This window comes from Bacillus sp. TH22, from assembly GCF_016651015.1.
Classification (GTDB): Bacteria; Bacillota; Bacilli; order Bacillales; family Bacillaceae_G; genus Bacillus_A; species Bacillus_A mycoides.
Genome location: NZ_JAEKER010000001.1, coordinates 1 through 57,671, shown reverse-complemented (window position 1 = coordinate 57,671; position 57,671 = coordinate 1). Strand labels below are relative to the sequence as shown.

The following is a 57,671-nucleotide window of genomic DNA, read 5'->3' as shown; positions in this document are numbered from 1 at the left end:
TCGCGCCTAGAATTGTATAAGAATTTCCGTATCCTTGTAATAAAGCTAAATACGTACTTGTATCCATATGACCGCCCTGCTCTGCAACAGATTCACTTGTTGCCTTACTCCCCATTTCTGGTGCATTTATTAGTACATACACACCGATAATAGCTACTAAAGCTGAAATGATTTCTACAACATTAGACTTTGTCATCATACCCTCACCTTTCAAACAACGTCTTTTATCCATCTAGTGAAATCTCTTTCTATCTCTTACTTATATATAATAGCAAAAAACATGGTATAAAATCCCAATTAATAACATGTTTTGAACTAAATTTAATTATTTGAATGTACACTAGAGAGAATATATTTCGTAATTAGCCCCCATCTATCCTTCGCTTCCGGTATAATCTCAGATGCAATCGCCACCACCAATTCCTTCTCCGGAATACAACAAATCATATTTCCACCATCACCCATTGCACAGTATGAAAAGATTCCATCCTCTTCTCGTAACCACCATAAGTAACCGTATTGATTTGAATTCATCGCTATTGATTCTTGTACCCACGATTTTGAAAGAATTTCCTTTCCATTATGAATACCTTCATTCAAATACATCTGTCCAAACTTAGCCATATCTTTAACTGTTAACGTTAGTCCCCAGCCGCCCGTCGAAATACCATTTGGATCGTGAACCCATCCTTTCACATCTTTTCCGAATAAGTCATCGAATTCAAAAGATTTCATATTGTAGTTTGGAATTTCTCTCATGCCAAGCGGCTGAAATAAGTATTCATTCGCAAATTCACGCGCACTTTTTCCTGTTGCGCTCGTAATAATTGCTGATAATAAATGAGCTCCTGCAGATGAATATTTAAAAAATCCAATTTCTCCGCCTTTCCCTACCCTATTTAACGTATACTGCACCCAATCCTTTTGTGTGCATAATTCTTCTAACGGTTCCTGCCAATCTACGAAAGGATGTGGCGCTGTCATTGTAAGAAGGTGTCGTACTGTTATTTCAGATGAATTACAATTATATTCTGGGAAAAATTCTATTACTTTTTGATCAACGCTCTTTATATACCCTTTATCTACACATATCCCAATTAACGCGGAGATTATCGTTTTTGTGACCGATGCTACATGACATGCATCATCTGGACCGTAACCATTATAATAATTTTCAAAAACAACATTACCTCTCTGCACTACTAACATACCATTAATATTTTTGTATTCTTCTTTTATAATGCAATCTAACTCTTCAGCAGTTTTCATCGTTCTTCCCCCTTAATCTATGATTAAAAAGGTTCGATAGGTACATATATATCAACTATATGTTTATGTTCGGGATGCTGCCTTGGGTCATTTTTATACATTTCAAAAGGATACGAATCTCTCGGTTTATATCCGCTATTTGGCAACCATTCACCGTACAAGAAATTCCATGCTCCTTTATATTCATCTCGGAATATTTCAAAATGACCTACCGCATACTTTCCAGAAGGTATTACCATTATTCCAATGTCGCTCGTTTCTACTGCGGACTCATCTGGAATTGTTATACATAGACTTGTTCTTAAATGATAGTCTTCTGTGAACTCATGATGATCGTGGTAAATGGTTAATACCTTCGTATCCTCGAATGCATGATAGTTTTGCTCCGCTGCGTAATGAAATAGTTTTTCTATCATTTTCGGAAAGTCTATAGCTAAATCTTTATATGTACCTACATGTCTTATGTATGCGACGTTTACTTTGTCCGCTGCTACAATTTCGACCTCTCCTCGAACCTTCTTACACTCATTGTATTGAGAATCTTCGCTAACGTCTTTGCAATTCTTGCTATTGTGATTTCTATAGTGAGACGGACTTACTCCGTAATAACTTTTAAATGTACGGGAGAAAACTGCTGAATCTGTGAACCCGAAGTAATACGCAATGTCTGTAATCGTCATATCTGTACGATAAGTAAGAAGGTGTGTTGCCCTCTCTAACTTCAAACGATTCACATACCGAGATAACGGCTCATCCATCATCCCTTTAAAAATTCTATGAAAATGAAATTTTGAGAAGCCTGCCACATTAGCTAAATCTTCAATTGAAAGTGAATCATTTATATGTGATTCTATATAGTCTTGCACTTTATAAACACGTCGTAAATACTCGTTTCTACTTTGAGAACTCTCCATATTTATCCCTCCTCACAACAAAAAGGCTAACTTTACGTCAGCCTACTTTACACATTTTTTAAAAATAAAACTCTACTCCCGCCGTTCCCATCATAATTTGTATGTACGGATACACCTTCTATTTCATCATCCCCATCTTCAATTTAAAATCCGATTTCTTGATGAAATTCAATCGACTTTTTATTAACTGGTGACGTTATCGCTTTTACAACTTTACGGTTATTTGCACGAGCGACATCGAAGAAATAAGAATATAACGTCGATGCGATTCCTTTTCGTCTAAACTTCGGATTTACACCGATAAAATGAACGTACGCTTCATCTTTATGCGTTTGCGAAAAAAATCCACATAAGAAACCTAACGTTTTTCCATCTTCTTCAATGATAAAACTCGTTTCTTGAAAATGGACGAAAAACAACTTCGGCAACATACTAGCCATATCTCTTCCGCCCCACCAATCATTTAATACAGAATGAATCTTTACATAATCTTCCCCTTGAATGTTTCTTACTCGCATGTATTTCTCCCTCTCACTCACTTCATTTTTTCATATATTTTAATAACCGTTTCGACTAACAGAATGAATACCCAAATACCTGAAAATACAAGAACAGACTGGAATATCGATCCAATTATCATAAAACCAACTGCACCTGTTATTGAAAATGATATTCCACCAAGCCCTGGATCCTGTATAAGTGCTCCGAGCAGAAAAAGCAGTTATAATAGATACCATTAAATAAATAACACTCATTATTTTTAATATTTTTATAGAAAGATACGAAGTTTGTTCTTGCTCCACTTGTGATAATTCGATTTCCCCGCTCGCAATTCCTTTTTGTAGACAATCTTCACACAAAAATTCTTCCTTTATTTTTTTACCCCCATGTATTGTACCCGTTATTTCTTTACACCTTGAACATTTTCGATTTATCATGTTGTTATCACTCCACTCCTATAAGATTATACTTATATAATTCTATATTTGTCTTAATATTCCTTTTATGTATTTTATAGAGAAAGGTCGTGTTTTATGATTTCGAAACTCACATTTGGTTATAAAAAACCTACTGTTCAGTATGTATTACGGCCAAGCTGTTATGCGGTTATTTTTGATCCAACTACTTCAAACATAGCTATCATTCAAAATGGAGAACGTTATTTTTTACCCGGTGGCGGTATGGAAGGTACGGAAACGAAAGAAGCATGTTTGCATCGTGAATTACTAGAGGAATTAGGTTGGGCGATTGAAATTGATCGTTATATCGGTAATGCAGCACGATATTTTTATGCCGAAAAAGAAGATACATATTATTTAAATGATGGGTTCTTTTACATTGTACAAAAGATACATGAAGTTGAAGTTCATGAAGAAGACCATATTTTACAATGGATGCCTCCATCGCTTGCTATAGAACATTTACTTCATGATCATCAAAAATTGGCTGTTGAACAAGCACTTTTATTACGAAATAAAAAATGATCTCCTTCTATATGAAAGAGATCATTTTTACTACTAACTTACTTTTTTCAAATTGAGAGCTGGCTTTTTGATTCCGCCTTTTTTTACAACATATAAACCGATAAAGATAATAAGACCGCCAACTAGTTGCATCATGTTTATTTGCTCTCCAATAGTTACAGCCGCAAAGATAACTGCGAACAATGGTACGAGATACATATAAACCATTACTTTCGTTGAGCCGATTTTACTAATACCGACATACCACATTGCAAGTCCGAAGATTGTCGCAAAGACGATTGAATATGCTAGTGATCCCCAGCTTGGCGTATCTACTGGCCACGTTAATGTATTTACGTTGAATAAACAGTATATAACGAGAGGTACAATTCCAATTAAAGTAGACCATGATGTGACTCTCATTGCGGAGTATTTTGTGATAAGTGGTTGCGCTAAAATGGGATACCATCCCCACGCAATTGCTGCGACTAATCCAATTAGATTTCCGAGCCACGCATACTCGTATGTAGCTCCTCCCGTATGACCTGTTAATAAAACGAATGCTGCACCAATAAATGCTACTATTGAACCAATTTGTACTTTCATCGAAAAACGTTCTTGTTTGTGCAATACTGCTAATATCCCTGTAAATATAGGTGACATCGCAATTAATAATGAGGCGTTCGTTGCTGAAGTATATTTTACAGATAGCATAAACATCGTTTGATACATTGCCGTACCAACGATACCGACTGCTACTAATCGTAACCAATCTTTTCTTTCAATACGTAATGAGCGTTCCATAATAAATGTAATAAGTAATAATACCGGTGATGCTACTAAAAATCGTAAACTATTAAATTGAATGGATGACATATATGCCACGCCATACTTTCCAATTGTATAATTTGCTCCCCATACTAATGCAACTGATACTAGGAGCCACTCCATTTGCCATCGTTTCATCCGAATCTCCCCTTCCCTATTTAGCATAGTAAAATTGGCTGGATATAACACCGTCCAATTGGCTGTTTTTTTACCCAGCCAATTTGTTATACTTAATGTATATAAGATTTGCGGAGGCGTTTGTATGGAATGGAAGCTAGATAACGACAGTAAAATCCCAATTTATCAGCAAGTTGTTGACTTTATTGAAAAACGTATTACATACGGAGAACTTCCCCCAGGTAGCTTCCTCCCTTCAGAACGGAAATTAGCTACGCAGTTAAATGTAAACCGAAGTACGGTAACAACTGCTTATAATGAACTACGTGCTATGGGAATTGTAGAAAGTACGACTGGTAAAGGTACACGTGTGAGTACACATATGTGGGGTGTTTCTCCAACATTAACGCCGAACTGGAGAGGTTTCGTAGAAGGCGGGACTTTCTTACCAAACTTACCGTTACTTCGCCATATTCGGGCAGAAGTACAACAAAATGAGAACATTATAGATTTCGCAAACGGAGAGCTCGGTTGTAATCTCTATCCTCACGATCAACTACAAACAATTTTGCGAGAACAACCGTTAACGCAGTCATTAAGTTACGATCATCCCCAGGGGTATCTCCCGCTAAGACAAGCGGTCGTAAAATATATGAAGGAATATTTAAAAGTTGAAGCGACCGAACAATCGATTATGATTACATCCGGTGCCCAACAAGCACTCCACCTTATCGTTCAATGTTTATTAAACCCAGGAGATGCAGTCGCTTTCGAAAGTCCTTCACACTGTTACTCATTACCACTATTCCAATCAGCAGGTATTCGTATTTTCCCATTACCTGTCGATGAACATGGTATTAATCCAGATGATGTGCAAGAGTTGTATAGAAAGCATCGTATTAAAATGATTTTTTTAAATCCAAATTTCCAAAATCCTACGGGAACAATGCTACATCCAAACCGTAGAAAAAAACTTTTATCACTTTGTGCGGACTTACGAATCGCGATCGTTGAAGATGACCCGTCCAGTTTACTTACGTTAGAAAATAAACAACCTTGCCCTACTTTAAAATCGATTGATGAAAACGGAACAGTCATTTATGTTCATTCCTTATCAAAAATGATTGCGCCAGGGTTACGAGTTGGCTGGCTTGTCGCTCCGCAGTCTGTCGTAGAGCGATTATCAGATGCGCGTCACCAAATGGAATTAGGAATGAGTATATTCCCGCAGTGGCTTATACAACAATTTTTCGAAACTGTACCATTTCAGTCGCATATCGTACCGTTACGAAAACAACTAGCAGAAAAAAGAGACATTATCGTTCGTGCCCTAAACGAGCAACTTCACGATAAAATCTCTTTCTCAAGCCCAACCGGTGGTATATACATATGGGGAAAATTAAACGAACCGATAAACGAAAAACAACTCATTATGCAAAGTTTAAAACAAGAAATTGCTTTTATGCCAGGTAGTATTTTCGGCGCGAAAGATGGTTATATTCGTTTATCTTATGGAAAAGTGAATATTAATCAAATTGAGGAAGGTATTTCTCGTTTGCGTGAGGCTATTTTAGTTTGTGAAAAATAACTTTAAATAAAGCTTTCTCGTTTGACAAAAGAAAAATCTACCATTATCATCAACTCGAACCTAGTTTTAGGAGTGATAAAATGAAAATTTACGTTGATGCAGATGCTTGTCCTGTAAAAGATGTGATTATTTATGAAGCTACGAATGCTGAAATTCCTGTTACCCTCGTTACTAGCTTTTCTCATTATTCTAATGCGGAACAGCCATCAGGAGTAGAAACAATTTATGTTGATTCCGGAGCGGATGCTGCGGATTACCGGATTATGCAGTTAGCAAAAAAAGAAGATTTAATCGTAACGCAAGATTATGGTCTTGCTTCGCTTGCTTTAGCAAAAGGCTGTATCGTTCTACACCATAAAGGCTATAAGTATACGAATGAAAACATTGAACAATTGTTACAAACACGGTATTTAAGTGCAATGGTTCGAAAAAGCGGTAAGCGTACAAAGGGACCGAAACCATTTACAGCAGAAGACAAAGAGAAGTTTAGAGTGCTCTTTAAAAGTATAATCGCACTTTAAAAATGAACCGTCTATTTGCAAGGAAAACTTCGCAAAACAAAGAAGAGAATATCCAAATGAACATTCTCTTCTTGAGGTTTACCTGTTTAAAATGAAGGTAAATTATCTAAGTTATTTTCCTTTATTCCATCAGGTTCACTACGTATAATATCTCTACCATACTTATGAAATACGTCCACATGAACTAACTTCCCTGATTTCGCTTCACTAAGAGCAGTAATATAATCTAACTCTCTCCCGCTACTTGTCTTAAAAGCAATTAAATCCCCATCATCATTTTTACGAACGGCAACAATTTGTTCTGCTCCTGAATTGACTTCATTGTCTACTTCAAATTGAGCTTGCTCTTCTCCTTGATGTAAGTAATCATTATAAACTTTTTCAAAGTCTTTTTTGTCCATAAATTTCACCTCCAACACATTTTATTAGTATGTTTGGAAGGTATTAGTTTTATGTACTTCTTCCATCAAGTTCACAAAAATACACTCCCTCAAAAAGATAACCCGAATCATAATTTTTTCAATCTAATACAAATTCATTTTAGAATCCTATAGAGTATCTCTTAATTTAAGTGTTAATATTTTCCTAGTAATATTATAATTTATTTATATCGAAAAGAAATATGAAATGGAGAATGATTATGTTGAATATAGATATTAATCGTTTAACTGATATTTGTTTAGACTATCAGCAGTCTAGATTTTATGTTACTAGAATACCTAAAGATTTCTTATCAATTGCAAATACACGTTTTTCTATACCAACAGATGACCAAATTATCGCTTTTTTAAGTTGTAACTTGTTTGGATCAGGAAAATATGGCGTTTACTTTACAAATTCAGGTCTATACTGGAAAAATTGGCTGTTAGGTAAAGGACATATAAAATGGGATCAATTAAATAAAGTGCAACAAATTGAAATTGATAAAGATAGCTTTTTATCTTTTAATGCACAAAAAAGCTTTAATATTAACGGAAGTGATTATCCTCCACTGTTATTTAAAGAATTACTTATAACTCTTACAAATTCATTCCAAAATTCAAAGCAAAATAATATACATCCAGTTATAAAAGTTGATGAGATAAAATCAATCTGTTCTTTGTTTGAGACGTACGATGAATTATTAGAACCTGATAATGGATTATTTGTAGACACTCATATTTCACACAAAAAATTAAAGGAAATTGGGGCACGATACATTGTTTCAAAAGAAGAAGAAATCGTTGCTTTTTTAGATACATCTGTCCTTGGAAATATTGGGAAAGGATCCGATGGAGTATTAATTTGTCAATCAGGTATATATTTTAGAGAAACTTTTGTACACTTGTATTTTCCATGGCATGTCTTTAGGAATATCCCTATTACTTTGACTTCAAATGAATTAGAAATCGGAAAAGGAAACATATTTCATCTTCAACATGCTAGAATGCCTAGTCAAGAGATTCTATTATTCATCAAGAATTTAAAACAGTATGTGAATAGTTTATATGAAGAACATCCACAATTACATATGTAATAAACTCGTGTATAGTTAAGTCTAATATTTCAATTCAATTACAAAAACGATCATTTTTGTAGGGAACCCACAGAAATGATCGTTTAAAAAATTTTATTCTTTATTTATCTGCTCTTTTATGATGGAATCCGGTGATGAAGCACACGCTCTAATTCGATAGCCTTTTTTAATATCTATGCCGTTTCTTCAAAATTCCCAATATAGCATCTGTGTGAAAAACGTACTCCACTCTTCTTCAGTTAAAAATTTTTGGTTCTGTAACGACCTGATAGATGTTACTAATAAAACTTACACTAGAAATTTAAATATTCTTTTGAGTTTTTTTAAATGAAAACATAGTCCCCTCACTATTTGATTGTAAAGTGTATTTTACATTGAACATCTTTGATATATCTCCAATATTTTTCAATCCTATTCCCATTCCTTTGACATTTATATCAAAGCCAATCCCATTATCTCTAAAGAAAACAATATCATTGCCTATGAGGATCTCAAGTTTTTTAGCTTGTGAATGTTTAAGCACATTTTGAAAAATATTATCGAATAGCCTTTGAATCCATAACTCATTACTATTCCATACCAACTCTTTATCTTGTGGATTATATACTAATTCAATTTTATGAATGCTATACAAATAGCTCCATTTTTTAATCATATTTTCTATTAAATTATGTATATTCACTTCATCATTCACAATATAAGTATTTTCTAAGGTCTCTGTAGATTGAATATTAAATTCGTTAGTTAAATCACTTATATATTGTATCTGCCCATACATTGATTCAAGTACTTGTGCTTGTCCTTCGTATTCGCCTTCTAAATAATATAATTGTAATCTAACCGCTGTTAAGGGTGTATTAATATCATGCCGTAATTTATTTAATAGTTCCTTTTTTATTTGTTCCTGTTGTTGTAGTTCTAATTCTCGATAAGTCGTTCTTTCTATTAGCAAGTTTACTGATCTAATCAGTTCCCCCATTTCATCATCGCTTTTGACATCTATTATATTAGGGATTTTTTTATCACTTGCTAAATCTCGAATCGTTTGATTTAATACATTAATTTTATTTAATAATGAATTAATCGATTTTGAAAATACAAAAGCTAATACTAATAGTGATAATAAAAATATGATTAACATAGTAGGATATGCAAAGGATTCATGAAAAGGAATGTTCTTGTTTTCAGTTTTAAAGGCAACATTATAAATAACTGATACAAAGATACTAATCGACAATAATAACAATGGTACGCTAATAATAGCAGTGAATAGTAATAACTGATATTTCTTCTTTAATTTCATTTCTTCATAAAGGTATTTAATCTATACCCTTCTCCATATATGTTCTGAATTATGTTACCTGTTTTATCATCGATTTTGGTCCTAATTTTCTTTATATGTACGTTCATGATATTTTGATTTCTATCTTCGAGTTGCCATAAGTAATCAAAGAAGTGTTCTTTTGTTAGAATTCTATCCCTATTTTCATACAAATAGAAAAATATTTTACGCTCAATCGCTGTAAACACAACTTCATCACGCAAACCATTAATGAAAACCCTTTTATATTCTGCATCTATAAATAAATGTTTAATTTGCGTGAAAGTACCATATTGATTATCTAACATTTTCTGAATTCTTAACAATAATTCTCGAGGATCAAAAGGTTTTATCATGTATTCTTCTCCAATGGTAAGACCTTTTAGTTTACTATCAATATCATTCCGAGCTGATAAAAATATGATTGGAATATTTAATCCTAGATTTTTTATTTTCTTTGTAATTTGATAACCATCTTCACCTGGTAACATAACATCCATTATGACTAAATCTATTTCATGGATTACATCTAGAACATTCTTTCCTTCTTTCTCCCAATACACTTTATACTTCTCACGCTGCAAAATTTTTTGTAATAAATCTCCTATCATCAAATCATCTTCAACAATTAATATGTTATATTCTTTCATTATGTAGACCTTCCATCACTAAAATAACAATAGCTTAGTTCTTCACTACTTTATTATTAATAAAATCCATTACAAGTTTGTATATTTCATCAGGAGCGTATAAATAAATACTATGTGTACCTTCAATTTTTTTCACATCAGCTATCAATAACTTGCTAGCAAACTCCTCATAATCTCTGTTTTTTTGCTTTGTATATTTCGAGTTTTTATTTTCCCTAGCAATCGCATCTATAAATAAAATTGGTGTTTCTTTTGGGAATGATAAAGAATTAGATTTGTTACTGTTATTGTAACTTTGTAAAAGTTCTTGCTTCATATCATCATTAAAAGCTTGTTTATATGAGAGGGCTTTATAAATAGTTTTTTCCTGTTCGGTTAAAAAGGATTGCTGAATTACTTCGGGATTATAAGTAATAGAAGGAACTAAGCGTTGAAAACCAATTTTCGTTAAAATATTCATCCCTTTTATTATTAATGAATCAACCTCGTCTATTTTATGAGTTACGTACTGATTAGGTAAACCAATATCTAACGCAATAATCCCTTTTACTTCACTTGGGTATTTTTGTGCCCAATAAATAGCCTCTATACCCGATAGAGAGTGTGGCACTAAAATATAGGGGGGTTTATTTCCACTTCTAATAAGCGCTTCTCTCGTTTGTTCTAATATCGTATCAATATCTCTATCATCATGAAAAACATCACTGTATCCATAACCAGCTCTCTCAATTACAGAAACCTTGTTTTCTTTCGAAAATTCACTATATAATCCTTTCAATTCATAAACAGGAGCGGCAATTCCAGATCCGGCCATAAATACAAAAGTATCCTTCCCGCTCCCCTCGTTATAAACATTCACTTTTTTATTATTGAAATTAACAAGTTCCCCTTCATTGTTCATTAATTTCGATTCCATTCTTAATTGATAGTTATGATATATGAATACAGCGCCTGTTCCAAGAAAAATAATGCTACTACACACAAAAAATATTATCTTTCCTATCTTCAATATTTTTTTCATTTGACACCCCTTTCAGCCTATAATGAAAGGGTACAATGTAAAAATAAATTTCTAATAAATTTTTCAAAATTAATATTTTCTCTGTGTTTCTAAGTATGGACGATTTTTAATACCTACGTGATTCCTTCAAAGTCTCCAATATATCATCTGTAAAGGCTGTAATACCCTCTGTCTCTAAAGCTCTGAAATATAAACTTCTTAAGAAAGCTCTAATATTTTGTACTAAAATAGCATGCTGAGGATGTCGGATATCTTCAACAATTGCTATACTATGTAGCCAGTTGCTCCACTCTTCTTCAGTTAAAAGATTTTGATTACGTAACGACATAATTGGCGTTACTAATCTCTCATCCTCAAAGTGTATGTATACGTAGTCATTCATACGAACTTTTTGACGAACAGCAGCTAGTATTGCATATGAAAACTCACGATTTTGTATTGTACGTGCTAAAGCATCTAGTGCATCTGCCGCATGTGCAGTAGAATGCGCCCAGCCTTTTCCTTCTACGTAACCCCTTACATCTTCTTCTAAATAGACATATTCCAGAACTTGTTCTGCCACACTATACAGCTGTTCTTCAGATAACAGTGGTTCTCTTTCATGAACAGATAAAATAAGCGGCGGAATTAATACGGAGAACGCACGTTTAAATACAGAATCTGTGCCCTTTTCACCAATTTTATAAAATAAATAATCAGGACTAATCGCTTGTAACATTAATCCTCGTAATTCTTTTTGTCTAAATACATCATTTGTAATCCATGTGTGAAGCGTACTATAAATCAAATCATCACGTAATTCAGCATCAGGTGATCCGATATAATCTAACATCCACTGTGCATATGGATATGCGTCTACGTCTTCTGGCACAGCATAATTATTATTTTGAATTTGTTGTAATTCTTCTTTTAGTTCTAGTACTTCTGTCATTATATTTCCTGTCCCCTTTTTACGTTTTTCAACTTATTTTCGCCTTATCCCCTGTAATTTCCCTCATAAAATTAAGTCGACTTTTAATATAGTTTTAGTCCCTATCTTTCTATGAACTTGATTCAATTATATAAATTTCTCCCGAGAAATAAAAGGAAATACATTGGAACACCAAAGCTTCTCACTTTGTTTACATGCATTTCATGTAAGTTTAAGTTATAAAATAAAGTATTTTTTTCATTTGTATTCAAACGTATTTGCAATCAAAAATCAAATCATTTTAGAACTTGTTTAATAAACTCTGTTTTAGCTTTTGTGTATGCTTCTCTATCTTGGTTATATCTTTTAGCTAAATCTTGTTTCAGATTTGAATAATCATAAACTAATTGTGGATTTTCTCGTAAGCGGTTACGAAATAAAAGTTGTTGCTCCCATCGTTCAGTTCCTTTAACCATCAAATGCAGATGAGCTACACGCCTATTATTCTTCACTTTCACAAAAAACCTTCTCCAAGGTCTTTCATCTAATTCCGGGCCTACATAATGCCAATCATATATAGCCAATTTTGCTGAAATATCGAGCACTCTATCAAATGAGTCTGTTTCAGCCATTAGATCAATGATAGGTTTTGCAGGTAAACCAGGTATGGATGTACTTCCTATATGTATTACTTTGCTAATACCGAGAGGAGTAAGCAGTTCATAAAGTTGCTGTTCTTCATATCGGCCTTTATCTTGCCAATCAGGATTTGCATTAACTATCTCTACTGACTCATTCGCCCATACAGGCCAATCGTTCGGATTATCTTTTTTATCCACCCGACGCATCCCCTTTCACGAACTTTTTGCTATATAAACGATTTTAAATTCATTTAAATACAACTACCGGATCATCAAAATTACTATTCTGAAATATGACATTCGCACATTCTTTCGGATTATGCTCATCTATATACATCTTACAAGCTGCATGATATCTGTTTATAAACATTTTCTCTGCTTCTTCATAACTTCCAAAAGCCTCAGTCTCGCGCTCTGCACCACGGTTTCTCGCAATCTCAAAATCTGTATCTACGAAAATTTTATAGTCAAATAGATACTCAATTTCTTTTTTCAATAAAAATGTTCCATCTACTATTAGCACCATATTTGGCGAGGCCACTAGCGGCGTATTATGTACAGGGATGTCCGTTATTAAGTTATGAGAAATCGTTTCATACTGTAAATTCCCGTTAGGTCCTAAAGGCTTTAATAGCCTTTCTTTAAAAGAGGTATAATCGTGTGCATCTTCATAATACCCTCTTGCAGACTCTTTTCCTTGTGCATAACGAATCACTCTCGGGTTATGAAAATCGTCAATGCTGGCGCGTGTTACTTGTACTCCCCGATTTTTCATTTCCTCTGCCAGTTCGTTTGCAAATGTTGTCTTTCCTGAAGCTGTTATACCATTTACTCCAACTCTTATTGGATGGGTTAATTTTAACGTTAAAATATGATCAGCAATTTCTTTCATGTATTGTTTTCGGAGCATGACATTCCCTCCTGTATATTGTTTACATAATATAATTGCAGTAAATTAATTTTATCGCTATTTGTTGGTAAATCGATATATTAAAAAAATCGTTGATATATTTTAAGTTATGATAGATATATTTTTATTGATTTATATTTTCCTTATTTCCCCTTAAAACCTCGATATAAAGCAGTCCGTAATTCTTGTTTGTATTCTTCAATTTCTGGCATATCGAGTTCTTCTGCTAGTCTGATGGCTAGTTCAATATCATATGGTACACGTACGAGTTGAATCGAAAAGCTTGCTGCTTCTTTTTCATTGTATGTTCCTTCAAAAATTAAATAGGAAGCTTGTGTAATTTCAAGTGGATTACCTACACTACCAGCATTACATAACGTTTTCCCTCTAAAATTTTGCACATACGCCTGATGAACGTCACCGTAACAAACGACATCTGGTTTTCTTTCCCCTTCTATATTCTCTGTGAGCTCACTATTTTCGAACATACTAATACGCTCTTCTCTTGTTGCATGTGGTTGAATTCTTTCATATAAACTTCTTGGTGAAGCGTGGAACATACGAATCAGTTTCCCACTCATATAAAACTCGATTGAAAATGGTAAGCTTCTTAAATACTCATTTTGTTCTTCTGACAATTGTTTTTGATGCCATTTTAACGCTTCAAATTCAGTCGGTTTTGTAATGAAATCATCCCAGTTTCCCATTACGGTTCCTTCACATTCTTTACGAACGATTTCAATTACTTCGCTAGAATGCGGACCTTTTCCTACTAAATCTCCAAGACAAATAATACGTTCAATTCCTCTTAATTTAATATCTTTCAGTACTAATTCTAATGCCGGAATATTACCATGTATATCTGAAATTACCGCAATTTTATCCAAATGAATCCCTCCGTTATTTATTGTTTATTATATCCTCATGTTGTGATTGATACCATTTTGGAATATAAGATGAAAAATGATTATGATCTTCTATAATTCGGTTCAATCTTTCTTTCATATCCTCTACTAAATGTGGTGTAGTTCGGTTTGTCCATACGATATCCGCTGGGAATGTCATCGCTGCATATAATGAATACAGTTTCCAAAAGCGGATTGACGGATCGCCTCCGCAATAACCGTGAACTTGTCCAACCGCAAATGGTTTGCTTATTCTTGTAGTAAAAATCGCCACATTATAAAAATCGTGTATTGGATCGCCAAAATCATATCCACCAAAATCAATAACGATAAACTCTTTATTGTGAATCATACTATTTGCTGGGTGGTAATCATCGTGTAAAAATGTGATAGGCCGATTTTTCAATAAGTCTTTATGATTTTCTACAAAGGTGAATACTGGCTTCAAATCCAGAAAATTCACCTCATAATCTGCTAATGCCTCTATGTACCTTTCATACTTATTCCACCTAAATATTTCCCATTTATTACTTGCACTTTCTCTTTCTATCGAGTGAATTCTCTTTAATATTTCCCCTGCTTTTCTTCCTGCATTATACTGTTCTTCCACCGATAGCTTGCTTAAGCTCTCTTCACCATTTACACCTTGGGTCCATTCAAATACTTGAACACATTTATTTAATCCCTCAAGTTTTATGAAATGAATTAACTTCGGCGTTGGAATATGTAATAACTCCAATTGTTTCATATACATATATTCTTCTTGTTTTCGTTCATAATTAGAAGAATCACACACTTTTACAAAATAAGTTTCTCGATTCTCTAGGTCAATTTTATACTTCTCTTCATGTGAAAAACCTTTTGTAATAGCTGTACATTTTACAATACGTGACCACTCTAGTTTTCTTTCTATCTCTCTTAACATTTCTTCCACAAAACTCACCTCTATCAATATACGAACAAACTACCTAACACTTCATACTCTCGTTTATTTTCCCCTTTAAACTCCACTGCAAATGGATATTCGCCATGATGCTTCAAACGTTCTAGTACTAGCCCTTCTCCAACTGGTTCACAAAACTGCACATGAACATCACCAAACGATACACTTTGACACTCAGCATTCCATTCTTCATTTTGTATGATTGAATTTGCAGTTAGCTCCATTACTTCTTTCCATTTCCGCACTGTTTCTCGAACATTCTTCACCGTATAATGAATCGTTTCAACTTCTTGTACTTTATTTTTATGTTCAGTGATCGTCCCTATTTTACGTAAATCGTTTCTTCTTTCTTCATCCGTTTCATTCCACTGTATAAAGAATGGTAATTTCGGTCCATTCTCTTCTTGCTTTACAAATAACATTTTCCATTCTAAAAGCCGGCCATCTTTTCTCATCCGTTTCCCTTCAAATGGTCCTATCGTATGTAAGCCGTGCTTACTAAATTTAACTGCTAGTTCTTCAATTGCATCTGTTCGAATTGCGATTTGTAGCATCCCTTCTCCATTTTTTAATTTCACCACTGTTTCTTGTACTAATGGATTTTCTGCTTCTTTCGCTTTTTCTTCATGCTGAACTGCTAAAAATTCTATATATGATAAATCAAAATAACATAAACTATTCCAAGTACCCCAAGTCGTATGCTCACCGCCTAATGCAGTATGAAATCCATGTTCCTGCATTTGTTTTGCTGCTTCCTCCGGTGTACAATGCACTGCGTGAACGAGATGATCAAATGCTAACATAGTCTTTCTCCCCTTTCTCTCCATCCTTTTATTGTATATTTTATTTTTCTTTCGTTCAATTCAAAAAACTTTAAAACCCAGTTGATTTATACGATTAATGTGTATTATAATAAAACAAATTTAATTATTGCTGATTGGAAAAACCAAAGGCACTTTTCTCATACGGGAAAAGTGTCTTTTTCATTTATTATTACAGGGGGATTATTTATGCAGAAATTAATTGTCTTTGCTATTATTGGATTTTTCGCTCAATTGATTGATGGCGCACTTGGTATGGCGTACGGGGTAACGTCTACCTCACTATTATTAATGTTTGGTATCGCACCGACTGTAGCTTCCGCATCAGTTCATTTAGCTGAAGTCGTTACAACCGCCGCTTCTGGTGCATCTCATATCAAATTTGGAAACGTTGATAAATATACAGTTTCCAGACTTACATTACCAGGAGCAATTGGCGCATTTATTGGGGCATGTTTTTTAAGCAATTTACCTGGTGATGTAATTAAACCGTACATTTCCATATTTTTATTTACTTTAGGGGTTTATATTTTATTACGATTCATCATTCAAAAACAAATTGTTTCTTCAAATAAGCGTATGTCTGCTAAACAACTTGTACCACTCGGTCTGTTCGCAGGATTCGTTGATTCAACTGGCGGTGGTGGCTGGGGACCTATTACGACACCCGTTCTACTTGCAAAAGGAAATGATGCTAGAAAAGTTATTGGATCTGTAGATACGAGCGAATTTCCTGTTTCACTCGCTGCAACAATCGGCTTTTTCATCTCACTTGGCTGGGAACAAATAAGCTGGGTTTGGGTATTTGCCCTCATGCTTGGTGGTATTGTTGCCGCACCAATCGCCGCATGGTTAGTACGCATCGTTCCTTCTCATTTACTTGGCGTACTCGTTGGCGGACTTATTATCTTTACGAATATTCGTACATTACTTACATCATTTAAAGTTGATCCAACTATTATTACACTTTCTTACGTTGCAGTTGGTCTTATCGTTATTATATCTATTTTTATTGCTGTTCGTAATCATTCCAATCGTTCTAACGTATCGACAGCCGGCTATCCGAAAGATCAAAAACAAATGCTACCATAATTAATAATAATACCGCCCGATTTACTTCGAGCGGTATTTTTTATTTTTCTATTTTCCAATTGACCATCGTTTCAGTACTATTTACTCTTTTCATATGTAATTTCTCTAAGACACGAATAGAGCTATAATTATCAAGGATTGTCTCCGCTATAATCGTTTCCACTTCCCCTGTTTGAAAAGCCCATTTCATTAATTCACTAACTGCTTCTGTTGCATACCCTTTATTCCAATATTTCCGGGTAAATCCGTAACCAATTTCTACCGTATGTTGCTCATTCGGTTTCCCTTTAAATCCTATATCACCTAGAACAACATCATCCTCTTTCCGAATAACATACCACGGTCCCCACGGTAATGAAGCCGCATCTCGTTTCATATTTTCTATATGTCCTACAATATGCGGACCACTATTGTATCCTTGATTATCCGCAATTTGAATCCATTCTTCTGTACACGGTACTATATATAATCTTTCCGTTTCTAATTTCATAATGATATCCCCTTTTCAATTAAACAATACCTCAATTTTATCAGAAATAAAAAGAATATTCATTCTATTTATCGAATTTATACTTATTCTTTGAAACGAATTTAAGGAATAATCCCCTTCTGATAGTTATGTCGAATTATATTTTCTGAATTTTCTTTTAATTTTAAAGGGTTTTTCAATATTTTTTGCGAAACATTTGTATAACAATTTTTTCTTTGCTTACTGCTACATAATAGTAGGTTCGGGTGGAGTTTTGCAAGCGTTTCCTATACAATAACCGATATTTTTTGACTTTTCCTAACAAAATTCCTTGCAATATATTCAGAAAGTCATTACAATTGCCATATATTAAATATCTTAGCAATATATAAATCCTCATCAATCCGATGAGGTAGAGGTTGCGATTTTTAAAAGTAAAATGGACGAGACACAGCGAATGTCACTGACTCCGTTTGAAAGGAAAAGTTGCCGAAGTTTATATTTCTTCTCTGGAAATATGAGCTGGGGCTGTCTCCGAAAGGAACAGAACTGTCACGTTTACAAAATTACCGTGTAAACGTGGTGTGCTATCTTAACGGAAGGGTATGATGGGGTGGTTATTTGTGAAACGTTCCGCCTAATTCCTTTGGCGGTTTTTTGTATTTTTCTCCCCCGCTCCTTCCTAACCTACAAGAAAAGGAGTGTTGAACATGAATAGCGCAACAAATCAATCTACCTCTAAAACGCAAACTACACAAGGACAAGGTGAATTAAAACGCGGATTAAAATCTCGTCACCTTACGATGATTTCTCTCGGTGGTACAATCGGTACCGGATTATTTCTTGCCAGTGGTGGTGTTATCCATTCAGCTGGTCCTGGCGGTGCATTAGTCGCATATGCCGCAATTGGAATTATGGTTTATTTTTTAATGACAAGCTTAGCAGAACTCGCGGCTTACATGCCTGTTACTGGATCTTTTAGTACTTATGCAACAAAATTTGTTGATCCATCACTTGGTTTTGCACTTGGATGGAACTATTGGTATAACTGGGCGATTACGATTGCAGCTGAACTAGCGGCCGTAACATTAATTATGAAATTTTGGTTCCCAGATACCCCTTCTCTTATTTGGAGTGGACTTTGTTTAGCTATTATTTTTCTCTTAAACTATTTATCTGTTAAAGGTTTTGGTGAATCTGAATATTGGTTCGCACTTATTAAAGTAGTTACTATTATTATCTTTTTAATTGTCGGTTTTATGATGATTTTTGGAATTATGGGCGGCGAATCTGTTGGCTTTAAAAACTTCACTGTTGCAGATGCACCATTTAATGGCGGCATCATGGCAATTATCGGTGTATTTATGGCTGCTGGTTTCTCATTCCAAGGAACTGAATTATTAGGAGTAGCTGCTGGTGAAACTGCTGATCCAGAACGCAATATTCCGAAAGCAATTCGTTCTATCTTTTGGCGCATTTTATTATTCTATATTTTAGCAATTCTCGTTATCGGTTTATTAATTCCTTATACGACTGAAAGCCTTGCAGCAAGTGATGTTACAGTAAGTCCATTTACACTTGTATTTGAAAAAGCGGGCGTTGCCTTCGCTGCTTCTGTTATGAACGCTGTTATTTTAACTGCAGTTCTATCTGCTGGTAACTCTGGAATGTATGCATCAACTCGTATGCTTTGGGATTTAGCTCGCCAAGGAAAAGCACCAAAGTTCTTAGGGAAATTAGATAGCCGCGGTGTACCTGTTAACGCATTAATCGCAACATCAGTAGTTGGTAGCGTCGCTTTCATCGCTTCTTTATTCGGTGACGGTGTTGTATACATTTGGTTATTAAATGCTTCAGGGATGTCAGGATTTATTGCTTGGGTAGGGATTGCTATTAGTCATTACCGTTTCCGTAAAGCTTATATTGCACAAGGGAAAGATTTGAAAGATTTACCATATCAAGCGAAATGGTTCCCGTTCGGTCCAATCTTTGCATTTACACTTTGTGTTATTGTTATTTTAGGTCAAAACTACGGAGCATTTACAGGAGCATCTATCGACTGGAACGGTGTACTCGTTTCTTACATCGGTTTACCACTCTTCTTAGTACTATGGTTAGGTTATAAATTTACTAAGAAAACGAAAGTCATTCCACTTGATAAATGTGAACTGAAATAAAGTAAAACGAGCAAACAAAATTGTTTGCTCGTTTTTTTAATGCAATGCTTCTCCCTTCCCTATTTCTCCTGTTTTTGCAATAATAGAGGAAATATAAATAAAGGTTGGGATTACATGAACATTCGTATTACTGATGAAGCAAAAGCAGCTATACATAGACTAGTACGTGAAGACAAAAAGATCATTCGCATTAGAGGAACTATGACAAACTCTTGCAGTATTTTCGTTGATGTCGATTTAATTTGGGATACATATAATGCGGATGATGTTGTATATGAAGATGCGGAGCTTATCGTACAAATGGATTCATTCACGACAGATTACACTGGTGATACGGTGAAACTTGATTATAAGACGACAGGTTTTAGTATTACGACTCCTAGTGAGACTTTGGTGTATGGATTGTCGATTAAAAAATAAACATTGTTTTTATCCGACCAATGGGGTGAAAAAATGGGCAAATATGTTCCGTTAAAATTTTTATTTAACAAAGAATTAGCAGAAAAAATGGCTGATTCTATTTGTAAACACGATCCTAATTTCTCTAAAAGAAACTTTGTATCTACCGTAACATATAAAGTTGAAAATTTAGAGTTAAAGCAACGTATAGAAGTAATAGCAGATGAATTACACAATGCATTACAAAAAGATTTTAATGAAGCAATACATATATTACTGAAAACATTAGGACCAGAAAATACAACAGAAGTCGGCACATTTACAAAGGGTTATATGTATATGCCTATCGCAAAATACGTTGAAAAATATGGACTTAACGATTTTGAATCCTCATTCAATGCAATGTATGAAATAACAAAAAGAAATACTGCTGAATATGCCATTCGTCCTTATCTTGAAAAATACCTTGAAGAAACCTTAGACATATTGCAGCAATGGTTACGTGATGAAAACAGCCACATCAGGAGATTAGTTTCAGAAGGTACTAGACCAAGACTTCCTTGGGCAAAAAAAATAGGAGCTTTGAAAGGTGACTTCAGAAATAATTTAAAACTTCTTGAGCCATTAATGAATGACCCTTCTAAGTATGTTCAAAAATCTGTAGCCAATCACATTAATGATATTACGAAGGAAGATAACGAACTCGTTTTTCAATGGTTGCAACAATTACTCGATAAAAACCATCCTGTTAATCCTTGGATTATGAAACATGGATTAAGAACGATGATAAAAAATGGCACTTTACCAAAAGATTTTTGTTTTTAAGTATTTGTAAAGAAAGCAACAATCTATATAAAAACAGCTAATAATAAAAACGTTTATACTTCATTTGGAAGTATAAACGTTTTTTCTTTTTTAAACATTAACCCTGCCTTAAAATCTTATGAAATATTTCCGGTTTATGTTGATCAAAAGCATCTATTAATTCTTTTCCAAATATCGTTATACTCTCCTCCCACGGATGCCCTAAATAGCCCCACTTAAAATCCTTCTGAATAAAGAAATAATAATCTCCATTTGGAAAAATCGGGATTGTCCACTCATCAAATTCATTTCTATCAAACTTTAAATGTGGATTTACCCAGTAACATTCATGTTGCCAATCAAGTGCCATTATATATTCATTCGATACCGTATTCTCTTTAAAAACTAGTAATGCTTTTTCTTCCAGGTCGTCATATACATCTAAATCTACCGACTCTCTGAAGTAATGAGAAATATCATATGTTATAAAGGGACTTGGCACCTTAAATGATGGGAATGTAGAATCACTTGGCGAAAACTCAAAATCACTATATACCCTATCCCATATTTGGTCGTACTCTTTGTCTGTAAACTCCATCCAATTTTTCATTAAACAACTGCCTTCCCCTATAATTTCAAAGGATTTTCACTCGATACTCCCGAATATATAAATAACCATTCTCGTAAGGAGCTAATTTATATGAATCTATTCGAACACGAAACATAAAACCGTTCCACTTTAATAAGAGGTCCTCCCTTTTTCTTTTCTTACTATATCATTTATTAACGAAATAGGAGGGCAACAATATGAAACGTGATCCATTATTTTCAGCACTATTAGAAAGTGCAAAGACTAACTTTAGCGGCTGGGATTTCTCTTTCATTTCAGAAACTGGCCGTATGAATAGCGAGCCCCTATCATGGTCATACGGTAGCACTGCTTTCCAGCTTATGCAACGTGCAAAATCAATGCTAGATATGGGGACTGGTGGCGGAGAGTTTTTATCTATGTTACAACCGTTCCCGTCAACTATTTATGCGACTGAGGGCTATGCTCCGAATGTCCCAATTGCACGAAAGAAATTAGAACCTTTAGGAGTTATAGTCGTAGAAGTGACTGATGATACTGCTTTACCATTTCAAGATGGTCAGTTTGATTTAATTGTGAATCAACATGAATCCTATTCTGCTTCTGAAGTGAAAAGAAGTCTTTCCATTAATGGAACATTTCTTACACAACAAGTCGGTGGTCTTGATTGTGCGGAACTGAATGAGCAGTTTGGCACACCGCTGAATAGCGAATTTTCAAGTTGGTCACTCGAAACGGCATGTAGTGAATTGAGGAAAAATGGATTTACTATTTTAGAAGCGAAAGAAGAATTCCCTCTTCAGCGTTTTTATGATGTCGGTGCTGTTGTCTATTACTTGCAAGCAATTCCGTGGCAAATTCCTGATTTTACAGTAGAAAGCTATAACGAGGAATTATATCGCATACATGAGATCATCTTGCAAAAAGGATATTTCGATGTGAAGCAACACCGCTTTATTATTAAAGCAAATTATGAAGAGTAAAATTTGAATTAGCATTCCTTGTAAAAAGCCAAATTCCCATAAAGAATTTGGCTTTCTCTTCGTATTTTAACGTTTCTTCTCTTATTGAGAAACGAGATATTTTTCATATCGTTTTTTCGTATTATCTTCTATCAAAAGTGTAGTTTTGTAATCAATAATATTCCGATTATCATATATGAATATATGCTCTAAATTGTTGTCCTCACTTAATAATGTCGGTAAATATCTTTGCAAATTGCTAACTACACCTCTATTATCACCATCTAATATCCAATCAATTGACTTCCATTCTAATATACCTTCATGAGTGCTTACTGGCGTATCAATATGTACTCCATCTGGTAAATCAGCTAGGAATACATACATTCCCTCACTACCCAAAGGTTCGTCTTTAACTTTAAAAATAACATTCCCTTTATACGTTACACTTGGAAGCTCTATTCCTGTTTCCTCAAAGGTTTCTCTAATGACTCCTTCATATGGCGTTTCATACTCTTCTATTTTCCCTCCGACACCATTCCACATTCCCATTGTCGGCTTCTTGTTTCTATTTAGTAAAAGTATTCTATCTCCTTTTCTAATGAAGCAAATTGTGTACTTATACATACGATCATTTCCTTTCATTTACATCTTCTTTTGCAAGCAATTCATTTTCCACATGTGTTATTTGGCTTATTTTCACGTGAAAACACTCGCCTTATAATCCCTTACCACATAATATATAGTACAACTTTCATACGTAAACTCTTTACGTATGAAAGAATCCTTTTTAGAAAGGAGAATTCAAAATCGATAACATTAGTAGCGAATTTCTAAAACAATATTACGACAGCAACGTTTGGTTACATGGTACACACTGGTTCGGGGTTCCAATCTGCAAACTTCCTTCTGATCTCTTTTTATATCAAGAAATATTATACGAATTAAAGCCTGATTTAATTATTGAATGCGGAACTTTTCACGGTGGTAGTGCACTGTTTTTAGCTTCTATGTTAGATTTAATTGGAAAAGGTCACGTACTTACTATCGATATAACTCCGCAACCAAATCGGCCATCCCATAATCGAATTACGTATTTAACAGCTTCATCTGTTTCTGTACAGGCCGTCCAATCAATATTAAGTATGCGCAAACCTGATGATGTGATTTTAGTTATTTTAGATTCTGATCATAGTAAAGAACATGTATCGAAAGAACTCTTACTTTATAAATCTATTGTAACCACTGGCAGTTACATTATTGTAGAAGATACAAGTATTAACGGAAATCCTCTCCTTCCTGATTGGGGACCTGGCCCAATGGAAGCTGTGGAAGAGTTTTTAACTAAAAATAGCAATTTCATAATCGATGAATCTAAACATAAGTTTTTCATATCATTTAATCCAAAAGGTTTTTTAAAGAAGATAAAGTGAAACTTTAATCAGTGGGGGAGTTTTGTCCATCCCCCACTGATTATTAGCCTTCACCAATCGGGCTTTTACGGGCAGTTGATCTCCCACCTAACTTCTTTGCCCTGACTGAATTTTAAAGTGGGAGTCTTACTGCCCGTTAATGCGGGATAAAGTGAAACTTTAATAAGTGGGGTTTTGTGAATCCCCACTTATTTTATGATTTTCATTTTCGAAAAAGGATAGTACACAAATTCCACTTTTCCTATTATATTATCTTCTTCAATATATCCTAAACCATTTCGACTATCCTTACTTTGTTCACGATTGTCTCCCATTACAAATAACTTATTTGGCGGAATCTTTGTCTTTTGAAAATTATAAAACACTTGTGTATTGTTATATAAATCTTTATTTATATAAGGTTCATCTTGCTTTTTGTCATTTACGTATACAGTTCCATTCGTTATGTTAATTACGTCACCAGGAAGCCCTATTACACGTTTCACATAATATTTCGAATCATCCTCTTCCTTAATAATGACGATTTCTCCGTGCTGTAAGCTAGAAAAATGTACCGCAGCTTTATTTACAAATACGTAGTCTTCTTCATGTAAAGTTGGCTGCATTGATTTTCCTTCCACTTTACATAAAGTGAAAGACTGGTACGTTACTACTAGGACAAATATAAATAGTATGTACTTTCCCCAACCTCTCTTATTCTCCTCTTTCATATCCATTCCCACCTTATCAAAACACTTTTTAACTCAAAAATATATCACTGCACCTGTTCATTTGCGCAGTGATATACTACAATTTGAATTTTTTACTGTGCCTTACTCGGCTATTGTGTTACTGGGACTGGACTTACACCCGATCTCTGCGTTTTTAAATCAAAATATGCATCCAAAACCTCTTTACCAATTGCAGAATTAATACCTGATTTATCATTATTTACCCATGGCACAACAACAGAAAAAGCAACTTCCGGATCAGCATCATATGGCGCATACCCGGCGAGAGTTAAATTATAACATTTTTTTCGATAGTTGTTTTCATCTCTTCCAATATCACTTTCTCCACCGTACACTGTTTCTGCTGTCCCAGTTTTCCCAGCCGGTTTATAAGGTAATCCTTTAAAAGTTCCAGCACCGGTCCCATCTACCTCTTGGAAAACTCTTCTAAACCCTTCTTTCACATGATTTATATATGAAAGATCCATATCCAATCGATTTAACACGACTGGTTCCATCGATTGCATAACTTTCCCGACTTCCTCTGGTCTATTCGGTTGCTCTCTAATTTCTTGTACAATTTGTGGTTTCATTCGGTAACCACCATTTGCAATCGTTGACATATATTGCGCAAGCTGAAGCGGCGTATATGTATCATATTGTCCAATGGCATAGTCAAGTAAAAAACCAGGTATATTATCTGTTCTACCCATTTGACCAATCGATTCATTTGGAAGGTCAATACCGGTTGGTACACCTAAACCAAATTGTCTAAAGTAATAGCGCATTTTATTGAATGTTTCTTGCCTAATATCTAACGGATTGTTTGGTACATAATCAATCCCCGCAATCTTTAACGCCGTATTAAACATGTAGACATTGGATGAAACTTGCAATGCTCTTAAATCATCAATATCTCCAAAGTCTTTCCACGATTTCTTCGGCTTCGAACTTCCTTTAAAGTACATTGGTGCATCAAAGAAATGCGTATATGGCTTAATCGCTTCTGTTTGATATCCCGCTAATACCGTAGCTCCTTTCACCGTTGATCCTAACTCGTAAGAACTTATCATCGTTCCTAAAGCGTAGTCTTCTATTTGCATCCCGCCATCTTTATTTACAATTTTCTTTCCTGCTAATGATAGAATTTGACCATTTTTCGGATTCATCATAACGACGAATGCACGATCCATCATCGGTTCAGAAGAATGAAATGCCCTTAAATTCCTTTCAAGACTTTCCTCCACCTTTTTCTGTAAATCCATATCAACTGTTAACATTAAATTATTTCCACTTTTTCCTTTTGTCACTTTTTCAGTCCGAATAATATTTCCAGCTTTATCCGTAATATTTTTAGACTGTTCTTTCGTTCCATGTAACACATCTTCGTATTGTTTTTCGATGTAACTCTTACCAATACGATCATTTCGGTTATAATCTCGCACTAAATAATAGTCTAATTGCTCCCTTGGTAATCCCTCATTCTCAGTAGAAACACTACCAAGTACAGAACGTAGTATTTTGTCATTTGGATATTCGCGCTCCCAATCCACAGTCGTATCTACGCCTGGCAAGCTCGATAATCCTTCACTCACTACTGCATATTCATTTTGACTTACATCTTTTTTGACGATTTGTGGCGTCATTTTATATCCCGCATTCATTTTGCTTTTAATTGCTAGTACTTCTATATCCTCTTTCGAAAGCTCGTTTAATTCTTCTTGTGTAATTCTTTCTCGTCTCAACTCTTCTACTTTCTTATCTAAGTCTTTCCCTTCTATTTCCTGTTTCCTAAATTTACTCTCATCTTCTTTCGTTACTTTTGTTGCTGCGCGTTTTTCATTTAACTGCATCCAAAAATCTTTTTTATCTGTCTCTGTTAACTTGTCCATATCTTCTTGCGGCATTTCAATTAGCTGTGCTAAATTTCTTGCCACTATTAAAACCTCTTTTGAGTCCACTCCTTTCATCTTCGTATATGTAACAGTTCGTAACGGTTTATTATTTACAATAACTTTCCCTTCCCGGTCAAACATCTTCCCTCTCGGAACTGGAGTACTCACCGTTATATCTTCCTTTTTATTCACTTCATTTCGATACGTTTCTCCGTCGATGATTTGTACTTTACCTAATTGAATAATAATAGCTGAAAATAAAAGAAAAACGATAAAAAATAGTACATTTAACCGAAATGGAATATGAGTCTTTTTCTTTTTCGACTGTTTCTGTTTCTCCTTTTTCTGTCTCATTTTGCTCCCTCGCTTCATTCTATTAACATTTCTACGCATGAACCATTATGTATTAAATTTATTTATATGCTATATATAGAATTTTATATTAATTACAAAAGAAATAAAAGATTTAATTTTCAGTTTTTGATTTTATCATCCTATTTATTACCATTCCCCTTATACGCAATAACATGAATATAATTCATACAAAAAAACTGAGGTGGACATCATTCACCTCAGTTTCTTTACGAAAACAAAAACTTATTTAATCGAAGATAACCCTTTGGCAAATTCACCAATCTTATTTTGAAAAACAAAATCAAAATTGTATTCTTGCCCTGTTAACTCTTCATTTACTAAAATTATTGTTGCGCCTACTTCTCTCTTTGCGATTTCTGGGAATGAAGCGACAGGTTGCACTTTTAATGACGTTCCCATTACGAGAAGTACATCTGTTTCATATAAACGTTTGATCGCATTTTGATATTGTGGTAACGTATCTCCGTATAAAACAACATCTGGGTTTAGAATGAAATTACACTTCCCGCAACGCGGTACTTCATGATCAATCATATATTGTAAATCATATCCCGTTTTACACTTCGGACAATGTGCAGTTTGAAGTGTTCCATGTAAATCAATTACATGTTTACTACCACCTACTTGATGCAAACCATCAATATTTTGCGTTAAAATCGTTATGTCTTTCCCTTGTTCTTCTAGCTCCACTAAAAAGCGATGCCCACGATTTGGTTTATATTGATGAAACGTATTAATTTGAAAGATTTCTTTATAATGCTTCCAAAACTCTTTCGGATTTCTATTATAATAGCCTCTCGACAAATACATCTCTACATTCGCATCAGCATATAATCCATTTGCTGAACGAAAATCTGGGATACCACTTTCCGTACTTGCACCAGCACCTGTCAGCACCGTAATTTTCTTCGCTTTTTCTAATATCGAACGTACTTCCTCAAATTGTTGCACAAAAATCACCTCTATGTATATTCCTATACTTATTATACCAGTTGTTTACAGTAGGTGTTGTACAATCCGCTTTATTTAATGCGTCGCACCGCCGCACGCTACAATATCTACTTCCACTTCCGTCGCTACCTCAACTGCCAATCCTATCCCTTTACTAATCGTAGAAAGTGACATACTCGGTTGACCTGGATAGTTGCTCGCTTGCTCTGGTAAGAACGGAATATGAATAAATCCGCCTTTTATTTTCTTATCATGTTTCTCTAGTTCGTGCATGAGACCATAGAATAAATGATTACAAACGAATGTACCTGCAGTTTGTGAAACTGATGACGGTATACCTTCTTCGCGAAGTTTTTTCACGATTGCTTTCATCGGAAGTGTAGACCAATACGCATTAGGTCCTTCTTCTACAACCGGCATATCCACCGGCTGATTTCCTTCATTATCAGCAATTCTTGCATCATCAATATTAATTGCTACACGCTCTATCGTAATATCTGGTCTGCCCCCAGCTTGTCCAATACATATAATCATTTCAGGAGTCAGTTCTTCTATATACGCTTTTAATACTTGTATCGATTTATGAAATACGGTTGGAACTTGTTTACTAATAATCTTGTACTCTCCGATTGTTTTTTCATGCAAACTTTTTGCTACTTCCCAAGCTGGGTTGATACTTTCTCCCCCGAACGGATCAAATCCTGTTAATAATACTGTTTTCATAGTTTCACCCTCCTAATTAGAAACGATATACAAGGCCGTACATGATAAACATATTTATAATGAAAATGGAAAGAGCAATCGGTACTTGCGCCTTAATGACTGCATTCTTATCTTTCAATTCTAAAAGCATTGCCGGAACGATGTTAAAGTTTGCTGCCATTGGAGTAAGCAGCGTTCCGCAATATCCAGCAAACATACCTAGTGCTGCCATAATTGCTGGGTTTCCTCCGTGCATTTGCACAATTAAAGGTAAGCCGATTCCGCCAGTAATAACGGCAAACGCCGCGAATGCATTCCCCATTACGACTGTAAATAGCATCATTCCTAAACAATAGGCCATAACAGCAACGAATGGATACTCTGTCGGTAACACTTGTCCGACTAAATCAGAAACAACTTGTCCAACGCCAGACTTCGCGAAAATACCGCCAAGTGCCGCTAACATTTGTGGTAAAATAACTGCCCAACCAACAGCTTGTAATAACCTACTTCCTTCTTGAACAGGCGTTGTTATTTTGGATTTCGTAATACGCATCGCCGCAATGAATGCGAGTAATGCTCCTAACGCTAATGCAACTAATGTCACTTTATCTGGATCAACAAGTGCGACATTTCCCCATTTAATTTTCCCTAACGTTAACGTACCGATTATCGTAAAAATAGGAATTAATAGTGCAGGCATAAAAATTTTATTCTTTAATTTCTCTGCATGTTTCACACGTTCTTGTACTGGTACTTCTTTCTCCTCGGATTTTGTTACTTTATTCAATGAAGCTAACACGACCATAGCGAGCACAATACAGCCAACATAAAACGAAGGGATTACATTTCCGAATAAAAATGTAACTGCAAACAATGCCCAAAATAAGCTAGAACCAAATCGGTTTGGATGTTCACGATCAAATGCAATACGAACGGCGATAAATGCAACGATTATACCTAATACATAATAAATTGTATCCATTGTTATGATGTTCATCTTATATAGCCTCCTTCTCTTGTTTTTCTTCTGCTTTCATTGTTTTCTCTATATACTTATCAAACCTTCTAAACCTGATCCAGCTCACAATAAGGGCAGATATCGCAGTTGGAATGCCCCAAAGCGCCATATCCCATACACCGACATGCATACCTACTGAATCGAAGAACCCTTTCATTAATAAAATGGCACCAGTTGCGATAAAAATATCTTCTCCGAAAAACCAAGCTGTGTTTTCCGCAGCTGCTGCATTTGCTTTAATTTTTTCTCTCAATTTTTCAGGGAGTTTTCCGTATTTACCTTGCGCAGCTCCTTCTGCCATTGGCGCAACAAGCGGTCTTACCGTTTGCGCATGACCACCAATATTAAGTCCAAGTGCTGCTGATGATTCTCTTATCGTAAAATATGACATTAATACTTTTCCAGTTGTTGCGCCTTTTGATTTCGTTATAAGTGCTTCTGCTCTTTCTTTTAAACCATAACGTTCTAAAATTCCGATTACCGGTAAAGTTAGTATAATCGGCATAGACATGTATCTATTTTCTATGAAAAATTTACCGAACATGCTAATCACATCATAAAAGCTTAAGCCTGAAACCATACCAGTAACAATACCTGCAACCATAACTACTAACAGTGTATTTAATCTAAATAAAAAACCAACCGCAACAAGTAAAATCCCAATTAATTTTATCAATTTTAACACTTCCTCTCATTTTTAATCCCGCTAATTAAAGTTTCACTTTATTTCGGTGCGCATATAGAAACACCGTTAAGTTTGAATGTTCTGTATATTTTTCCCGCAAATTGGACTGCTTTCTCTCCGTCCCCATGTAAACATATCGTTTGCGCCTGAACTGCTACTTTCTCCCCATTAACCGATTCTACATACCCTTCTTTCACCATTTGAAGTACTTGTTTTATCGCTTCATCTTCATTTTTTATAAGAGCATTTTCTTCTGTACGGCTCGTTAAAGTTCCATCCTGCTTATACGTACGATCAGCAAAAGCTTCTTGTACGAGAGTTATATTATATTTTTCCGCAGCCCGTATGAACGCTTCACTATTCGCTAATCCGTAAAGTAATAATCCAGGGTTAATATGATAAATTGCTTTTGCGATTGCATCCGCAATTTCCGAATCAATTGCCGCCATATTATATAAGGCACCGTGCGGTTTTACATGTTGCATCTTCCCACCGGCAGCTTTAACAAATCCTTCTAATGCGCCAATTTGATATAAAACATAATCGTATACTTCACTTGCTGAAACGTGCATGTTCCTTCTCCCAAATCCAATTAAATCAGGAAATCCAGGGTGTGCTCCTATTGCTACATTATGTTGTAATGCTTTTTCAACTGTTTGCCGCATAACGGTCGGATCACCAGCATGAAAACCACAAGCAACGTTTATAGAGGAAACGAACGGAAGAATTTCATCATCATTCCCCATTTTATAAGCTCCAAAACTTTCTCCTAAATCACAGTTTAAATCGATCGTAGTCACGATGTTTTCCTCCTAATCTCAGCTTCGTAAAGCGATGAATTTCTTTAATAGACTCATACTTGTTTCCTGTTCTATATACAATTGTGCAGCTTCTTCCATAGTTATTTTTTCAAAAGTTACATAGTCTCCTGGTTTCAGCTGCGCTAGAAGAGGTAAATCTACTGAAATTACATTTCCAATTCTCGGATAACCACCTGTCGTTTGTCTATCCGCCATTAATATAATAGGCTGTCCACCATTCGGTACTTGAATTGTTCCGAATGTAACTGGGCTCGATAAAATTTCTATCTCTTCAACTCTATTTAAAACATCTCCGTCAAGCCTATATCCCATGCGATCAGCATAATTGGACACTTTATACTCTTTCGAAAAAAACGACTTTATACTTTCTTCTGTAAATTGATCATATTCAAAGTCTGTTATGACGCGAAGAATAGGATGCTTCTTATATTTTGGTAAAGCATTGTTACAAATTGCCCACTTCGTTTTTATACGCTTTTCTTCTTGTAAATTTTGAATGAAACGACTTGCAACTTCTGCCCCTGTACCAATTTGAAAATAATCGCCTTTTTTCAGCATTCTCCCTTCAATACCGCCAAGAGCAGCACGTATGTAAGTACTTTTACTTCCCATCGTATGATCAATATTTATACCGCCCGCAAAAGTCACATATGCTCTGCAACCGCTTTTCGCTTTTCCGAGGCAAAGCATGCTTCCTTCTTCAGCTAATATAGGGCGCCATAATGGAATGCGTTCTCCATTTAATAACGGTTCCATATCCGCACCGCCAATCGCAAGCAAAGTCGTTTTCTTTATTAACAATTTAGGTCCCATTATTGTAATTTCGAGTCCAGCCTCATTCTCCTCATTACCTACTAACATATTAATCATCCTGAGCGCACTTTTATCCATAGCACCGCCAACAGGTACACCGTATTGTTGATAATGAAATCGCCCTAAATCTTGGACTGTTGTAAACATTCCTGCATGCAAAATCTCTACATCCATTCTTTAGCCCCCTCAAGCGATACGTACTCTTCCTTTGTTATTGGTATAAATCGTAAATACATACCACTTTGAATATATGTTGGTGTTTCTTCTTTTGGATTAAATAGAGAAATAGGTGTTCGGCCGATAATATTCCAGCCTCCTGGTGTTTCTAGCGGATAAATACCTGTTTGATTTCCGCCAATACCTACTGAACCAGGAGCGATTTGTAACCGTGGTGTTTCTTTTCTAGGTGTTTCTAGTTCTTTTGATAATCCCCCTAAATAAGGGAAGCCAGGCGTAAAGCCTAACATGTACACGAAATATGTTGTTTCACTATGTATTCGAATAACATCCTCTACTTGTAATCTTTGATAATGTGCAACCTCTTCTAAATCAGGTCCATATTCTCCCCCGTAACACACTGGTATAGAAATATGTTTCACATCTCGGTTCACTTCTTCTTTATAAGAATCACACAGCTCCCGTATATACTGGCAAACGTAATCATATGGTCTTATATTTCTATCATTTTCCTTCCATACTTCGTACAAATTGTAATAAACCGCTAATGAAGTAAACGACGGAACGCATTCAACCATTCCTGCAAATGGATGCCGCCTTAGCGCTTGAAATAACCGTTGCACTTTTTCATATATATCCATCCCAATTTCTTCACCAAATGTAACAATAATTGCTTGATCCCCTAACGCAGAAAATTTCATCCCACTCCCTCTTTCTATGCCAAAAAGCCGAGTTCTTTCGAAATGCGGTATGCTGTTTCTTTCACTTTCGCAGTAAAATATGAAATGTTACTTTCGCTATACTCAATTGCTAATCCCGAAATACTAATGCCGGCTACAACCGTTCCATCACTTGCAAAAATTGGTGCTGCTATAGCCGCTGTATGATTTTCTAATTCAGAGTAGCTAATTGTGTACCCTTCTTTTTTCGCCATATGTAATACTTCTAACAAATGCTCCTTATTCACGATTGTTCCATCTGCAAACTGCTTTAAATCCGTTTCCTCTACGTACTTTCTTTTCTCTTCCTCAGAAAAATACGATAGTAAAATTCTCGGACATGCACCCGCATACAGTGGTGCCCTTCTTCCAACCGCCGTATAAACACGTACTGGCTGAACTCCCTCCATCTTCTCAACGTAAATTGCGTCATTACCATCTTGAATAATTAAATTTACTGCCTGCCCTAAACTATCCCTAAGCTCTTTCATATAAGGAATCGCAGTATTTCTTACGGATAACCTTTGTGAAACAAGTTGACCAAATCGTAAAAAAACGACTCCGAGACGATACTTTCCCTTTTCTGTTTTTTGTAAAAAGTCCATTTCTTCTAACGAACCAATTAAACGATAAACAGATGTTTTCGGCATATTCGTAAGCTGAACCATCTCTGTCAAACTTAGCTCCTCATGCTCATAAAACAACTCTAAAATATCCATTGTCTTAACTGCCGTTTTATTTATACTCATCCTATCTCCTTCTCGTTCCGAATTTCGGAACTTCAATTCCGTTTTTCGAAACAAACATATAATTTAAAATTATAAAATATTCTTTCAATTCTATCAATATATTTTTCACAAACAAAAAAGTATGGAAGAATATTTCTCCCATACTTTTGCTTTACTTTATAACGCTCTCACTTGTTTCAATGGCCAGAAAACAGCTTGTCCTTTTCCGACAATTTCATCTTCTGAAATAAATCCAAACATACGACCGTCTTTAGATACTTCACGATTATCTCCTAAAACAAACACTTGGCCCTCTGGCACTTTCGTTTTCCCTGTGATTTGTTCTAACGTAAAATCAGGAGTTAATACACGACCAGACGCCTTTTCTTTAAATTCTTTTAAATACGGTTCTTCCATCGCTTTTCCGTTTACATATAAAACATCATCTTTATACTCAACTGTATCACCTGGTAAACCAATTACTCGTTTTACTAAATCGTACCCTTCTTTTCCGTGGAAGACGATAACGTCAAAACGATCTAACCCGCTTATACTATAACCAATCTTATTCACGAGAACTCGCTCATTATTTTCTAAAGTTGGCATCATCGATTCCCCTTGTACTAATGAAGGTGTAAATAAAACACCGCGAATAATAGCGATTAATACAAGTGTAAATCCTATCGTTTTAGCCCATGAGAATAATTCTTTCTTCGTATTTTCCTTCATCGTTTCTCCTCTTTCTTACGTGTTTATTTTATGATTTGAACTAATTCTTGTACTAAATTAGGATCAATTTCAGAAAAACATGATTTCCCTTCTCTTACCGCTGTACCGACATGAGCTTGAGAAATTCCAGTTTCATCTAGCAATTGCTTTACATTCTCTTTCGTTACTCCACTTCCGACAACAAGCTGTATATTCCCTTCACTTTCCTTCTGCATCTCTCGAAGCACCGGAATATTATCTACTACATTTCCTTGTCCGCCTGAAGTTAACACGTGAGTAACTTTATTGAATTTTTTCAAAGCTTTCATCGCTTCTACTGGATTTTCTGTATCATCTATCGCACGATGATACGTTACATTTATTCCATCTACAACAGATAATAAATCTACTAATTTCTCTTCATCAACTTCATTTTGTACGTTTAATACACCTAATACAACACCAGCAGCTCCAAGATTTTGAGCAACTACAATATCTTCTTTCATCATTTCGATTTCTTCTTCCGTATATGTAAAAGACTTCGCATGCGGACGAATCATAACATGAACTGGTATTTGCACTGCTTCTACTGCTTTTTTTATAAAAGCATAACTCGGTGTTAAACCACCTTCTGTATATGATGAAATGAGTTCAATTCGATTTCCACCAGCCTTTTCAATTCGCTTCACATCTTCTAAACAAGTTGCAATAACCTCTAGCATGAGATAACCTCTTTTCGTACTTTTTTCTTATTATACAGTAGGTGAAATAAGAAACATAGCATTCCACTATAAAACTATAAAAAGAAGAATGAAAAGAAAGATTTATTGAATTGATAATAAATATCATATATGTTATGTTTTTCTTAAAATTACACATTCTTATATCCCTATAAAAGGAGATGAATATATGATTCTTACAAAAAAACGGTTCGTTATCTCTAGTTCATTTATTGTAATTGCATCACTTTGCGCGATTACTTTATTAACAAAGCAAACTACAAAACTAGCTTCCTCACCTTCAAGTATAGAAAAAGAAACTATTACCCTTTCATCAGGTAATAAAGAAGAAATCCAAACATTTCATTCGTCTTCATTTAATAATTCACATACATTCCGCGGGGACATGGGTACTGGATTTGACTTTAGTGGTCTCGGTGACCTAAAAGTCACAGTTGAAAATACCGGTACAAATGCATTTACATATTCAATCAAATCAAAAGATGAAGAGAAACTAGTAAGACATACAATAAAACCAAACGAAGGTAAAACATTTACTTTGCGTTCATTAGTTACCTCTCCTGAGCCAGGGTACTATTATTTATCCGCTTATAATGAAGATGGATCTGAGAGTAGTATGAGGCTTGAGGTGCAACCGGAATAATGCAAAAAGTAATATAATGGAGAGTATATCGCTAAAAGTGAAGATGGATGTTTAAACATATTTCAGTCTAATACTTACTTACATCGAATCTAAACTCACCCAATGAAAAAGTCCGTCATTTTGACGGACTTTTATAATTTCAAGCGTTTCTTTCCTCAGTTTTCATATCAATGCCTAATTGATCTTCCAATAACTTTACACCTTTTTTTGTAAGATGAACGGCTCGATTCTTATCCATTTTTGTAATCCATTCCTGTTCAAAAAACAGTTTTGCTATTGCAGATCCTAACCAACCAGAAATATGGTAGCGTCGTTCACTCCAATCAAGACAAGGTTTTGCAAATACCCTCCTTTTTATATCGGCCTTATCAATATTTATTCCAAAATTCAGAAACCAATCCTTACCTTGTTCCGTTACAATATATTCTCCGTCCTCTAAAATTATAAATTCCCTATCTAGTAATTTTTCAGCTATCTCTACACCGAGTTTGCCTGCAAGATGATCATAACAAGTTCGAGCATAGCGAACTTGTTTTAGTTGACCCGATTGTTTTAAAGAGCGAACTTCAACTGTTGGTGCGATTGTCCCTAACTTTTCAATAACTTCTGCTACCTCTTGATTAGCAAGTCGATAGTAACGATGTCTACCATGTTGTTCAACTGTAAGTAGATTCCCCTCTACTAATTTAGAAAGATGAGAACTAATCGTTGGATGTGACACTTTTGCCATATAAGCCAATTCGCTAGCAGGTAGTGCCTGATTATTCATTAGACAATCTAAGATGATTGCTCTTGTAGGTTCAGCAATTAGTTTAGCTATATATGAGATATTCGGATAGACATTCATATTTCGATGATACCCTAACTGTTAAATTGATACAATTATTTTAAGTTTAATAGTAAAGGAGAATTTATTATGAATGCAATTGATCTTAGTATATTAAATTTGAAAGAAACGAGAAGGCGCTCAGAAAAATTATGGAATTCTCTTCCCGATGATTTTCTTAATTGGAAGCCTGATAATGAGGCTATGTCTTTTGGTGAGATAATTCGTCATGTATGGAGCTCAACTTTTTACTATCATATGATTTTAAAAAACAATGGCTCAATAAATGACATACATATCCCATATGATGACGAGCCAATTACTTGTGTAAAAAAAGAAATTGAATTGGCACAATCATACTTTACTGACTTCATAGAATATGTTCAATCAATAAGCATAGCAGAGCTAGACTCAAGACTTATTGATCGAAGCGATGTTGGCTATCAAAGATATTTAGGCGACATGCTATTACGAATTGCCTATCATGATGCGGTCCATGCAGGTCAATTTTTACAATATTTACGAATGATAAACTTGGAAAGACCTTTAATTTGGGATTAAAAGTTGCCAAACTAACATTGCAATAAATATTCTTTCAGCCAATAACAATCCCAAATCATGATAACCATTTATATTAAAAATCTACATCTCAATTTGGTACGTCGTACACATAAAAAGCACGTGTTCGATTACTAATCAAACACGTGCTTTCAAAACAACTATATTGTCCATAAATAATAAAATGTAAGTTTAAAAAATCTACGACCGAAACGCCGCATCCGCCAGCATAGATAGTGTTGCATCATCCATCGGCGGATTGTGTAGTCCTGCTCTGACGTTTAAGTAATAACGATGAAGCGGATTTTTTTCTGATAAACTTTTCGCGCCTACGATGCGCATTGCTTTATCTACAATAGATATTGCCGCGTTCGTTACAACATATTTTGCAGCTGCTAGTTCGGCTTGCAATGATAATTTATCTTCTGCCTCATCGTATTTTTTCGCAATTTGATATAAAAAGACACGAGCTTGCATAAGCTCAAGTTCTAATTCTCCAACTAACCTTCTAACATTCGGTAATAAACTTATAGAATGATTTAAACTGTTTGGCTTGTATGATACCGCAAACTGAACTGCATAATTTCTTGCTGATTGTGCAATTCCTAAATAACATGCTGGTATATGTAGCAACCAGCCAATACCCTTAGCTTTAACTTTTGAACCCTTTATATCAGTGAAAAAGCGATCTGGTATCTCTACATTTTGTAAAACGAGATCATGGCTCGCAGTTCCTCGCATTGCGATGCTATCCCACGTTTCTTCAATTGTCACGCCTTGCGTATTCTTTGGAATGACAAACTCTCCGATATCTTCCTGGCCTTCAATACTTGCTGAAATGATAAAATAATCAAGTACTGGTGCCATTGTCGTAAACGTTTTTCTTCCATTTATAATCCACTTCTCACCTTTTTTGACAGCTAACGTCTCTGGTTTCCCGCCGCGAGTAGGACTACCTGTATTCGGCTCTGTCGCTGCTCGATTAAAAAGCGCACCATTACGTACTTCTTCACAAAACCAAGTGAACATTTCCTCATTCCAAGAACGATTTTCAGCTAATTCCTTTACAATGCCAAGGTGCCATCCAATCGATAATGCGGTAGCACCGCAGCCTTCTGCTATTTTCTCTTGAAATAAAACGAAGTCATATAAAGAAATCGCATTGCCTCCCAATTCTTTTGGCAACGTTAATTTCGTATATCCGATATCTTTCAAATTATTAATATTTTCATACGGAAATGATCCTAATTCACTTAGTTGATGCTCCCTTTCCATGAACTTCGGAATCAATTTATTTATTTGTTCAATAACTAAAGATTGTTTTTCTGTTTCAACAAATGAGAGTGCCATACATAATCTCCTTTATGTCCGATTCATAAACCGTTCATTTTGTCATTATGATTATATGAAGTTACTCCTCTATTGTTTCACTATTCCGATAAAAATACAATGCTTTTGAACAATAAGAAAAGTTCCTATAAAAAAGATAGGTTCTTTTCTTATATTAATCCCCTTTCAATGCCTTTAATGGCAAAGAGGTTACATATCCAATATACGAGCATAATTCTTTAAAAAAGAAAGGGATTTCTGTATCTAACGTTTTATACGCTGACGTTGGAGTTGGTGATGCATACGCTTCAATTTTAATATGTTTTGCAATTTTCATTGCACGTTTCATATGAAGTGGATCACTCACAATCGTATATGTGCGTATTCCGTTCTCTATTCCAACTTGCTTTGCATTCTTTAAATTGTCCTCTGTGAAAAGGGATTTTGTTTCAATTAGAATATCCTCTTCTTTCACACCATGTTTCAGTGCATACACTCTAGCAGTACGCGCTTCCTCAAGCTCTGCCTCAAACTTTGTACCACCTGTGAAAATAATCTTTTTAATATTACCGTTCTTATATAAGGAAATTGCATGATTAATTCTTTCTTTAAATACAGGAGATGGTTTTCCGTTCCATGAAGCTGCTCCCAGCACGATACCAGCATCTGTCTTCACACCATCATCTGTTTTAAAGCGATAACTCCAAATATCGTAAGCTGCATAACTTACATATAAAATAATAGAACAAATCATAAGCAAGAATACTTGCAAGATTCTTCTTTTCTTACTTTTCTTATTTTCTTTCATTTATAACTGCCTCCGTACATCATCCATACTTCTATATAAAAACGTATATATCAAATCATTTTGTTTGAATTTGTTTAAAAGAAGGAATTTTTCTTATCATATATATTCATTAAAGGGTTTTCATTTAAAATTGAGGATTATCAATTCATTTTTCGTTTGCGGTTTTCATTACATTTGTGTAATTTATAAGTTTATTACCATACAACTACATTGTAACGAATTTTTTATCATAATGGAATGATGAAACAAAAGAAGTAACTATTTTGTAAGAAAAAAGGTATATTTTTCATCTTGACGATCAATACACCTTTCTTAATATGAATTATCGTTTTTCTTTATATGACTCTAATTTTTCTAATAACCGTTCCTTTACAGTCGGCCATTCATTTGCAATTACACTGTATACAACTGCATCTCTAACATGTCCACTCGGCAATTTTCTTTCGTTTCTAAGCACACCCTCTTTTACTGCGCCCAGTCTTTCAATTGCTCTTTGTGCTTTTTCATTTCGTGCATCCGTCTTAATTTGTACTCTCCGCATATGCAATTTTTCAAAAGCATATTGTAATAACATATACTTACATTCTGTATTCATACTCGTACGTTGCACACTCGGGTCATACCACGTTTTCCCTAATTCCACCGTCTTATCTTCAACTGAAATGTTATATAAGCGTGTACTCCCTACTATTTCATTCGTCTTTTGATCAACAACAACAAATGGCAAATCCTTCCCTGCCCCATAAGCTTTTATCGCCTTTTGAACATATTGCTGCATATCTTGAACAGTATCCATTTTAGAGATTAAATACGCCCAAATATCTCGATTTCCTTCCACGATTGAAAACATTTTTTCGACATCATTGCTATCCATTAACCGTAACTTTGCTCTTTCGTGAATAATTTCCATTTGTAAGCCCCCTTTGTTGTAACTATATCACACTCTATCACCGTTATATCCTTATATAAGAACATAAAATTATTTTTATATCAAAGAATAAAATATATCTTTAAAATAAAAAGTGCGATGCCTTTTATTCAAGCATCGCACTCATAAATTGAATTGAAATTTACTTCTTTTCCATTACTGCAAAATAATTATTTTCGCTATCTGCAAAATTAAATATTCTACCTGGAGGCATATTTACAATTTCTCCGACTGTAACGTTTTTGTTTACTAAATCACTATATAAACGATCGAATTCTTTTGAAAAGAACATTAAAGAAGGTGTGCCAAGATTTAACTCCGGCTGCATTTTAGCAATTAGCTCCTTATTATGGAGAATAATACTTGTTTCAGCTTCTTTAGTTGAAGCAATTTCAATCCATCGCATTCCTTGACCGTTATCTTCCTCTGAAATTACAATAAATCCTACTTTTTCTGTCCAGAATTCCTTCACTTCATCTTGGTTATTTACATACAACATGATTTGACCAACATTATTAATCATTTATTTTAACGCTCCTTTATAAACAATTTTTATTAAACTCCATACACTTACACCTAATTATCATCGAAAATAAAGTTGCGGTACAAAAATCTATTTCAGCGACTCCAATCGCTCGTTCAAACGATCCCAAGTTTCGGTGATACCTTGTAGCATGCCCATGTCCATAACGGTCTTAAGGGCTTCTTCGGAAACATATTCAGCACGGTTTATTAGCTTTGTCTTTCCACCTAAATCGATGAATTCCAATGTCATCTCGGTTGACGGCATAGAATCATTTACATTGCCTTCAGCATCTGAAAAGTAATCAGTGTAGACGATTTTCTCTGGCTCAATAATCTCTTTATAGACTGCTTTTCCCCATGATTCCATACCAAAAAATTGCTCCAAGTTCTGATTGACACACTTCATACAGTAGTGCCAAACGCCTCCCGGACGGAAGTCGACAGTGCATGCTGGAATTTCCCAACCTCTTGGTCCCCACCAATGTTTCAAATGCTCTGGTTCTTTAAACATACTGAATACTAAATCGCGCGGCGCATCGAAAACGCGCTCCAGTACTAATACCCGATCGTTCTCTACTCTCGATACCATTGTATTATTTGACATTTTAATTCCTCCTTAAATATGAACTGATTTTATGACTTTTCCTTGTTTTGCAATTCCTTCAAATACTCATCTAAATTATCGAATCTCTCTTCCATCACACGCTTAAATGACTGTACCCAACAATCAAGTGCTTGGAAAGGCTCAGGTCGGAGCTTGTAAATCCGGCGATTAGCTTCAGCCTGCACTTCCACAATCCCTGTATCGCTTAACACTTTTAGGTGTTTCGAAGTTTGTGGTTGCCTTAATCCCAAATGTTCGGCGATTTCCCCAACGGTTAAGGGACCGTCACGCAAGAGTTCAACGATATTCATACGATTCGGTTCAGATAAAGCGCTCAACGTCGTCATATTCACGCCCGGAATTTTCCCCGACATATCACTCACCTCGTTAAGTGATGGTCTCCGGTTATAACACATCAATATCATCACTAATATTTTTTTCCTGTTGAATCGATTATAACCAAATAGGAATATTCCCGTCAAGGAATATTCGAAAACTAAAGTAATACCACATCGTTACTTAATAATACGAATGGATTAAAAACATTTCACAAACCTATGTTTTACGATAAAGTGGTGCTTTAGTCAGTGGGTTTTGGAACGATTTCCGCGAAGGCTTTGTTTTTATCTGGTCCAAGAAAGCTTTAACACTTTTAATACTATTTAACGCTATAGTATTTTTTGTCACCTTTTTATTTGATAGTTTAGGCGTTTTATTGGTAGGTTCTTTCTACTTTCCACAAATTATCCCTTAAATTACATCAGTATAATTGTTATACTGAATATCGGAATATATTTAAGGAGTTGTTTTTATTTGTTAACTGTATTTATGTTTTTATTTTTGCTACTTTCTATTAGTGCGATAGTAGCTTTAGTGGTAGGTCTTATTAAGCCGGAAAAAGTGATCCGTTGGGGTGCTACTCGTACTCGCCCCCGGGTATTATTAATTACAGTACCTACTATTCTTGTTTCGTTTATATTCGCTAGTTATTTCGCTTCTAAATCTATTACACCGGAAGAAAAATTAGCTATGGATAAAAAAAGAGAAGAACAACTATTAGCTAAAGAGCAAGAAAAAAAGAAAAAAGCTGAAGAGAAAAAAATCCAGCAAGAAAACGAAAAGAAAGAAAAAGAAGAAAATGAGCGTAAACAAAAGGAAGCTAAAGAAAAAAAGGCCCAAGAAGAAGCTGAAGATAAAGTAAAAAAAGAGGCTGAAGAACAACAAAAACAAGCCGAATTAGAAAAGAAAAAGCAAGAGCAACAAGAGAAAAAAGCTCAAGAAGAAGCTGAGGCTAAAGTTAAAAAAGAGGCTGAAGAACAACAAAAACAAGCCGAATTAGAAAAGAAAAAGCAAGAGCAACAAGAGAAGAAGGCTCAAGAAGAATTAAAAAAACAAGAAAAAGAAGCAGCTGCATTCGAAAATAACGTCAAAAAAGTTGTTAATAAAAAATTTGGCGAGAAAAAAGTAGAGTCTATCCAAATAAACGATAATTTAGGAACAGAAAACGAAAATGATAAGATTGTATTAATTACCGCTGAAGGTAAAGAAAATGTATCTAAAAACTATACAAAAAAAGGTATGTGGACAGATACAGTATCTATTTTAAAAGATTTAAGTAAAGAAAAAATATCAGTGAAATTACTTTCTTTTACAAATACCCACTGATTGATGCTTATGGTAACGAGAAAAAAGATACTGTCATGAAAATCAACCTTAACCGTGACACTTTGGATAAAATAAATTTCGATAATTTCTCATATGATAATCTACCGAAAATTTCTAACCAATACTGGGAACACCCTGCTTTTAATAAAAAATAACAAACAAAAAGAACCCAACCTTTACGGAAGGGTTCTTTTTTATAGATTTATCTCTTTAAAACTCAGAAATAACTGTTCCCACATTTATATAACACATGTATATTACTAATATTTTTATCACAAATATTAATTTTCAAATCTACTTTTTTTATAATTTTCCAGCTTTCCCCTTTTCATTCACTATACCTTTTTGATAATACTTTTTCTTTTTAAAGCAACAAATAAGCAATCGGCGTAATAATAAGCAACGTTAAAATCGTTCTTTGCACATATAGAATAATAAGCTCAGATACTTTTAACGGAATATCTGTTGATAATATACAAGGAATTGAAGCGGAGAAAAACAAAATAGATGATACCGAAACAACCGCAATAACAAACTTTGTCACGAGTGGTGCACTTACAACTAAAAGAGAAGGTAAAAACATTTCTGCAATACCAACTGATGCTGCTTTTGCAGCTAGTTCCGCTTCTGGAAGCTGCAGTAACCATGTAAATGGATAGAAAATATAACTAATCCAATCAAATATTGGCGTAAACTTTGCCAAGACGATACCAATTAATCCTACTGACATAATAGATGGTAAAATCCCCATCGTCATTATAAATCCATCTTTTAAATTCACTGCGATATTTTTCATAATACTTGGCGCAGATTTCGATACTTCTAATGCATCTTCCCAAGCTCGCTCTAACATTTTCTCTTTATAAACGGGCTCTGGGAACCCTTCTTTCGTAATATATGTATCTGGTTTTCTACTAAGAGGCGGGATTCTTACGGTGATAGCGGTCACGATGAATGTTACAACAAGAGTAGTCCAAAAATAAACATTCCATAAATGCATAATGTCTAATGTTTTTGCGATGATGATCATAAATGTTGCAGATACTGTAGAAAAACCTGTAGCGATAATTGCTGCTTCTTTCGTCGTATACTTTCCTTCTTTGTAAACACGATTCGTAATTAATAAGGCTAACGAATAGCTTCCTACAAAGGAAGCAACCGCATCAATTGCTGATCGCCCAGGTGTTTTCCATAACGGTCTCATAATTGGACGACAAAACGTGCCGATAAACTCAAGCAATCCGTACCCGACTAATAACGCTAAAAATGCTGAGCCAATTGGAACGAGTAAACTTACTGATATAACTAACTTCTCATACAAAAACGGTCCAACATCTGGCGCAAAGAACCAAGCTGGTCCTACTTTCAAACAATATAATATGCCAAAAACAACACCAACTACTTTTAATAAAGAAAAACAAATGTCTACGATAGATGCATTCCACTTCTTCGTATAAAATGGATAAATCGCACCAATTACCATAACAAGCAGTGCATAATAAGGTACTACCGAAGGAACCGTAGCTCTTATCCACGATACGATATGATCAATCATAATAGACGAAGCACCTTTTATCGTAACTGGTACGAAAAACATAAACACACCTACTAAACTTGCGAGTATAAACCGAAGTATAATCCCCCTCTCTCGCCCTGTCTTAATTACATTACTTTTTAATTCAATTTCATTCAAAATTCGACACCTCCAATTATCTAAATATTATGTATAATAACGCCAGATCCCTTCTTTTAATTCTGAATATTTAATCATGCAAAAAAGCCTATTTTGAAATATACAATCAAAATAAGCTTTTTCTATTACCTCTTATAATCATCCACAATTACTTGAATTACACGATAAGATTCTTCTGCCACTATCTTATTACTAGTCTTATTCGCATCATATGTAATTAACGCCTTCCAAAGTGCCCATCCTCTCGCTCTATTCCACGTTCCTTCATCTATGCGCAATACTTCTTTAAATACGTTTCTACTATTCTTATCAAAAAATGTCCATGCCATCGCTGCATCACAAGCCGGATCTCCTACTCCTAAAATACCAAAATCAATTACGGCACAAAGTTTTCCTTCTTTAACAAGTAAGTTACCTGGCGCTACATCTCCATGAACCCAAACTGGTTTGCGATCCCATGTTGACCTAAGTGCTAAATCCCAAAGATGCTTTAACAATGTCTCATCAAAAACATCCTTATTATTTTCAATAGCCACTCTCGCTTCTTCATCGTATACAGATATAAGTCCGCCTCGGTAAAAATTATGTTCTCCAGCTAATGGCCCGTTACTCACATCAATTGATTGTAACTCTATTAAAAATGCTCCTAAGTCCACCGCAAATTCATTTAAGTCACGGACATTTTGTTTCGTAACCGTTTCCCCCTCTATCCACTTATTAATAGACCAAGGCCATGGATACGATTCAGATGGATTTCCTTTCGCAAGTGGTGTAGAAATCGGTAAAGAAAGCTCCTTACTTAATATAGGTAACCACTTATTTTCTTTCTCTACTTGCGGTGCATATGCAGCATCACTTGGCAATCTTACACTCATCTCCTCCCCTAAGTGAAACGTTCTATTATCATGACCGCTAAATTTTACAGGTTTCACTTCTAAGTGAGCCCATTTTGGAAATTGTGCCCTTATTAACCTTTTAACTAAATCAGCATTAATATAATTCATTTACTTCCCCCTTTATATACCTATCACACGGATAAACGCGTTCTACCGTCATTTTCGTCTGTAACATATTCAACATAAAACCCTTGATCAATTGCGTTTTCATACATCAATTCAATCGCTTCTTGGTCTTTAGCGTAAACTGTGACGTATGTACAATCCGCAACTAGTAAAACTAATTCACACTTACTCTCTTTAAATTCTTCATATGTTTCAATATCTACTACTTTCCCTCCTTTTGGATACGCTTTTAAATCTGCAAAAATAACATAATATATATTGTCTTTAAATAATCTTTTCAAATCTAATCCTTCCACTATACTTGGTTCTTCTGGAAATAATGCCTCATCCAATCCACCACGTGCTACTAAGTATGACTCCTCACTCCCCACCCACCAATCAAATGAAGAAATATCAATCGGCTTTAACACTTTCCAAAGTAAATTATCATTTTCATTTGGAATATCTACTGTAATTCCTCTTTTCATTTGTTTGCTCCTTTCTTTTATATTTTCTGTTCTGTTTAATACATTATATAACGTAAGTAATTACTACATCTTATATATATTTACTATATAACCTTCCTTGTAATTCCCCACAAAAAACCGCTCCACTACTAGTGAAACGGTTTTTCCTCGACTATTTTTTAAGCATTTACTTCCGTTTTATGTTCCTTTCCTACACTACGCTTTAAAGCTGTTCCAAGTATGATAACCATACTTACTACACCAATCCAAACGAGTACAGTAAGAGGAGTATTCCAAGCTAATCCTTTTCCAAAGAAGAATATTTCTCTAAGCCCTTCAATCATAAATCGCATTGGCAACCATGCGTACACCCAGTCTTGATAAAATGGAGACATCATTTCAGGTGCTAGCGCCAATAGCGGTGCACCAAAGAAAAGTAACAGTGCAAATAACCCGATTCCCTTTAAACCAACTAATGAAAGCACCGCAGAAATCATTAAGAAGAAACAAAAAGAAGTAATGGATAAGAACAGAGCCGTATCCGTGAAATTCGGGATATTTAATCCTACCATTCCATCAGCTATCCATGTAAGACCAAATCCAATTACAAGTGTAGCAATTGCTCCTGTTACTATTTGTTTTAGTTTCAATACGAAGTTCTCTTTTCTTGTACCCACTTGCGTTTTACTTATCGCAATAAAGATAATTGCTGCGCTCGCTAAACTTGCAATCCATAACGGCTGGAATAAAGACATTGGCGAGTTACCGTTCGCACTATTTTTGCCGATTTCATTCACATTTGTCACTTTCTTCGTAATAGGTGTTACTACATTTGAAACTTGGTCTGCTGTTAATGTAGCTCCTTTTGCTTTCAATCCTTCTAATAGTTGTGTACGAACAGTATTGTTCATATTATCAACGATCGCATTTAACATTTGTCCTGCCATAGTTGATGCTGCTGTATTCATTCCTTGATTGATGAATATTTCTACCTCTGGCGAAGATGGCTGTGGTGTTCGTAATGATGCTTGTTTTGTGCTAAAGTCTTTCGGAATAACCAATGCTGCATAATACTCTTGATTATTTAAGCCTTTTTGAACTGCTTCTTTATTTTGCACTTCTACCCACTTTACCGCAGGGTCTTCCTCTGATTTTGATGTCTTTTTCATATTATCAACAATTGTTTTCCCCATATTCATCTTCGTTTGATTCGGAATTTCTACTCCTTGATCCTCATTTACAATTGCGATTGGTAAGTTTTTCGGCTTAGGTTGAACGGTTGGAAATAATGTTAATGAAAAAATAAAAACAACAAGTAGTGCAATAACTGGAGATAACAATAAAAGTTTGTTTTTAAACATTTTCTTTTCTCCTCCTTTAATTTGATTTATAATAACCAACAACGTGTTGTTTATTTATATTTGAATTATATGTTCGAGTTGAACCTTATACAATAATCAAAAATCGTGAATGTGTCGGTTATAAGACACATCCTTGAAATGTGTTGGCTAAAATTAAGGAGGGACATACTTTGCGCGATAGTAATTTAGATTTACGTGTTATTCGTACGAAAACTGCCATACGAAATGCATTAGTGGAATTAATTGAGGAAAAAGGTTTTGACGCCATAACAGTGAAAGATATTACTACGAAAGCAAACATAAATCGTGGTACATTTTATACACATTACCAAGATAAATTTGATTTAATGACAAAATGCCAAGAAGAAATTATGTATGAATTTTCTAGCATTGCTAAACAGAGATTACCGGAAGTTATTGCTGATCTTGGATCAAGCCCTTCCCCAACAATGCCATTTATACTTATCGCTTCTATTCTTGAATTTCTAAATGAAAATAGTGATTTTATGAAAGCTGTACTAAGCCCAAAAGGAGATTTATCTTTCCAAACGAAACTGAAAGACTTTATGTGGAAAACACTATTTGAAGATACGAATGGTCCTCTCATTAATAAGGAGAATTTACTTGTCCCAAGCCAATACTTAGCTTCTTATATGGCATCTGCTCATATAGGTGTCATTCAACAATGGTTAAATAATGGACAAAAAGAAACACCTGAGGAGATTGCTCGTATTTTATCAACAATCGCAGTTCATGGACCTTTTTATGCGGCTGGTTTAAAGAAATAAGTCCGCTATATAATAAAAGATCATCCACTATAATAGCGGATGATCTTTTATTTCATTACAACACTTCAATATAGCCTTCTGTTCCATGTACCCGAATTCGTTTTCCGTCTTTTATTAATTTCGTAGCATTCTCTACCCCGACGACTGCTGGTAATCCATATTCACGTGCAATAACTGCTCCATGTGTCATCAATCCGCCAACTTCGGTGACTAACCCTTTTATAGACACAAACAACGGTGTCCAGCCAGGGTCAGTAAAGGCAGTAACTAATATATCTCCATCTTCTAAATTCGCATCTTCCATATTTAAAATAACGCGTGCTCTCCCCTCAATCACTCCTGAAGAAACAGGCAAACCTACAATCGCGTCAGCCGGAAGATTTTCTCGTTTATATTTACCTGTAATGATTTCTCCATCAGACGTCATTACACGTGGAGGCGTTAGTTTTTCATATAATTTGTAATCATTTTTTTGTTTATGAATAAGCTCGTAATCTAGTTTATTCGTAAGGACAACTTCGTGAAGTTCTTCAAAAGTTAGATAGTATATATCTTCTACTTCATCAATAACTTTATTTTGCACGAGTTGCTCGGCTTCTTTCAATATTGCCTGCTTATATATGAAATAGCGATTAATCATACCGTATTTTGGATATTCACGATAACCGATAAAATTCCGGATGTTACGAATCATTCGCTTCGTCTCTTCTACTTTTTGTTTACCATCCGGCAAATGCTGCAATCGATCTACTAACTCTTCTTCTTTTTGCAAAGCTTCTTGCAACCCTTCTTCAAACTTCCGTTTACTAGCGCCAGCTTCAAAGTCTCTTATATTATTTAAAATCATTGGGATAATGGTTGTTGGCTTTTCACTCCAGCGCGTTTTCGTAATGTCGATTTCTCCGCTGCATCTCATTCCGTATTTATTTAGAAAAGTTAGAATGGCATCTCGAGCTTTTTCCCCGCCTTTAAATTGAACGAATTCATCTAAAAAGTTATCATTTTCTACATGTTGTAAATACGCAATAACTTCTGGATATGGCCGAATCACATCAGCAACATCGAGTAATGCTAGCCCCATTTCAGACGTAATATTGTTTTGTACTGATTGAGAAAGTGTGTCTGCTGCATTCTTTTCGCCTAACCATTGCTCCATTTTTTCATTGATCCATGTTGAAGCATCCATACCTGCCATAATGACAGCCATACTTTGCGGATGAAATAATATTTTCTTTAATTGCTGCATATCTTCCAAAATAAAATCAAGTACATCCACCCCTGATTTCGTTTGCATGTTTCGTTTTAACTCTTCGATTGATGCTTGATTCATCTTTATTAAATCCGTAACGATCGCTGGATTGTTTTCGATTTTTGGTTGTGAACTTGCAGGTGGTCCACTTTTACCAACACTCTTTTCTTTTTCATCATCTGGTAACAATGTAATAAAATCATCTCGCTCGACTACAGTCGTTAATGCATCTTTAATAAGCGGTTCCGAATTCCCTATCATATTTAATAAAAGTTCTCTACTAGTAGGCGAAGCCAATCTTTGTGCAACATCAACAAACAACCTTCCTCCAGCTTGAAACCTCTGTCCAAAAGATGTTAACTGGAATAAAGACATTCCTAATGGCTTCAAGGGATCGGTCATCATTTGCTGGTGACCAACCGATACATACACATGATTTTCCCCATCATTTACTTCTGGTATTGGATATAAAGTCGTGATTGGGCGACTTTGGACAATATAAAATGTATCATCAACTAAACACCATTCAATATCTTGCGGACAACCAAAATAAGCTTCAATCTGTCTTCCAATCTGTGCTAGTTGTAAAATTTGTTGTTCAGACAATGTTTGAAGCTTTTGCTGAGCCAGATCAACCTGTTTCGTCTCCGTTCCACCCTCTTTTAAAGCATAAATAGCTAATTTTTTAGTTGCTATCATCTTTCCGGTAATTTTGCCTTCTTTTACTTTATAATTATCGGCAGAGACCAGTCCTGATACTAACGCCTCACCAAGTCCAAAACTGGCATCGATTGATACTACCTTTCGGTTAGAAGTAACCGGATCAGCAGTAAATAAAATGCCCGAAGCCTCAGGGAAAACCATTTTTTGAACGACAACACATATAGAAACTTGATTATGTTCAAAATCATTTTGCATGCGGTACATGACTGCTCGATCTGTAAATAAAGAAGCCCAGCACTTTCTTACATGCTGCAAAATCGCTTCTTCTCCGATAATATTTAAATACGTATCTTGTTGACCAGCAAATGAGGCATACGGTAAATCTTCAGCCGTAGCACTAGAACGCACGGCATACGCATGTTCATTTCCAAAACGTGAGAGATAATGAGCTACCGCTTCCACTACTTCAGAAGGGATTTCTACTGCCATAATGACGTCTCTAATCTTCTTACTAATTCCACCAATTTGGGATCGCTCTTCCATTTTCAACTTTGTTAGCTGCTGCAACAAAGTTTGAAGCTCGTCATTTTGCTCGATGGCCTTTTCATACCCTACCGTTGTAACACAAAAACCTTCTGGCACTTGTATACCTTGAATGTTTGATAATGCCCCTAAATTCAATCCTTTTCCGCCAACAAGTGAAAGCTGCGTTTTTTCTATTTCCTGAAAATCGAGAACGAAAGAACTCATGTAACATCTCTCCTTACTATGTGTGTGTTCTTGATTGTAGCAGTAGTAAATGAGAATAAACAGTCTATTTCGAACTTGATTTACATGATATAATTAAGTTAGGAAGAGATGATTTTTTATTTCTCCCCCTCTAATTCACTTCAATTACATCAACAAACTTAAACATCCTTTGATTATGAAAAGCATCGGTACAAGTAATCGTCTTATTTAATGGATTTATATCAGCTACTGTTATGTAATTTTTATATAGATAGCCCTCTTTATAATATGTAAGTAAAACCTCTTCTTCACCTAAATATGAAATTAACAGCTTATTTTCAATCCTTTCTTTTGCATCTTGCGTTAAAATTGGACGCGGGACTTTCGTTTGCTCCTGTATCATTTCTTTAATGCAGACGAACTGCTCTGGCATACTAGCAAACGGTTGCCATTTTATCAAGACATTTTTTCAAGTTTTCTAGAAATATGAATGTCCCAATCATTGTACACATGTATATGTACAATGAGCCTCTCATAAATAACACACGTCAAATTCCTCCCCCTAATACAATATTCTCCCTATTGGGGTATTACCCCATCACCATCAAGCTAAGAAATTCATTATTCCCCAGAACGAAAAAAATGACCTAAATTCTCATAAATAACTGTTGTAGTAATATAAAATTTTCGTTTTGGGATACTTCAAAATATTAGCTTGATAGACATGCGATGAGACCCCCAATTAAATATAAAAAAGAGCACTGATTTTTAGTGCTCTTTTTGTAAGCATTAAATAATGAAATTTGAATACGGTTATTCTTTAGAATAGCGAATAATTATTAATTAGCCCCCTCTAGTTGTTGAACGTAATGAGCAAATTCTAAAGGCTGTTGCTTTTTTAATAATAATCTTCTGCTACCCAATATCTATTTTGGTATTTCTTTAATCGCTCTTCCAAATCCCCTATGTATGTATCACGATGAAGTACACGCTCGTATCTTATATCCCTAGGACAATCTAAGAATACTACCTAATCATAAAATATTTTCCATTCTCCCCTCAAAAGAAAAATGCCTTCAATAATTACAATACTTTTAGATGTTATCTTTATCGTTCTCTGTGTAAATGTATCTTTTTCCTTGTTGTAAAATGGCAAAGATAGATACTTTTCATTTTGATACAATTTGTCATATAAGTGTTCTTTTAGATAATTAGTATCCCATTGTAACTGATAATATTCAAACCATTCATCGTGCCCTGTATTATACCTCTTAGCTTTCTCAACAATATGATCATCTATATGGATAATTATTATATCATCTAAGATATTTTTTAGTTGATGTACTAGTGTCGTGTTCCCAGCACCACTTAAACCATCTATCGCAAGAACAAAGGGCCTATCTACATTATGCTTTTTATACTTTTCTTTTATTTGTTGCTTTAAACATTCCCATTTATCCATTCAATTCATTATCCTTTCTGCCTTTTTTAAACTAAGACAACTTAATTTCCCTTTCACCACATATTCTTATGACAAAATGCTGTAGAAAGCTTAAGAATTCTTAAGAACTTTTCCCCCTTTTTCTTAAGATTTGGATGCTAGTGTATGATTATGAATTCAAACCTGTGAGGGGTTAAGTATGAAAATAGTTAACTTTCTTATTTTATGTATATAATGAACTAGAAATCAGTTGTTGCAGCCCTTCCAAATTCAAGGTTTATTGGAGACAAAATAATTGAAAGAATTAATTTGAAGAAAGTAAGATAGAAATGTTTCCCCTGCTTATGTCTTTAGTTGTTCAATACGAGAAAAAATGTGGAGGAATCATATGGAGTCAAAAATTCTTATTGTTGATGATGATAAAGAGATTAGAAATCTTATCTCTGTTTATTTGGAAAATGAAGGACTGAAAACTCAAAAAACAGAAGATGCTATGGAAGCTTTACAACTGTTAGAAGAAAAGGAGTTTGATCTTATTATTTTAGATATTATGATGCCGGATATGGATGGTATTGAAGCTTGCATGAAGATTAGGGAAGACCGCAATATGCCTATCATTATGCTATCTGCAAAATCAGAGGATATAGACAAAATTCAGGGTCTAGCCTCTGGTGCCGACGATTATTTATCAAAACCGTTTAACCCATTGGAATTAATCGCTAGGGTAAAATCCCAATTAAGAAGGTTTAAAAAATACAATACGTCAATAGATCATAATAAAAGTATCCTGGAAATTGGTGATTTAGCCGTGAATACAGATACACGTCAAGTATGGGTAAGGGGAAAGGAAACAAGGCTAACTCCAAAAGAGTTTGATATACTCGAACTACTTGCCCGTAACAAAGGGATTGTCCTGAGTGTAGCAAAAATATATGAAGCAGTTTGGAAAGATGCTTTTTATAAATCGGATAATACCGTCATGGTGCATATTACAAAAATAAGAGACAAAATTGAAGAGGATTCTAAACATCCTATTTATATTAAAACTGTTTGGGGAATTGGATATAAAATATGAAAAATGTTAGTTTTAGAAATAAGATCATTATAAAACTTCTTGGTGCTGTTGCAGTTAGTTTTTTTATTTCATTTGGTTTAACAATCCTCATTTTGGCATACGTCATAGATCCATTTTTTGTAAAACACGAAGAATTTGGTATGTTTGAATTCAATTTGGCATTGTTGTTCTTATTCGCGTTCGCAATCTTTAACTTTATAATAATTTTTTTGATATTGGTTCGAAAGAAAATAGTATATTTGAAGCTCATTTCGGATAATGTAAATGATATTGCAAATGGAAAACTGGGTTTGACAATTGGGATTAAGGGGAAGGACGAATTGACCCAACTTGCTCAAAATATCAACTATATGTCCAAGGAATTGGAAAATACATTTGAACAAGAAAGACGATTAGAACGTACAAAAAATGAACTTATAACCAATGTATCTCATGACTTACGCACACCGTTAACATCTATTATTGGCTATATAGATTTATTAAAAAGAGGGCAATACAACAGTAAAACACAATTACAGGAATACCTTGAAACCACTTATTCAAAGTCACAGAGACTGAAATATTTAATTGATGAGCTATTTGAATATACTCGTTTATCAGGCATAGATGCTAAGTTAAACTTTAATGAAGTTGATTTATCAGGTTTGTTGGAGCAAATAGTTGGAGAATACATTCCTATATTTGAAAAGGAAAGTTTAATCGTTCAAAAATCAATACCGGAAGAAACAATACCTATTTTCATGGATGTAGAAAAAATGGTACGTGTATATGAAAATCTGTTTATGAATGCGATAAAGTACAGCATGAAACCTTCCGAATTATCCGTATGTCTTGAATTAATAGGTAACAAAGCAATTTTGAAAGTATCAAATAAAGTCGAGAAGCCGCCTGTTAGCGACCCTAATAAATTGTTTGAAAGATTTTTCAGGGGTGATAAGGCAAGAAAAAATGATCAAGGAAATGGACTGGGACTTGCTATCTCAAAAAGAATTGTTGAACTTCATCATGGTAATATACATGCAGAATATAAAGAAGGTTGGATATCCTTTATTGTTGAACATCCAATCAAATAGATTGGCTTATGGAATTACAGGTTCCATAAGCTTTTTTTTATAAAACTTAAGAATTCTTAAGGATTTTACAGGGTGTTTCCTAATTTTCATAGTTTATCATGTATGTATTCAAAGCAATGAGGTGAGTGGAGAAATTAAAAATAAAATTTTCTTTACAGCTTTCAATTGGATACATCGTGACAGCCTTATGGAAAAGGTAAATGCAACATGACTATTTTGTTAGTAGCAAATATGAATAGCAGCTTATTTTAAAGAAATGAAAAAGCAAACATAGGAGGATATATATGATAAAACCAGTTGTAGATGTAAAAAACATTCAAAAATTGTACGGTAAAAAAGGTGAGAATCAATCGTACGCGTTAAAAGGTGTATCATTCTCAATTCAAGAGGGGGAGTTTGTCGGTATTATGGGGCCATCTGGTTCTGGTAAAACAACATTATTAAATGTGATTTCAACGTTAGATAAAGCGACAGGCGGCGTTGTTGAAATTGCAGGAACGGATATTACGAAAATGAAGCAAGGTGAGCTTTCTGATTTCCGTTCGCAAAAATTAGGATTCATCTTCCAGGATTTTAACTTGTTAGAAAACCTGTCTATTTATGAAAACATCGCACTTCCACTATCTCTTCAAGGTGTTCCATCACGTAATATTGGACCCAAAGTCGAGAAAGTAGCGGGTATGTTAGGAATTACAGAAATACTTCAAAAGTATCCATCTGAAGTATCTGGTCTGGTGGACAAAAGCAACGTTCGGCAGCAGCACGTGCGTTAGTTCATGAACCAGCAATTATTTTAGGGGACGAGCCAACAGGAGCTCTTGATTCTAAAAATGCAACGAGTTTACTGGATGCGATGACAAACTTAAATAAAGAACAAGGTGTATCTATCATGATGGTTACACATGATCCGTACAGTGCAAGTTACTGTCAGCGTATTTTATTCATCCAAGATGGTGAGCTATATAAAGAAATTCATCGCGGTGGTACACGTGAGGAGTTCTATAAAGAAATTTTAGATGTGCTTGCAAACTTAGGCACACAAAAAGCGTAAGGAAGGAAGTTCAATCATGTTATTTAAGCTTTCCATGTCAGGCCTAAAAAGTAAGTTGCGAGATTATATTGTTTTACTTGTTGGTCTTATTGTCTCTATTTCGACTTTTTATATGTTTCAAACGCTAGCATCCAATAAAACGTTCCTTGAATCTAACTCTTCTATTAGGGATATTGTGTCTGTATTTAAAATTGGTTCCTTTTTGTTAGCGGTTATCACATTTTTCTATATTTTATATGCAAACTCTTTCTTATCAGCTCTTCGTCAAAAAGAATTTGGTATGTATATGATGTTAGGAGCAAAAAAGCATAAAGTTACCTTACTTATGTTTATCGAAACAATCGTATTAGGTACGGTCTCTCTTGTGATTGGGATTACAATTGGTGTAGGACTTGCAGAAGGTATCGGTCAATTATTAATGAAACAACTCGAGTTTGCTGGTGAAGGTTATAAAGCATTTTATCTGCCATCAATAACTATTACTTGCGTCTTCTTCTTTGCACTATTTATATTATCAGCAATTATGAATAGTATTAAATTATCGCGTATTTCTGTACTGCAACTTGTACATGCAGATGCACAAACAGAACGTGTCGCCGTAAAAGGAAAAATGACCGTTGTAGTTGCATTCCTTGGTATTCTTTTAGTGGGTATTGGTTATGCATCACTGATCTATATGTCATATGCAAATCCGCTAATTGCTTTGGGATTAATGGCCGTTGGATTAATCACAGCAACCATTGGTACTTACCTTATATTTGGATCACTTCTCCCAGTTATGATAAACAAGTTAAAGAGTAATAAAAAACGTAGTGAGAAAGGCCTTAATGCTTTTACTTTTGCACAATTAAATTTCCGCATTAATGGTCTAACAAATGTGCTTGCAACAGTAGCAATCTTAGTGGCTCTTGGTGCTGGTGGAATTGCTTGTGGTATGGCATTTAAAAACAACATCCTAAAAATGACAGATCAAATGCGAATTTACGATTCAGTCATTCATAATCCAACAGCGGAAGAAAAGAAAATTTTGGGTGGTATCTTATTTCAAGAAAAATTTGAATATCATTACAAAGTTGATGATAGGTATGTTTATTATCTTAAAGAAGATTTAGAAAAAAATCGCCCTTTCTTGCAAGGTATGAAAATAGAAAAAGTTTCAGAAGGATTACCCATTGGTGCATTTTCAATAAAATGGGTTAAAGGAGAGACCGACACAAAACAATGGATCCAGGCTTTCAGAACGATCCAGCCAAATTATTTATATCCTGATTATGAAATGAAAATTGTAAATCAAAACATATACGATGGGTTGAAGGGTAAAGAAAGTACTGTGTTTATGGGGAAAACAGATGATTTTGGATCATACATAAAAGAATGGAAAAAACTTGATGAATTACAGATATCAAAATATAAAAATGTGAAAGCGGAAGAATTGGATAGTAAGTATCAAGCGTATATTGTGAGTCATGATTTTGCCAGCGGACTAATGTTTATGGGTTTTTTCGTTGGAGTTGCATTTTTAGCAATGATGGCAAGCTGCTTAATGTTTAAAATTCTATCCGGTGCATCCAAAGATAGTACACGTTATCAAATGCTTCGTAAAATCGGTGTTCGCCGGGAGTTATTAATACAATCGATTTATAAGGAGTTATTCTTTATATTTTTAGTCCCGAACAATTGTGGGTATTGTTCACGTATTAGTTGGTATGAACATGTTCAGCGTTCTTTTGGCTGATCCGTACTTTCGTATTTGGCTACCAATTATTATTTTCGTAGTGATTTACTCGATTTACTATTTGATTACAGTTCAATTGTATAAAGGAATTGTACTTCCGAAAGAAAATTAATGTAATGATATTATTTATACGGAATATCAACATAATCTG

General features: G+C 34.8%; 59 protein-coding genes, 4 pseudogenes and 1 riboswitch (1 of these 64 running past the window's edge). Of the genes and pseudogenes, 18 read left to right on the top strand and 45 right to left on the bottom strand.

Annotated elements, in window-relative coordinates:
- The 5 genes and pseudogenes from JFU18_RS00320 to JFU18_RS00300 form a co-directional block, all read right to left on the bottom strand.
- A protein-coding gene (locus JFU18_RS00320) for a hypothetical protein (RefSeq protein ID WP_061675336.1) crosses the window boundary here: on the bottom strand, nucleotides 1-232 show its 5' portion. It extends 68 nt beyond the left edge of the window; the window shows 232 of its 300 coding nt (coding positions 1-232); its start codon is at nucleotides 230-232; its stop codon lies off the left edge, out of view.
- Nucleotides 233-321: 89 nt separating this feature from the next.
- The gene (locus JFU18_RS00315) at nucleotides 322-1,269 is read right to left on the bottom strand and encodes a serine hydrolase domain-containing protein (protein WP_201033996.1); all 948 of its coding nucleotides are present in this window, start codon (nucleotides 1,267-1,269) and stop codon (nucleotides 322-324) included.
- A 23-nt stretch (nucleotides 1,270-1,292) separates the two neighbouring features.
- Complete coding sequence (locus tag JFU18_RS00310) at nucleotides 1,293-2,183, bottom strand: AraC family transcriptional regulator (RefSeq protein ID WP_201033997.1); 891 nt, start codon at nucleotides 2,181-2,183, stop codon at nucleotides 1,293-1,295.
- 47 nt (nucleotides 2,184-2,230) lie between these two features.
- A pseudogene (locus JFU18_RS00305) lies at nucleotides 2,231-2,701 on the bottom strand (GNAT family N-acetyltransferase).
- A 17-nt stretch (nucleotides 2,702-2,718) separates the two neighbouring features.
- Nucleotides 2,719-3,121, bottom strand: a pseudogene (locus JFU18_RS00300) (DUF3980 domain-containing protein).
- Between the two features lie 96 nt (nucleotides 3,122-3,217).
- Between JFU18_RS00300 and JFU18_RS00295 the strand changes: the two are divergent.
- Entirely contained in the window at nucleotides 3,218-3,667 is a 450-nt protein-coding gene (locus tag JFU18_RS00295) for an NUDIX hydrolase (RefSeq protein WP_016101134.1), read from the top strand.
- Nucleotides 3,668-3,700: 33 nt separating this feature from the next.
- On the opposite strand, the gene JFU18_RS00290 is transcribed toward JFU18_RS00295, so the two are convergent.
- Complete coding sequence (locus JFU18_RS00290) at nucleotides 3,701-4,612, bottom strand: DMT family transporter (RefSeq protein WP_201031313.1); 912 nt, start codon at nucleotides 4,610-4,612, stop codon at nucleotides 3,701-3,703.
- A gap of 124 nt (nucleotides 4,613-4,736) precedes the next feature.
- Between JFU18_RS00290 and pdxR the strand changes: the two genes are divergently transcribed.
- Nucleotides 4,737-6,179, top strand: a complete 1,443-nt coding sequence (pdxR, locus tag JFU18_RS00285; protein WP_201031314.1) for a MocR-like pyridoxine biosynthesis transcription factor PdxR — start codon at nucleotides 4,737-4,739, stop codon at nucleotides 6,177-6,179.
- 80 nt (nucleotides 6,180-6,259) lie between these two features.
- Nucleotides 6,260-6,700 (top strand): YaiI/YqxD family protein, encoded by a 441-nt coding sequence (locus tag JFU18_RS00280; protein WP_016101131.1) that lies wholly within the window; start codon nucleotides 6,260-6,262, stop codon nucleotides 6,698-6,700.
- A gap of 86 nt (nucleotides 6,701-6,786) precedes the next feature.
- Here the strand turns inward: JFU18_RS00280 and JFU18_RS00275 are convergent, their stop codons facing one another.
- Nucleotides 6,787-7,101, bottom strand: coding sequence for a DUF3892 domain-containing protein (locus JFU18_RS00275; RefSeq protein WP_016101130.1), 315 nt, complete (start codon nucleotides 7,099-7,101; stop codon nucleotides 6,787-6,789).
- Between the two features lie 239 nt (nucleotides 7,102-7,340).
- Here JFU18_RS00275 and JFU18_RS00270 point away from each other — a divergent pair, with 239 nt between their 5' ends.
- Complete coding sequence (locus tag JFU18_RS00270; protein WP_201033998.1) at nucleotides 7,341-8,216, top strand: hypothetical protein; 876 nt, start codon at nucleotides 7,341-7,343, stop codon at nucleotides 8,214-8,216.
- 301 nt (nucleotides 8,217-8,517) lie between these two features.
- On the opposite strand, the gene JFU18_RS00265 is transcribed toward JFU18_RS00270, so the two are convergent.
- The 9 genes from JFU18_RS00265 to JFU18_RS00225 form a co-directional block, all read right to left on the bottom strand.
- On the bottom strand, nucleotides 8,518-9,519 hold the full coding sequence (locus tag JFU18_RS00265) for a sensor histidine kinase (RefSeq protein WP_201033999.1): 1,002 nt from the start codon (nucleotides 9,517-9,519) through the stop codon (nucleotides 8,518-8,520).
- The gene (locus JFU18_RS00260; protein ID WP_002032977.1) at nucleotides 9,516-10,187 is read right to left on the bottom strand and encodes a response regulator transcription factor; all 672 of its coding nucleotides are present in this window, start codon (nucleotides 10,185-10,187) and stop codon (nucleotides 9,516-9,518) included. Before JFU18_RS00260 ends, JFU18_RS00265 begins: the two co-directional genes overlap by 4 nt.
- 34 nt (nucleotides 10,188-10,221) lie before the next feature.
- Nucleotides 10,222-11,208 (bottom strand): alpha/beta fold hydrolase, encoded by a 987-nt coding sequence (locus JFU18_RS00255; protein WP_201034000.1) that lies wholly within the window; start codon nucleotides 11,206-11,208, stop codon nucleotides 10,222-10,224.
- Between the two features lie 106 nt (nucleotides 11,209-11,314).
- The gene (locus JFU18_RS00250) at nucleotides 11,315-12,139 is read right to left on the bottom strand and encodes a DUF2785 domain-containing protein (protein WP_201034001.1); all 825 of its coding nucleotides are present in this window, start codon (nucleotides 12,137-12,139) and stop codon (nucleotides 11,315-11,317) included.
- 275 nt (nucleotides 12,140-12,414) lie between these two features.
- The gene (locus JFU18_RS00245) at nucleotides 12,415-12,957 is read right to left on the bottom strand and encodes a GrpB family protein (RefSeq protein ID WP_131245591.1); all 543 of its coding nucleotides are present in this window, start codon (nucleotides 12,955-12,957) and stop codon (nucleotides 12,415-12,417) included.
- Nucleotides 12,958-13,006: 49 nt separating this feature from the next.
- On the bottom strand, nucleotides 13,007-13,669 hold the full coding sequence (locus tag JFU18_RS00240; RefSeq protein ID WP_201031318.1) for an AAA family ATPase: 663 nt from the start codon (nucleotides 13,667-13,669) through the stop codon (nucleotides 13,007-13,009).
- 143 nt (nucleotides 13,670-13,812) lie between these two features.
- Nucleotides 13,813-14,556, bottom strand: coding sequence for a metallophosphoesterase family protein (locus JFU18_RS00235; protein ID WP_201034002.1), 744 nt, complete (start codon nucleotides 14,554-14,556; stop codon nucleotides 13,813-13,815).
- Between the two features lie 13 nt (nucleotides 14,557-14,569).
- Nucleotides 14,570-15,508, bottom strand: coding sequence for an aminoglycoside phosphotransferase family protein (locus JFU18_RS00230; protein WP_201034003.1), 939 nt, complete (start codon nucleotides 15,506-15,508; stop codon nucleotides 14,570-14,572).
- A 14-nt stretch (nucleotides 15,509-15,522) separates the two neighbouring features.
- Nucleotides 15,523-16,320 carry a VOC family protein gene (locus tag JFU18_RS00225; RefSeq protein ID WP_201034004.1) on the bottom strand — a complete coding sequence of 266 codons (798 nt, stop codon included), beginning with the start codon at nucleotides 16,318-16,320 and terminating at the stop codon, nucleotides 15,523-15,525.
- A gap of 207 nt (nucleotides 16,321-16,527) precedes the next feature.
- Between JFU18_RS00225 and JFU18_RS00220 the strand changes: the two genes are divergently transcribed.
- The gene (locus tag JFU18_RS00220; protein ID WP_201050183.1) at nucleotides 16,528-17,430 is read left to right on the top strand and encodes a sulfite exporter TauE/SafE family protein; all 903 of its coding nucleotides are present in this window, start codon (nucleotides 16,528-16,530) and stop codon (nucleotides 17,428-17,430) included.
- A 40-nt stretch (nucleotides 17,431-17,470) separates the two neighbouring features.
- Here JFU18_RS00220 and JFU18_RS00215 read toward each other — a convergent pair whose 3' ends face one another.
- Nucleotides 17,471-17,920: a GNAT family N-acetyltransferase gene (locus JFU18_RS00215; RefSeq protein ID WP_201031322.1), complete on the bottom strand. Its 450-nt coding sequence runs from the start codon at nucleotides 17,918-17,920 to the stop codon at nucleotides 17,471-17,473.
- A 384-nt stretch (nucleotides 17,921-18,304) separates the two neighbouring features.
- Nucleotides 18,305-18,497: riboswitch (Lysine riboswitch) on the top strand.
- A gap of 112 nt (nucleotides 18,498-18,609) precedes the next feature.
- Here JFU18_RS00215 and JFU18_RS00210 point away from each other — a divergent pair.
- The 3 genes from JFU18_RS00210 to JFU18_RS00200 all read left to right on the top strand — a co-directional run bounded on the left by JFU18_RS00210 (nucleotide 18,610) and on the right by JFU18_RS00200 (nucleotide 21,300).
- Complete coding sequence (locus JFU18_RS00210) at nucleotides 18,610-20,076, top strand: amino acid permease (RefSeq protein WP_002013597.1); 1,467 nt, start codon at nucleotides 18,610-18,612, stop codon at nucleotides 20,074-20,076.
- A 114-nt stretch (nucleotides 20,077-20,190) separates the two neighbouring features.
- Entirely contained in the window at nucleotides 20,191-20,496 is a 306-nt protein-coding gene (locus JFU18_RS00205; RefSeq protein ID WP_002127979.1) for an iron-sulfur cluster biosynthesis family protein, read from the top strand.
- A gap of 33 nt (nucleotides 20,497-20,529) precedes the next feature.
- Nucleotides 20,530-21,300 carry a DNA alkylation repair protein gene (locus tag JFU18_RS00200; RefSeq protein WP_201031323.1) on the top strand — a complete coding sequence of 257 codons (771 nt, stop codon included), beginning with the start codon at nucleotides 20,530-20,532 and terminating at the stop codon, nucleotides 21,298-21,300.
- A gap of 97 nt (nucleotides 21,301-21,397) precedes the next feature.
- On the opposite strand, the gene JFU18_RS00195 is transcribed toward JFU18_RS00200, so the two are convergent.
- Nucleotides 21,398-21,889 (bottom strand): DUF2716 domain-containing protein, encoded by a 492-nt coding sequence (locus JFU18_RS00195; RefSeq protein ID WP_061688493.1) that lies wholly within the window; start codon nucleotides 21,887-21,889, stop codon nucleotides 21,398-21,400.
- A 197-nt stretch (nucleotides 21,890-22,086) separates the two neighbouring features.
- On the opposite strand from JFU18_RS00195, the gene JFU18_RS00190 reads away from it, so the two are divergent.
- A complete protein-coding gene (locus tag JFU18_RS00190) occupies nucleotides 22,087-22,851 on the top strand; it encodes a class I SAM-dependent methyltransferase (protein ID WP_201031324.1) in 765 nt (254 codons plus the stop codon).
- A gap of 81 nt (nucleotides 22,852-22,932) precedes the next feature.
- Here JFU18_RS00190 and JFU18_RS00185 read toward each other — a convergent pair whose 3' ends face one another.
- The gene (locus JFU18_RS00185) at nucleotides 22,933-23,457 is read right to left on the bottom strand and encodes an NUDIX hydrolase (protein WP_002190054.1); all 525 of its coding nucleotides are present in this window, start codon (nucleotides 23,455-23,457) and stop codon (nucleotides 22,933-22,935) included.
- A 182-nt stretch (nucleotides 23,458-23,639) separates the two neighbouring features.
- Here JFU18_RS00185 and JFU18_RS00180 point away from each other — a divergent pair, with 182 nt between their 5' ends.
- A complete protein-coding gene (locus JFU18_RS00180) occupies nucleotides 23,640-24,263 on the top strand; it encodes a cephalosporin hydroxylase family protein (protein ID WP_080118273.1) in 624 nt (207 codons plus the stop codon).
- A gap of 188 nt (nucleotides 24,264-24,451) precedes the next feature.
- Here JFU18_RS00180 and lepB (JFU18_RS00175) read toward each other — a convergent pair whose 3' ends face one another.
- The 12 genes from lepB (JFU18_RS00175) to JFU18_RS00120 form a co-directional block, all read right to left on the bottom strand.
- Nucleotides 24,452-24,973, bottom strand: coding sequence for a signal peptidase I (lepB, locus tag JFU18_RS00175; RefSeq protein ID WP_201034006.1), 522 nt, complete (start codon nucleotides 24,971-24,973; stop codon nucleotides 24,452-24,454).
- A gap of 110 nt (nucleotides 24,974-25,083) precedes the next feature.
- Nucleotides 25,084-27,240 (bottom strand): peptidoglycan D,D-transpeptidase FtsI family protein, encoded by a 2,157-nt coding sequence (locus JFU18_RS00170; protein ID WP_201034007.1) that lies wholly within the window; start codon nucleotides 27,238-27,240, stop codon nucleotides 25,084-25,086.
- Between the two features lie 225 nt (nucleotides 27,241-27,465).
- The gene (locus JFU18_RS00165; RefSeq protein WP_085311802.1) at nucleotides 27,466-28,194 is read right to left on the bottom strand and encodes an NAD-dependent protein deacylase; all 729 of its coding nucleotides are present in this window, start codon (nucleotides 28,192-28,194) and stop codon (nucleotides 27,466-27,468) included.
- 75 nt (nucleotides 28,195-28,269) lie between these two features.
- Nucleotides 28,270-28,917, bottom strand: a complete 648-nt coding sequence (pcp, locus tag JFU18_RS00160; RefSeq protein ID WP_085311803.1) for a pyroglutamyl-peptidase I — start codon at nucleotides 28,915-28,917, stop codon at nucleotides 28,270-28,272.
- A gap of 16 nt (nucleotides 28,918-28,933) precedes the next feature.
- Nucleotides 28,934-29,896: a DUF979 domain-containing protein gene (locus JFU18_RS00155; RefSeq protein WP_201034008.1), complete on the bottom strand. Its 963-nt coding sequence runs from the start codon at nucleotides 29,894-29,896 to the stop codon at nucleotides 28,934-28,936.
- A gap of 1 nt (nucleotide 29,897) precedes the next feature.
- Nucleotides 29,898-30,593 (bottom strand): DUF969 domain-containing protein, encoded by a 696-nt coding sequence (locus JFU18_RS00150; protein WP_128854174.1) that lies wholly within the window; start codon nucleotides 30,591-30,593, stop codon nucleotides 29,898-29,900.
- Nucleotides 30,594-30,640: 47 nt separating this feature from the next.
- On the bottom strand, nucleotides 30,641-31,402 hold the full coding sequence (gene pxpA, locus JFU18_RS00145) for a 5-oxoprolinase subunit PxpA (RefSeq protein WP_201034009.1): 762 nt from the start codon (nucleotides 31,400-31,402) through the stop codon (nucleotides 30,641-30,643).
- Between the two features lie 18 nt (nucleotides 31,403-31,420).
- The gene (locus JFU18_RS00140) at nucleotides 31,421-32,410 is read right to left on the bottom strand and encodes a 5-oxoprolinase subunit C family protein (RefSeq protein WP_201034010.1); all 990 of its coding nucleotides are present in this window, start codon (nucleotides 32,408-32,410) and stop codon (nucleotides 31,421-31,423) included.
- Nucleotides 32,401-33,114: a 5-oxoprolinase subunit PxpB gene (gene pxpB / locus JFU18_RS00135; protein ID WP_201034011.1), complete on the bottom strand. Its 714-nt coding sequence runs from the start codon at nucleotides 33,112-33,114 to the stop codon at nucleotides 32,401-32,403. The genes JFU18_RS00140 and pxpB overlap by 10 nt, the downstream gene beginning before the upstream one ends.
- A gap of 14 nt (nucleotides 33,115-33,128) precedes the next feature.
- Complete coding sequence (locus JFU18_RS00130; RefSeq protein WP_201034012.1) at nucleotides 33,129-33,881, bottom strand: IclR family transcriptional regulator; 753 nt, start codon at nucleotides 33,879-33,881, stop codon at nucleotides 33,129-33,131.
- A 156-nt stretch (nucleotides 33,882-34,037) separates the two neighbouring features.
- Nucleotides 34,038-34,589, bottom strand: coding sequence for a signal peptidase I (gene lepB, locus JFU18_RS00125; protein WP_002013664.1), 552 nt, complete (start codon nucleotides 34,587-34,589; stop codon nucleotides 34,038-34,040).
- A gap of 23 nt (nucleotides 34,590-34,612) precedes the next feature.
- The gene (locus tag JFU18_RS00120) at nucleotides 34,613-35,290 is read right to left on the bottom strand and encodes a copper homeostasis protein CutC (RefSeq protein WP_201034013.1); all 678 of its coding nucleotides are present in this window, start codon (nucleotides 35,288-35,290) and stop codon (nucleotides 34,613-34,615) included.
- Nucleotides 35,291-35,477: 187 nt separating this feature from the next.
- On the opposite strand from JFU18_RS00120, the gene JFU18_RS00115 reads away from it, so the two are divergent.
- Nucleotides 35,478-35,951 carry a hypothetical protein gene (locus JFU18_RS00115; RefSeq protein ID WP_201034014.1) on the top strand — a complete coding sequence of 158 codons (474 nt, stop codon included), beginning with the start codon at nucleotides 35,478-35,480 and terminating at the stop codon, nucleotides 35,949-35,951.
- Between the two features lie 139 nt (nucleotides 35,952-36,090).
- Here the strand turns inward: JFU18_RS00115 and JFU18_RS00110 are convergent, their stop codons facing one another.
- Entirely contained in the window at nucleotides 36,091-36,798 is a 708-nt protein-coding gene (locus tag JFU18_RS00110; protein ID WP_201034015.1) for an ArsR/SmtB family transcription factor, read from the bottom strand.
- Nucleotides 36,799-36,867: 69 nt separating this feature from the next.
- Here JFU18_RS00110 and JFU18_RS00105 point away from each other — a divergent pair, with 69 nt between their 5' ends.
- The gene (locus tag JFU18_RS00105; RefSeq protein ID WP_201034016.1) at nucleotides 36,868-37,338 is read left to right on the top strand and encodes a DinB family protein; all 471 of its coding nucleotides are present in this window, start codon (nucleotides 36,868-36,870) and stop codon (nucleotides 37,336-37,338) included.
- A 198-nt stretch (nucleotides 37,339-37,536) separates the two neighbouring features.
- Here the strand turns inward: JFU18_RS00105 and JFU18_RS00100 are convergent, their stop codons facing one another.
- From JFU18_RS00100 to JFU18_RS00075, 6 genes are all read right to left on the bottom strand, one after another.
- Complete coding sequence (locus JFU18_RS00100; protein WP_201034017.1) at nucleotides 37,537-38,685, bottom strand: acyl-CoA dehydrogenase family protein; 1,149 nt, start codon at nucleotides 38,683-38,685, stop codon at nucleotides 37,537-37,539.
- 154 nt (nucleotides 38,686-38,839) lie between these two features.
- Nucleotides 38,840-39,472 carry a YdcF family protein gene (locus JFU18_RS00095; RefSeq protein WP_002033016.1) on the bottom strand — a complete coding sequence of 211 codons (633 nt, stop codon included), beginning with the start codon at nucleotides 39,470-39,472 and terminating at the stop codon, nucleotides 38,840-38,842.
- Between the two features lie 322 nt (nucleotides 39,473-39,794).
- Nucleotides 39,795-40,382: a GNAT family N-acetyltransferase gene (locus tag JFU18_RS00090; RefSeq protein WP_201034018.1), complete on the bottom strand. Its 588-nt coding sequence runs from the start codon at nucleotides 40,380-40,382 to the stop codon at nucleotides 39,795-39,797.
- Between the two features lie 160 nt (nucleotides 40,383-40,542).
- Nucleotides 40,543-40,923: a VOC family protein gene (locus JFU18_RS00085; RefSeq protein WP_201034019.1), complete on the bottom strand. Its 381-nt coding sequence runs from the start codon at nucleotides 40,921-40,923 to the stop codon at nucleotides 40,543-40,545.
- Nucleotides 40,924-41,013: 90 nt separating this feature from the next.
- Nucleotides 41,014-41,529 carry an SRPBCC domain-containing protein gene (locus JFU18_RS00080; protein ID WP_002013656.1) on the bottom strand — a complete coding sequence of 172 codons (516 nt, stop codon included), beginning with the start codon at nucleotides 41,527-41,529 and terminating at the stop codon, nucleotides 41,014-41,016.
- A gap of 29 nt (nucleotides 41,530-41,558) precedes the next feature.
- Nucleotides 41,559-41,903 carry an ArsR/SmtB family transcription factor gene (locus JFU18_RS00075; RefSeq protein ID WP_000014568.1) on the bottom strand — a complete coding sequence of 115 codons (345 nt, stop codon included), beginning with the start codon at nucleotides 41,901-41,903 and terminating at the stop codon, nucleotides 41,559-41,561.
- Between the two features lie 439 nt (nucleotides 41,904-42,342).
- On the opposite strand from JFU18_RS00075, the gene JFU18_RS29680 reads away from it, so the two are divergent.
- On the top strand, nucleotides 42,343-43,194 hold the full coding sequence (locus tag JFU18_RS29680; RefSeq protein WP_242488445.1) for a hypothetical protein: 852 nt from the start codon (nucleotides 42,343-42,345) through the stop codon (nucleotides 43,192-43,194).
- Between the two features lie 364 nt (nucleotides 43,195-43,558).
- Here the strand turns inward: JFU18_RS29680 and JFU18_RS00060 are convergent, their stop codons facing one another.
- From JFU18_RS00060 to JFU18_RS00045, 4 genes are all read right to left on the bottom strand, one after another.
- Nucleotides 43,559-44,887 (bottom strand): YjiH family protein, encoded by a 1,329-nt coding sequence (locus tag JFU18_RS00060; RefSeq protein ID WP_201034020.1) that lies wholly within the window; start codon nucleotides 44,885-44,887, stop codon nucleotides 43,559-43,561.
- Between the two features lie 125 nt (nucleotides 44,888-45,012).
- Entirely contained in the window at nucleotides 45,013-45,891 is an 879-nt protein-coding gene (locus JFU18_RS00055) for an aminoglycoside phosphotransferase family protein (protein ID WP_201034021.1), read from the bottom strand.
- Nucleotides 45,892-45,914: 23 nt separating this feature from the next.
- The gene (locus tag JFU18_RS00050) at nucleotides 45,915-46,376 is read right to left on the bottom strand and encodes a DUF2691 family protein (RefSeq protein WP_201034022.1); all 462 of its coding nucleotides are present in this window, start codon (nucleotides 46,374-46,376) and stop codon (nucleotides 45,915-45,917) included.
- Nucleotides 46,377-46,534: 158 nt separating this feature from the next.
- Nucleotides 46,535-47,716, bottom strand: a complete 1,182-nt coding sequence (locus tag JFU18_RS00045; RefSeq protein ID WP_201034023.1) for a YhgE/Pip domain-containing protein — start codon at nucleotides 47,714-47,716, stop codon at nucleotides 46,535-46,537.
- A 170-nt stretch (nucleotides 47,717-47,886) separates the two neighbouring features.
- Between JFU18_RS00045 and JFU18_RS00040 the strand changes: the two genes are divergently transcribed.
- Nucleotides 47,887-48,504: a TetR/AcrR family transcriptional regulator gene (locus tag JFU18_RS00040; protein WP_002084688.1), complete on the top strand. Its 618-nt coding sequence runs from the start codon at nucleotides 47,887-47,889 to the stop codon at nucleotides 48,502-48,504.
- A 55-nt stretch (nucleotides 48,505-48,559) separates the two neighbouring features.
- Here the strand turns inward: JFU18_RS00040 and ppsA are convergent, their stop codons facing one another.
- The 3 genes from ppsA to JFU18_RS00025 all read right to left on the bottom strand — a co-directional run bounded on the left by ppsA (nucleotide 48,560) and on the right by JFU18_RS00025 (nucleotide 52,607).
- Complete coding sequence (gene ppsA / locus JFU18_RS00035) at nucleotides 48,560-51,166, bottom strand: phosphoenolpyruvate synthase (protein WP_201034024.1); 2,607 nt, start codon at nucleotides 51,164-51,166, stop codon at nucleotides 48,560-48,562.
- 130 nt (nucleotides 51,167-51,296) lie between these two features.
- Entirely contained in the window at nucleotides 51,297-51,578 is a 282-nt protein-coding gene (locus tag JFU18_RS00030) for a YolD-like family protein (protein ID WP_113709907.1), read from the bottom strand.
- A 597-nt stretch (nucleotides 51,579-52,175) separates the two neighbouring features.
- Nucleotides 52,176-52,607, bottom strand: coding sequence for a nucleoside/nucleotide kinase family protein (locus tag JFU18_RS00025; RefSeq protein ID WP_307838349.1), 432 nt, complete (start codon nucleotides 52,605-52,607; stop codon nucleotides 52,176-52,178).
- Nucleotides 52,608-52,974: 367 nt separating this feature from the next.
- Here JFU18_RS00025 and JFU18_RS00020 point away from each other — a divergent pair, with 367 nt between their 5' ends.
- From JFU18_RS00020 to JFU18_RS00005, 4 genes and pseudogenes are all read left to right on the top strand, one after another.
- Nucleotides 52,975-53,661, top strand: a complete 687-nt coding sequence (locus JFU18_RS00020; protein WP_201034025.1) for a response regulator transcription factor — start codon at nucleotides 52,975-52,977, stop codon at nucleotides 53,659-53,661.
- Nucleotides 53,658-54,734 carry a HAMP domain-containing sensor histidine kinase gene (locus tag JFU18_RS00015; RefSeq protein WP_201034026.1) on the top strand — a complete coding sequence of 359 codons (1,077 nt, stop codon included), beginning with the start codon at nucleotides 53,658-53,660 and terminating at the stop codon, nucleotides 54,732-54,734. The genes JFU18_RS00020 and JFU18_RS00015 overlap by 4 nt, the downstream gene beginning before the upstream one ends.
- A gap of 284 nt (nucleotides 54,735-55,018) precedes the next feature.
- Nucleotides 55,019-55,785 (top strand): annotated as a pseudogene (locus JFU18_RS00010) (ABC transporter ATP-binding protein).
- Nucleotides 55,786-55,801: 16 nt separating this feature from the next.
- A pseudogene (locus JFU18_RS00005) lies at nucleotides 55,802-57,632 on the top strand (FtsX-like permease family protein).
- The last annotated feature ends 39 nt before the right edge of the window (nucleotides 57,633-57,671 follow it).

Bases quoted from the DNA above. Each gene is read 5' to 3' on its own strand.
- JFU18_RS00315 (WP_201033996.1), bottom strand. From the start codon at position 1,269: ATGAAAACTGCTGAAGAGTTAGATTGCATTATAAAAGAAGAATACAAA.
- JFU18_RS00310 (WP_201033997.1), bottom strand. From the start codon at position 2,183: ATGGAGAGTTCTCAAAGTAGAAACGAGTATTTACGACGTGTTTATAAA.
- JFU18_RS00295 (WP_016101134.1), top strand. From the start codon at position 3,218: ATGATTTCGAAACTCACATTTGGTTATAAAAAACCTACTGTTCAGTAT.
- JFU18_RS00290 (WP_201031313.1), bottom strand. From the start codon at position 4,612: ATGAAACGATGGCAAATGGAGTGGCTCCTAGTATCAGTTGCATTAGTA.
- pdxR (WP_201031314.1), top strand. From the start codon at position 4,737: ATGGAATGGAAGCTAGATAACGACAGTAAAATCCCAATTTATCAGCAA.
- JFU18_RS00280 (WP_016101131.1), top strand. From the start codon at position 6,260: ATGAAAATTTACGTTGATGCAGATGCTTGTCCTGTAAAAGATGTGATT.
- JFU18_RS00275 (WP_016101130.1), bottom strand. From the start codon at position 7,101: ATGGACAAAAAAGACTTTGAAAAAGTTTATAATGATTACTTACATCAA.
- JFU18_RS00270 (WP_201033998.1), top strand. From the start codon at position 7,341: ATGTTGAATATAGATATTAATCGTTTAACTGATATTTGTTTAGACTAT.
- JFU18_RS00265 (WP_201033999.1), bottom strand. From the start codon at position 9,519: ATGAAATTAAAGAAGAAATATCAGTTATTACTATTCACTGCTATTATT.
- JFU18_RS00260 (WP_002032977.1), bottom strand. From the start codon at position 10,187: ATGAAAGAATATAACATATTAATTGTTGAAGATGATTTGATGATAGGA.
- JFU18_RS00255 (WP_201034000.1), bottom strand. From the start codon at position 11,208: ATGAAAAAAATATTGAAGATAGGAAAGATAATATTTTTTGTGTGTAGT.
- JFU18_RS00250 (WP_201034001.1), bottom strand. From the start codon at position 12,139: ATGACAGAAGTACTAGAACTAAAAGAAGAATTACAACAAATTCAAAAT.
- JFU18_RS00240 (WP_201031318.1), bottom strand. From the start codon at position 13,669: ATGCTCCGAAAACAATACATGAAAGAAATTGCTGATCATATTTTAACG.
- JFU18_RS00225 (WP_201034004.1), bottom strand. From the start codon at position 16,320: ATGTTAGCATTTGATCATCTCGTTCACGCAGTGCATTGTACACCGGAG.
- JFU18_RS00220 (WP_201050183.1), top strand. From the start codon at position 16,528: ATGCAGAAATTAATTGTCTTTGCTATTATTGGATTTTTCGCTCAATTG.
- JFU18_RS00215 (WP_201031322.1), bottom strand. From the start codon at position 17,920: ATGAAATTAGAAACGGAAAGATTATATATAGTACCGTGTACAGAAGAA.
- JFU18_RS00210 (WP_002013597.1), top strand. From the start codon at position 18,610: ATGAATAGCGCAACAAATCAATCTACCTCTAAAACGCAAACTACACAA.
- JFU18_RS00205 (WP_002127979.1), top strand. From the start codon at position 20,191: ATGAACATTCGTATTACTGATGAAGCAAAAGCAGCTATACATAGACTA.
- JFU18_RS00200 (WP_201031323.1), top strand. From the start codon at position 20,530: ATGGGCAAATATGTTCCGTTAAAATTTTTATTTAACAAAGAATTAGCA.
- JFU18_RS00195 (WP_061688493.1), bottom strand. From the start codon at position 21,889: ATGAAAAATTGGATGGAGTTTACAGACAAAGAGTACGACCAAATATGG.
- JFU18_RS00190 (WP_201031324.1), top strand. From the start codon at position 22,087: ATGAAACGTGATCCATTATTTTCAGCACTATTAGAAAGTGCAAAGACT.
- JFU18_RS00185 (WP_002190054.1), bottom strand. From the start codon at position 23,457: ATGTATAAGTACACAATTTGCTTCATTAGAAAAGGAGATAGAATACTT.
- lepB (WP_201034006.1), bottom strand. From the start codon at position 24,973: ATGAAAGAGGAGAATAAGAGAGGTTGGGGAAAGTACATACTATTTATA.
- JFU18_RS00170 (WP_201034007.1), bottom strand. From the start codon at position 27,240: ATGAAGCGAGGGAGCAAAATGAGACAGAAAAAGGAGAAACAGAAACAG.
- pcp (WP_085311803.1), bottom strand. From the start codon at position 28,917: ATGAAAACAGTATTATTAACAGGATTTGATCCGTTCGGGGGAGAAAGT.
- JFU18_RS00155 (WP_201034008.1), bottom strand. From the start codon at position 29,896: ATGAACATCATAACAATGGATACAATTTATTATGTATTAGGTATAATC.
- JFU18_RS00140 (WP_201034010.1), bottom strand. From the start codon at position 32,410: ATGGATGTAGAGATTTTGCATGCAGGAATGTTTACAACAGTCCAAGAT.
- pxpB (WP_201034011.1), bottom strand. From the start codon at position 33,114: ATGAAATTTTCTGCGTTAGGGGATCAAGCAATTATTGTTACATTTGGT.
- JFU18_RS00130 (WP_201034012.1), bottom strand. From the start codon at position 33,881: ATGAGTATAAATAAAACGGCAGTTAAGACAATGGATATTTTAGAGTTG.
- lepB (WP_002013664.1), bottom strand. From the start codon at position 34,589: ATGAAGGAAAATACGAAGAAAGAATTATTCTCATGGGCTAAAACGATA.
- JFU18_RS00120 (WP_201034013.1), bottom strand. From the start codon at position 35,290: ATGCTAGAGGTTATTGCAACTTGTTTAGAAGATGTGAAGCGAATTGAA.
- JFU18_RS00115 (WP_201034014.1), top strand. From the start codon at position 35,478: ATGATTCTTACAAAAAAACGGTTCGTTATCTCTAGTTCATTTATTGTA.
- JFU18_RS00110 (WP_201034015.1), bottom strand. From the start codon at position 36,798: ATGAATGTCTATCCGAATATCTCATATATAGCTAAACTAATTGCTGAA.
- JFU18_RS00105 (WP_201034016.1), top strand. From the start codon at position 36,868: ATGAATGCAATTGATCTTAGTATATTAAATTTGAAAGAAACGAGAAGG.
- JFU18_RS00100 (WP_201034017.1), bottom strand. From the start codon at position 38,685: ATGGCACTCTCATTTGTTGAAACAGAAAAACAATCTTTAGTTATTGAA.
- JFU18_RS00095 (WP_002033016.1), bottom strand. From the start codon at position 39,472: ATGAAAGAAAATAAGAAAAGTAAGAAAAGAAGAATCTTGCAAGTATTC.
- JFU18_RS00090 (WP_201034018.1), bottom strand. From the start codon at position 40,382: ATGGAAATTATTCACGAAAGAGCAAAGTTACGGTTAATGGATAGCAAT.
- JFU18_RS00085 (WP_201034019.1), bottom strand. From the start codon at position 40,923: ATGATTAATAATGTTGGTCAAATCATGTTGTATGTAAATAACCAAGAT.
- JFU18_RS00080 (WP_002013656.1), bottom strand. From the start codon at position 41,529: ATGTCAAATAATACAATGGTATCGAGAGTAGAGAACGATCGGGTATTA.
- JFU18_RS00075 (WP_000014568.1), bottom strand. From the start codon at position 41,903: ATGTCGGGGAAAATTCCGGGCGTGAATATGACGACGTTGAGCGCTTTA.
- JFU18_RS00055 (WP_201034021.1), bottom strand. From the start codon at position 45,891: ATGAATTATATTAATGCTGATTTAGTTAAAAGGTTAATAAGGGCACAA.
- JFU18_RS00050 (WP_201034022.1), bottom strand. From the start codon at position 46,376: ATGAAAAGAGGAATTACAGTAGATATTCCAAATGAAAATGATAATTTA.
- JFU18_RS00045 (WP_201034023.1), bottom strand. From the start codon at position 47,716: ATGTTTAAAAACAAACTTTTATTGTTATCTCCAGTTATTGCACTACTT.
- ppsA (WP_201034024.1), bottom strand. From the start codon at position 51,166: ATGAGTTCTTTCGTTCTCGATTTTCAGGAAATAGAAAAAACGCAGCTT.
- JFU18_RS00030 (WP_113709907.1), bottom strand. From the start codon at position 51,578: ATGCCAGAGCAGTTCGTCTGCATTAAAGAAATGATACAGGAGCAAACG.
- JFU18_RS00025 (WP_307838349.1), bottom strand. From the start codon at position 52,607: ATGGATAAATGGGAATGTTTAAAGCAACAAATAAAAGAAAAGTATAAA.
- JFU18_RS00020 (WP_201034025.1), top strand. From the start codon at position 52,975: ATGGAGTCAAAAATTCTTATTGTTGATGATGATAAAGAGATTAGAAAT.
- JFU18_RS00015 (WP_201034026.1), top strand. From the start codon at position 53,658: ATGAAAAATGTTAGTTTTAGAAATAAGATCATTATAAAACTTCTTGGT.